Consider the following 57,671-nt stretch of genomic DNA (forward strand, 5'->3'; position numbering starts at 1 on the left):
CAGGACGGGCTCATCGTGGTGTGCCTTTCCGGGCGAGGGGACAAGGACATGGACACCGCCGCGTCGTACTTCGGGTTCTCGTCATGAGCGGAGCTTGCGGAGCGAATCATCGATGTTCAGGACGGCACATCGCCCGCGGAGGGCGCCGGTGTAGCGGAGCCTGCGGAGCGTTCCGGCGCTGCGGAGCGGGCGAGGGGGCGTCATGAGTCTTGCTGAGGTGTTCGAGAAGACCAGGGCCGAGGGACGCGGCGCGCTCGTGGGTTATCTCCCCGCGGGCTACCCGACCGTCGAGGGTTCCGCCGACCTGCTGACCGGCATGATCGACGCCGGCTGCGACGTGGTCGAGGTCGGCGTGCCCTACTCCGATCCGGTGATGGACGGCCCGGTGATCCAGGCCGCCGCCACCGCCGCGCTCTCGGCAGGCTTCCGGTTGCGGGACCTGTTCACGGTGGTGGAGCGCGTGTCGTCGGCCGGCGGCACCGCCGTGGTCATGACGTACTGGAACCCCGTCTTCCACTACGGGGTGGACCGCTTCGCCCGTGACCTCGCGGCCGCGGGTGGTCAGGGCATCATCACGCCGGACCTCATCCCGGACGAGGGGGCGGACTGGCTCGAGGCGTCGTCGGCCCACGGCCTTGACCGGATCTTCCTGGTCGCGCCGTCCTCCACGGAGGAGCGGATCGCGTCGACGGCCGCCGCCACCACGGGCTTCCTGTACGCGACGGCGGTCATGGGCGTGACCGGCGCACGCGACCAGGTCGGGTCCGGCGCCGCGGCACTCGTGGCCAGGGCACGCGCCCACACGTCACTGCCCATCGGCGTCGGCCTGGGGGTTCGGTCCGGGGAGCAGGCGGCCGAGGTCGCCGGGTTCGCGGACGCGGTGATCGTCGGTTCGGCGTTCGTCTCACAGGCTGCCGACGGCGTCGCACAGGTGCAGACGCTGGCGGCGGAACTGGCAGAAGGCGTCCGCCGCCCGCTGGTCGCTCGTTAGTACTCCCTGTTCCGCAAGGCGACTCCTCTCGTCCCTCTGAGCACCCGGTCCTATCCAAGCGCAGTGCTTCACCAGTTCGATACGTCCGATCAGGGACAGATATGCGGACCTGCCGTGTGAGTCACATCGGCCGCCCGTTACGGTGACCGGCGTGACTGCGGCGCAGAGTGTCTTCCTGGCCACCATTCCGAGCCCAGACCGCGGTGTGTGGGAGCTCGGGCCCATCCCGATCCGCGCGTACGCGCTGTGCATCATCGCCGGCATCATCCTGGCGATCTGGTGGGGCGAGCGGCGGTGGATCGCGCGTGGTGGCACGGCCGGCACGGTCATCGACATCGCGGTGTTCGCGGTGCCGTTCGGCCTCGTCGGTGGGCGGCTGTACCACGTGGCCACGGACTGGCACCGCTACTTCGGCGAGGGTCGTAACCCGCTCGACGCGCTGCGCATCTGGGACGGCGGCCTGGGCATCTGGGGCGCCATCGCGCTGGGTGCCGTTGGCGCGTGGATCGGCTGCCGCGTCAAGGGCGTTCCGCTGCCGGTGTACGCGGACGCCATCGCGCCGGGCATCGTCGCCGCCCAGGCCATCGGCCGCGTCGGCAACTACTTCAACCAGGAGCTGTACGGCGGCCCGACCGACCTGCCATGGGGTCTGGAGCTGTACCGGCGGGTCAACGAGGCGGGCGCGGAGGACAACCTCAACGGCGTCGCGATCAACCACATCCCGATCGACGGCAGCCCGGTACACCCGACGTTCCTGTACGAGCTGATCTGGAACCTGCTGGTCGCCGCGCTCGTCGTGTGGGTGGACCGCAAGTTCCGGCTCGGGCACGGGCGCGCGTTCGCCGTGTACGTCATGGGTTACACGCTCGGCCGCACGTGGATCGAGCTGATGCGCACCGACGACGCCACCCACGTGTTCGGCGTGCGGATCAACGTGTGGGTGTCGATCCTCGTCTTCCTCGGCGCGGCCGTGTACTTCGTGCTGGCCCGGTCCCGCGGGCCGCGGGAGGAGCCGGAACTGTTGCGCGGCAAGGACGCGCCGCCACTGGACGACGACGCGGGCGAGAAGGCCGAGCCGGACGACGACGAGAAGGACGAGAAGGCGGAGTCCGAGGACGCCGACGCCGAGTCGAAGTCGGACGACGCCGACGAGGAGAAGTCGGACAAGGCCACCGAGGTCAAGGACGACAAGGCTGAGGCCAAGGAAACGAAGGCTGAGGCCAAGGACGCGAAGCCCGAGGCCAAGGACGACGAGGACAAGAAGGCCGACGCCTCGGCGAAGTCCGACGGCTAGTTCGGCTGGAAGTGCGCGCGCACGTCCGGCGGGAGGCATCCCGAGTAGGGGTGCTCCGGCATGGCGCCCGCCCGCACCTCGGTCGGTGCCACGACCCCGGACAGGCAGCCGTCCTCGAAGGTGACGCCGAACACCACGGACCTGGCGTCGATCGCCGGCTTGACCTCCACCTCGATGTCCCTGTCCGGGTAACCGAAGGCGATCAGCGCGTCGGCCACCGCGCGGGGCGTGATGTCACCGGACACGCGGACCTCCTCCAGGGTCGGGATCAGCGCGAGGCCCTCCGCGTCCAACCGTTGCCGTGCCGCGTCGGTGAGGTCGGCGGGCCGCTCCGGTACCGGCCCCGCCGGCTTCGGGGGCGGATGAGGGGTGAGGTTCGCGAAGAAGTAGAACACCACCCCCACCGCGAGGAGCGTCACGATGGACAGGGCGATCAGCGTGGCTTCCACGGCTTTCACGGAGCCAGTTTGCCAGCGTCAGCCCGAAAGCAGGGCCACGTCCGATAACCAGAGGTAAGTCCAGCGGCACCGAAGCGGTTGTGCGGCAAGACCGCGCCGCCGAGCAGATGGACGTCTACCTGCACAGGCTTGGCCTCCGGCCCCCGGTTCCACGCTACGGCACACCACCGACAAAACCCGGGGCCCGGTACCGAGGCTGTGGACAATTCGCGTGTCCAACGCCCAGAACCCGCGTGTCCAACAGCGCGGACCGGTGAGTTCAACAAATCGCGGACCACCGAATTGTTGAACTCACCGGTCCAGTTCGTTGGACACGCGGGAGGTTGGACACGCGAGGGGTGTGGATGAACCCGGGGCGGGCGGCCGGGAATGTCGGTGCTTTGCCGTAGTGTGGAAATCGGGGGGCCCCTGGCGCGCCAATGGGACTTTCGCTCGGGGTTAGGGCTTGTGGGTGACTAGACCTCGGCCGGTGATCAGTGGTAGGTCCAGTGCGGTCAGTAGGCCGGGTTTCGCGGCGACCACGGCGGGGATCGCGTTCACCAGGCGCATGGCCGTGGCCTTCAGGCCGCCTGTGTTGTGGTCGCCGTCCGTGCCTTCGATGCGCAGGTCCAGCGTGTAGTTCGGGTCGCCGGTGACCTCGACCCGGTAGCCGCCCTGGCCCGGCAGCGTCGGCCAGTCGGGGCCGAGGTCCGGGTGTAGGCGGGTGATGTGCTCCAGGACGCACACCGCGTGGTCGCCGACCATGCCCCGCACCTCGAAGCGCAGCGCGGCGGCCGTGCCCGCCTCGACCACGCCGGACGGCAGTTCGATCCGGTCGGGCGCTGGCAGCCGCGTCGACGACTCCGCCACGCGGTCCAGCACCACCCCCAGTCCGGCCGCGAGCTGCCGCACCACGCTGCCCCACGCCAGCGACAGCACACCCGGCTGCAGCAGCAGCGGCGTGTCGTCGATGGGGCGCCCGAAGCCCATGATGTCGAACAGGACCTTCGCGTTGTCGTACGTCGCGTAGTCGAGGATCTCCAGGCAGCGCACCTGGTCGATGCGCTGGCACACCGACGTCAGCACGAGCGGCAGCCAGTCGTTCGCGAAGCCGGGGTCGATGCCGTTGACGAACAGAGACGCCCCGCCCTCCACCGCGGCGGCCTGGATGGGCGCGACGAGGTCGTCGGGCACCACGCCGTACGGGTACTGCAGGAACACCGGCCCGCTCGCCACCACGTTGACGCCGGCACGGAGGAACCCCGTGAGGTCGGCGAGCGCCTCGTTCAGCCGGTCGTCGGCCATCGCGGTGTAGACGACGCAGTCCGGTTTGCCGGCGAGGAGCGCCTCGGCGTCGTCCGTCGCCGTGACGCCGAGTGGTCCGATGCCGGCCAGCTCACCGGCGTCCCGGCCCACCTTGTCCTTTGTGGACACCCAGACGCCGGCCAGCTCCAGCTCCGGGTGCGCGGCGATGCCAGCCAGCGCCTGGCGACCGACGTTTCCCGTGCTCCACTGGATCACTCTCATAGGTCTGGCAGTCCCAGGTCGAGGTTGGGTTGCTGCAGGCCGCCGTCGACCTCGAGCACCTTGCCGGTGACGTAGGCGCCCGCCGGTGAGGCGAGGAACAGCACGGTCGCGGCGATGTCCTCGGCCGCGCCGATCGTGCGCAGTGGGGTGGCGGAGGACATGCGCTCACGCAGCTCGTCGTTGGTGAGCACGATGTCCAGCGCCGAGGTGGCCACCGAACCGACGGCGATGGCGTTGACGCGGATCCTCGGCGCGAGGTCGTACGCGGCCAGTTCGGTGTAGTGCGCGAGGGCCGCCTTGGCCGTGCCGTAGGCGAGGAAGCCGCGGCCCGCCACCCGGCCCATGATCGACGAGATGTTGACCACGGCGCCGCCGGACATCAACGGGACCGCCGCCCTCGTCAGCGCGTGCGCCGTCGAGACGTTGAAGTGGAACGCGTCCTCGAGAAAGCCGGTGTCCGTGTCGAGGAACGGCCGGGGATAGGTGCCGCCGACGTTGTTGACCACGATGTCGAGCCGCCCGAACGTCTCGTGCGCGACCCCGGCCAGCTCGGCCGCGGCGTCCACATCGGACAGATCGACGACGACCGTACGCGCACGGCGTCCGGCGGCTTCGACCTGCTTCGCCACGGCGTCGAGGTCGGCCTCGGTGCGGGCGGCGAGCACGACGTCCGCACCGGCCTCGGCCAGCGCGACGGCGGTGGCGGCGCCGATGCCGCGGCCAGCCCCGGTCACCACGGCCACCTGGTCCGGTACCCGGAAGCGATCAAGGATCACGCCCGGAACTGTAACACGTTCTAGTTGTGGTCTACAGCGTGTACGTCGCGATCAGGTGGCTCAGCTGCCGGATGTCCGACTTGCCCTTGAACTCGAGGCGGACGATGCCGAGACCGCTGAACCAGAGGTCGAGCTCCGCGTCGAGGTCGAACGTGCCGGCGGTCTCGATCGAGAACGCCTGGATCTTGCTGTAGGGCAGCGACGTGTAGTCCCGTTTCCGGCCGGTCATCCCCTGGACGTTCACGGCGATCAGCCGCTTGTTGGTGAACACCACGAAATCCCGCACCGCCTTGAAACAGGCGATCGCCTCCTCTCCCTGGATCAGCAGCGGGGCCACCGCCGGCAGGATGTCCTGCGGGTTCACGGGCGAGAGCTTGAACACCGAACCATTGGAGAAATCGATCACGGCCGAATTGTCGGCGAGTTCCGGCTTTCCGTTACAGCTCCGCGGACCGGCGCCACCACGGGCTCGTTCTCCGTGGTGTGCAGCACTTCCACGCGTGCCTCGTAGTGGCGTTCGATCGTCTCGCGGGTCAGCACCTCGGCCGGGGTGCCCGTCGCGACGACCTTTCCCTGGTCCACCAACAGGAGTTGCGAGGCGTACTGCGCGGAGAGGGTCAGGTCGTGAAGCGTGCTGACGACCGTCGCGCCTTCCTCGTGGCGCAGGCGGTCGATCAGGTCCAGCAGTGCCTGCGCGTGGCCGATGTCCAGGCCCGTCGTCGGTTCGTCGAGCAGCAGCAGGCCCGCCTGCTGGGCCAGCACCCTGGCCAGCACCGCCCGTTGCCGTTCGCCGCCGGACAGGGTCTGCAGCGCCCGGCCGGCGAGCCCGTCCAGATCCAGCCGGCCGAGCACCTGGGCGACCACCGCCAGGTCAGAACGCCGTTCCCGAGCCAGGGGCGGCAGGTGCGGGGTACGGCCGAGCAGCACGTAGTCGGTCACGGTCAGCCGCTCCGGCAGCTGCGGTGTCTGTGGGGCGTAGGCGACCGCCTTGGCCCGCTCGCGGTGGGACAGCGACGACGCCGGCACACCGTCCAGCAGGATCGCTCCGTCATGCCGCACGACACCGACGATCGCCTTCAGCAACGACGACTTGCCTGCGCCGTTCGGGCCGATGATCCCCAGCCAGCCACCCGGCTCCACTGACACCGAGACGTCGCCGACCACGACCCGCGTGCCGTACCAGGCGCTCACCCCCTCCAGCGTCAGCGCGGTCACCGCAGCCGCTCCCTGTGCGTCCGCAGCACCACCAGGAAGAACGGCGCCCCGGTGAACGCCGTGATCACCCCGATCGGCAGCTCGGCTGGCGCGAACGCGGTGCGGGCGATGTAGTCGGCCACGATCAGGAAGGTCGCCCCACCGAGCAGCGACAACGGCACGACCACCCGGTAGCTCGCGCCGGCGAGCAACCGCACCACATGTGGCACCACGATCCCCACGAACCCGATCAGGCCGCTGACCGCGACGGCCGCCGCGGTCGCGAGTGACGCCGCCAGCAGCACCGCCACCCGAACCCGCCCGGGATGGACGCCGAGCGACGCGGCCTCGTCGTCCCCGATCGCGAGCACGTCCAGCAGCCGCGCGCACAGGCACAGCACCGTCGACGCGATGCCGATGTACGGCAGGGTCACCAGCACCTCGCGCCACCCGGTCGTGTTGAGGCCGCCGAGCATCCAGCTGTAGACCTGCTTGATCGTGTCGGTGTTGAGCTGCTGCGCGAACGTCTGCACCGCGGTCAGGAACGACGCGACCGCGATCCCGGCGAGCAGCAGCACCGCAGTGCCCCCGCCCGCGGACCGCCCGAGCACCCAGGTGAGCGACACGCCGCCGAGCGCCCCGGCGAACGCGGCGAGCGGCAACGGCCCGAGCACCCACCCGGTGGTCTGCGGCGCCGCGACCACCACGATCGTCGCCGCCATGCCGGCACCCGCCGCGGCGCCGAGCAGGTACGGATCGGCGAGCGGGTTGCGGAACACGCCCTGGAACGCGGCACCCGACACCGCCAGCGCCGCCCCGACCAGCCCGGCGAGCACGACCCGGGGCACCCGCACCTCCCACACGATCGCCGCCTCGGTGGCCGAGAGCGGGGACATACCGCCGGTGAGCTGTGCCCAGACCTCCGCGACCACCCGGCTCCAGCCGAGGTTGGCCGCCCCGAGCAGCGTGGACACCGACGCGACGACCACGAGCACCGCGACCGCCACGGCGACCACCCAGGGCCGAAGACGAGTGAGGCTCATGGGCACCGACGACATGTCGACGGGCTCAGCCGGGCCGTGGGGCTCGGCCGAGCCGCCGTCGTCGTTGCTCTTCGTCAGTTCTGCTCGCCGGCCTTCGTGACGGCGTCGGCGATCGACTTCGCCAGTTCGACGATGCGTGGGCCCCAGCGGGAGGCGAGGTCGTCGTCCAGCGGGACGACGTTGCCGTTCTTGACGGCCTTCAGGGTGTTCCAGCCGGGGCGGCTGCCGACCGTGTCGGCGGTCTGGCCGCAGCACTGCACGTCCGCGAGGAAGATCAGGTCCGGGTCGGCCGCCAGGATGGCCTCGTTGGTCAGCTGTGGGTAGCCGCCGGCGTCCACGTCGGCCGGGTCGGCGACGTTGGTCATGCCGAACAGGCCGTAGATCTGGCCGATGAACGTCTTGGACGTCACGCTGTACAGCGTCGTGTCGAGCTCGTGGTAGTAGGAGAGCGGCTTGGCCGGTTTCGGGGTGTCGGCCACGATCTCGTCCAGCCCGGCGCGGGTCCGCTTGGCCACGTCCGCGGCCTCATCGGCGTGGCCGGTCGCCTTGCCGATGAGCTCGAAGCCCGTGTAGACGTCCTCCAGCGTGGCCGCGGCGGGCACGACCAGCACCGGGACGTGCACGGCTGCCATCGACTCGACCAGGTTGTCCGGGTTGTCCGAGACGACCACGAGATCCGGGTCGTAGCCGGAGATGGCCTCGACGTTCGGGGTCAGTCCGGACAGGTCGGTCTTGGGTGCGTCCGCCGGGTAGTCGGACTGCTGGTCGACCGCCACGACCTGGTCACCGGCGCCGACCGCGAACAGGGTCTCCGTGTTGCTCGCCGACAGGGAGATGATGCGCTCCGGCCGCCGCTCGATCGTGACGGGCTCGCTCCCGGCCGGGGTGAGCGTGACGGGGAAAGCCTGGCTGTCGGCCTCGAACGTCTCGGGTGTCTGGTTGCTGGAGGCCTGCTCACGGGTCGCACACCCGGCGGCGAGCAGCGCGCCGGCGATGGTCAGGGCCGCGAGGCGCCTGGTGATGGAGGGCAACGGACTTCCTCGAGTCGTCGGTCCGGCACGCGGGCGCGCGGGGCCCTGGGCGATCGCACCCGGGACGCCGCATCCCTGCACCGGGGGCGGTTGGCGTCAGCGCGGCAGGGAGGCGACCTGGCTATGACAGTTGCGGGACAGCGCCGGATTCGCACCGGACTTCGCTACCACCGCCGCGCCGCCGGTCAGCCGTGCTGACCAGCACCGGGACGCTACCACCTCGGCAGTAACGGCGCGCCACGACGCCACCGATACACGGGCATGGGGGAGCCTGCGTTGGCCGATGAGACCACGGCCCAGTTCTACGCGCTGTCGGTGCGGCAGGCCCGTCTGTGGGTACTCAGCGCCGTATCGGGCCTGGTGCTCGGAGCACTGGTGCTGTGGCGGCCGGAGTGGTATTCGGTCGCGATAGGGATGATCTTCGTTGGCGTCGTGCAGTCGCGCTTCGGAGTCGTGCCCACCCAGATGCCATGGCGGGCGGCCACCGGGCCGTTGCTCGCGGGGCAGCCGTGGCGGGAGACACCGGTGCGGGTGCTCAACACGATCGGCACCGTGCTGTACCTCGACAACGGCGAGTACGTCCTGGTGCGTGTGCTGCCCGCGGCGGCCCGCGAGGTGATCGTGCGTGCCGGGCGTGTGTGGCTCGTGGGGCCCGACGCCAAGGGCAGGTTCGCCGTCCGGGTCGACGGGTCGCACACCGCGTGGCCGGCGAAACGCATACGGCCGGTCACGGGCACGGCGGCGCTTCCCACTCATGAGCCGATCGCGGCGATGGCGGCGCGTGTCCTGGTCGAGCGCATGCGTCCGATGGCCGGTTTCTTCCCGGTGCTCGCCGTGCTCTACCTCGTCATGGCCGTGTTCTCGACCACGTACGACGGGGAGTGGTGGTGGTACCCGTTCGCCGCCTTCTTCGTGTTCCTCACCGTCATGTTCTGGGTGTCGTACCGGCAGCTCAAGCGCCTGCGGCCCACCGAACCATGGACTCGGGCACAGGCGTCGGAGCCGTCATGGCGGGTTCGCGGCAACGGGACGGCCACCGGGACGGTCGTGTTGGACTTCCCGGACGGACGCCGTGTCACCGCACACCTCGACCGGGCGCCGCTCGACCTGTTCGTCAACGTACGGCAGGAAAAGGCGCTCTGGATCGCGGGCAACGGGGTCGTCGGGTTCCCCCACTACCCGTCGGTGGCGCTCGCGCGGCTCGTGGCTACGCCGACTCCCGTTCGACCAGTTCCGTCGGCAGGATGACCGGGTCGGCGACCGGATCGCCGCCGATCTGCGTCAGCAGCAGCTCGGTCATCGTGCGGGCCTGGTGCACGATCGGCTGATGGACCGTGGTCAGTGGCGGCTCGGTGTGGCGGGCCAGCTCGATGTCGTCGAAGCCCACCACCGACACGTCGTGCGGCACGGCGCGGCCCGCGTCGCGCAGGACGCGTAGCGCGCCGGCCGCCATCATGTCGTTCGCCGCGAAGACGCCGTCCAGGTCGGGGTAGCGGTCCAGCAGCTCGGCCATCGCGCGCTGACCGGACTCGCGGGAGAAGTCGCCGTACGCGACGCGTTCCGGTTTCCGGCCGGCCAGTGCCTGACGGAAACCGGCCAGCCGGTCGATGCCAGCGGTCATGTCCTGCGGGCCCGCGATGGTCGCGATCCGCCGCCGCCCGGCCGACAGCAGGTGCTCGGCCGCCAGCTGCGCGCCGCCGACGTTGTCGCAGTCCACATAGGACAAGCCGGGCAGCGGGCTGGCCGGGCGGCCGCCGACCACCGTGGGAATGCCCGCGTCCAGCAGGATCCTCGGGAGCGGGTCGTCGTTGTGCATGGAGGCCAGCAGCACGCCGTCGACGTGTCCACTTCGGACGTAGTCGGCGAGCTGCGCGTGCTCCGCGGTGTTCTGCGCGTTCACCAGCACCAGCTGCACGCCGGTGCCCACCAGTGTCTGGCTCGTCGCGATGATGATGTTGCCGAGGTACGGGTCGTTCAGCACCGTCGCGTCCGGCTCACGCATGACCAGCGCGATCGAGTCGGTCCGGCGCATCGCGAGGCTGCGCGCGGCTCGGTTGGGCACGTACCCGAGCGTCGCGATGGCCGCCTCGACCGCCGTCTTGACCTCGGCCGACACGCGGGGTGACCCGTTGATCACCCGGGACACGGTCGCACGCGAGACCCCCGCCTCGGCGGCGACCGTGTCCAGTGTTGGTTTCACTACCAGCCGTTCGTTCGAATTACCTGCCGGTACCAGTGTGCGCTGTCCTTCCACACCCGCTTCTGCGTGCGGTAGTCCACGTGGACGATGCCGAACCGCTTCTCGTAGCCGAATGCCCACTCGAAATTGTCCAGCAGCGACCACACGAAGTATCCCCGAAGGTCAACACCGGCCGAGATCGCCTCGCGCACGACCGTCAGGTGATCCCTCAGATAGGCGATCCGCTCGTCGTCGCGCACGCCGTCCACGCCCAGCTCGTCGTCGAACGCCGCGCCGTTCTCGGTGATCATCAACGGGATCGGGCGGTACTGCTCGTGGACCCGGTGGACCACGTTCCGCAGGCCCTGCGCGTCGATGGCCCAGCCCATCGCGGTCGTGGCGCCAGGAGGCTGGACGAACACCACGTTCTCACACGCAGGCCACGGCGACGGGCCGTCGTTGCCCGGCCCGACGTCCACCAGGGTGGGGGAGTAGTAGTTGATGCCCAGGAAGTCGATCGGCGTCGAGATCACCGGCAGGTCCTCGGGTAGCACGAACGACCAGTCGGTCAGCCGCGCCGTGTCCTGCCGCACGTCGACCGGGTAGTGACCGGCCAACAGCGGGTCGAGGAACAGCCGGTTGGCCAGCCCGTCGATCCGGCGCACGGCGTTCGTGGCCCCGGGGGACGTGGCCGCCGGCAGCACCGCGGCCAGGTTCAACGTGATCGACAGCTGTGCGGTCGACGGCAGGACCCCGCGCAGTGCCTGGGTGCCGAGCCCGTGCGCGAGCAGGAGGTGGTGGGCGGCCCGCAACGACAGCGCCGGGTCGGTTTTCCCCGGCGCGTGCTCGCCGGAGGCGTACCCGAGGAAGGCGGCACACCACGGCTCGTTCAGCGTGGTCCACGACGGGACCCGATCGCCGAGCCGGGCCCCGACCAGCTCCGCGTACTCCGCGAACCGAGCCGCGGTGTCCCGCGCCCCCCACCCGCCGGAGTCCTCCAGCTCCTGCGGCAGGTCCCAGTGGTAGAGCGTGAGCACCGGCGTGATGTTCTTCGCCAGCAACTCGTCCACCAGCCGTGCGTAGTGGTCCAGCCCCGCCTGGTTCGCCGGCCCCTTGCCACCGGGCTGGATCCGTGGCCACGAGACCGAGAACCGGTACGCGGGCAGGCCCATCTCGGCCATCAGCGCGACGTCGTCACGGTAGCGCCGGTAGTGGTCGGCGGCGACGTCGCCGGTGTCGCCGTTCACCACCCTGCCCGGTGTGTGGCTGAACGTGTCCCAGATGGACGGTCCACGTCCGTCGACGTCCGGCGCGCCCTCGATCTGGTACGCCGCCGTGGCAGCGCCCCACACGAAACCCTCAGGAAACCTCATCCTTTGACCGCCCCCTGCATGATCCCTCCGATGATCTGCCTGCCCAGCAACAGAAAGACGATCAGCATCGGGAAGGTGGCGATCACCGTGCCCGCGAGCACGAGCGAGTAGTCCACTTCGATGCCGCTCGCCGTGTTGGCGATCGCCACCTGGACCGTCGGGTTCTGCGTGTTGAGCAGGATCAACGGCCAGAACAGGTCGTTCCAGTAGGTGATGAACGTGAGCAGCCCCAGGACCGCCGCACCCGGTCGGGCGATGGGCAGCACCACGTTCCAGTAGATCCGCAGCGTCGACGCGCCGTCCACGCGACCGGCCTCGAGCAACTCGGTCGGCATGGCCGACGACAGGTACTGGCGCATGAAGAACACGCCGAACGCGCTCACCAGCGCCGGCACGATCACGCCACGCAGATCGTTGGACCAGCCGAACCACTGCGTCACCATGATGTACAGGGGGATGATCGCGAGCTGTGTCGGCACCAGCATCGTCGCGACCACCGCGGTGAACAACCCGTTGCGACCGCGGAAGGCCAGCTTGGCGAACGCGAAACCCGCGAGCGTGGACGTGAACACCACGGCCACCGTGATCGTGCCGGCCACGATCACCGAGTTCGTCAGCGCCAGCCCGAAGTTGCCCTGCTCGAACGCCGCGGACAGGTTGTCCCACAACGAACCGCCCGGCACGAGCGGCGGGGGATAGCTGCCGATCGCCGACTGGTCCCGGGAGGACACGACGATCGACCAGTACAGCGGGAAGATCGAGAAGACGATGATCGCGAAGAGGATCGCGTAGGTGCCGAAGCGGCCCGCGTCCGGTGCTCGTCTGCGTGCCATCAGTCGTCCGCCGATCGGATCCGGCGCACCAGCAGGAAGTTCACCAGCGCGATCACCACCGTGACGAGGAAGAGGGTCCACGCGATCGCGGCGCCGTAGCCGTACCGGCCGTTGGTCCAGAACTGCTGGTACAGGTACAGGACCACGGTCTGGAACTCACGTTGCGGGCCACCGTTGTTGTTCCGCGTGGTGTCGAACAGGAACGGCTCGGCGAACAGCTGCAGCGCGCCGATCGTGGACACGATGACCGTGAAGATGATCGTCGGCCGCAGGCTGGGAATCGTGATGTGCCAGAACTGCTGCCACCGGCTCGCGCCGTCGATCGACGCGGACTCGTAGAGCTCGTACGGGATCGTCTGCATCGCCGCCAGGTAGATCAACGCGTTGTAGCCGGTCCAGTGCCACGTGACCATCGCCGACACCGCGAGCCACGACGCCCACTTCTCGGCGCGCCAGTCGATCGGGTTCTCCACGAACGGCTGCAGAAACCAGTTCAGCAGCCCGAAGTCACGCGCGAAGATCTGGTTGAAGATCAGCGCGACCGCGGCGACCGACGTGATGTACGGGACCAGCACACCCATGCGCAGGAACAGCCGTCCCCGCAGCTTGTAGTTCAGCAGGTGCGCGATCCCCAGCGCCAACAACAACTGCGGCACGGTCGACACGATCCCGATGCCGAACGTGTTGATCAGTGCGTTGTGGAAGTTGTCGTCGGCCAGCAGCTTGCCGTAGTTGTCCAGGCCGACGGAGACGTCCTCGCTGCCGGGCTTGCGCGGGCTCCACGCGGTCGTCGAGATGACCGCCGTGTACACCAGCGGGAACAGGCCGAACACCGCGAACAACCCGAAGAACGGGAAGATGTACAGGTACGGCGAACCCTTGAGGTCCCAGCGGTACAGCCGGGAACGCCAGGCCTGCCTGCGGCTCACCGCGGGGCGCCGGTCTGGATCGACCGGCGCCCCGCGGTCCTGAAGTTGAGCCGTCACCCTTCACCCGCGGCGGCCTTGATGTCCTCCATCGCGGAGTCCCACGCCTCGTTCGGATCGGTGCCCTGTTCGACGCTGTTGAGCGCGCCGGCGAACGTGTTGCCGATGACGCCGCTCTGCGGACCGACCACCTGTGACGGCGCGTTCTCCAGCGACTCCGGGTAGATCGTGCCGGCCGGCGCCCCGGAGAAGAACTCCGACGTGAAGTCCGCGACCTCCGTCGAGGACCAGGTCGAGGACTGGCTCGGGAAGTTGCCGATCGACTTGAACAGCTTGATGTTCTGCTCTGGCGCGGTCAGCCATTTCGCCAGTTCCACGGAGGCGTCGATGTTCTTGCCCTGTGACGGCACGGTCACGTAGGAGCCACCCCAGTTGCCGGAGCCGCCGGGGATCTTCGCGATGTCCCACTTGCCCTTGGTGTCAGGGGCGTTGCCCTGGATGTAGCCCATCATCCAGGCCGGGCAGGTGATCGTCGCGAACTGGCCCTGCTGGAAACCGGTGTTCCACTCCGGCGAGAACTCCGCCAGCGCGGCCGACTGGCCGGCCTTGATCGCGTCGACCGTGAGGTCCCACGCGTCCTTGACGACCTTGTTGTCCTCGACGATCAGGTCGCCGTCGGCGTTGTAGTAGGTCTCCTCCTCGTTGCCGAGAATGCCGGTGAACACGTGGCCGCCCGCGTCGAACCATTTCACGTCCGCCACCGTGCCGGTGAACTGCTTGCCGACCTCGACGTACTGCTCCCACGTCGGCCAGAGCGCGGACACCTCGTCACGGGTGGTGGGCAGGCCGGCCTGCGCGAACAGGTCGGTGCGGTAGCACATGGCGAGACCGCCGATGTCGGTCGGCAGACCGATCAGCGTGCCGCCGTCCGCGCTCGACGCGCGCTGCACGATGGCGTCCGTCCACTGTGTCGTGTCGACGCTCTCGTCCTTGAAGTTGACGAACTTGTCGGTCTGCCCGATGAAGCCGGACACCTGGCCGACCTCGATCAGCTCGATGTCCGCCGCGCCGGAGCCCGCGGTCAGCCGTGCCTGCAGGTTCTGGTGGTGCGTGCCGAAGTCGCTGCGGTTCTCGACGATCTTGATGCCCTTGTGGGCCTTCTCGTACTCGTCGTAGAGAGCCCGGTTGTCGGGCAGCGAGAAGTTGTCGCCGAAGACGTTGATCGTCAGCGTGGTCGTGCCGTCGTCGCCGGCGTCCGAGCCACACGCGGTGAGGGCGAGCGCGAGCCCGGCAAGGGTCGCGACGATCCCTGAGTTACGCATTCTTTGGCCTCCTGCGGCCGTCGCCGGCCACGTCGCTGTGGTGTGCGTGAGAGCGCTCTCATGGATGAGCGAAAGAATGTCCGGCGACTTTCGGGTCGTCAAGGTCTCGTAATCGGAATGTTGTGCGCGGCAACAAACGAGGTGATGCCGGTTCCTCGCGCAGGGACAAGAGCGCGAGGAACCGGCGTGCGGCCCGGGCTCCACGTGGCCTGTACGGGACTTGCCCGGACCGCGGCTCGATGGCCGGTGCCCTGTAGGTGCCCTTCAGGGCATCCGGGCTGGTCAGCGGGCGAACGTGAGCCAGTCGACGTTGACGAAGTCGGCCGGTTGGCCGCTGGTGAAGGTCACGTACACGTCGTGCACGCCCGTGACCCCGGTGATGTTGGCCGGAACGTTCCGCCAGCTCTCCCAGCCTCCCGTGTTGGCGATGGCGAAGCTGCCGATCGGCGCGTTCGACCTGCTGTCCAGCCGTACCTCGACCAGACCGCTGACACCGCCCGCGGCCCCGGACGCCGCCCTGGCGGTGAACTGCCTTGCCGCGGTCGAGCCGAAGTCGACACCGGAGTACCGCAGCCAGTCACCGTTGGCGAGCCAGCCGACGTACTGCCCGCCAGCGGCGCTCGTCGCGCTCCCGACCTGCGTGCCGCCCTGCTGCTGGAAGCTCTCCGCCTCTATCTGCCGGTAGGCCGTCCCGCCGCCGGTGGGTGGGGGCTCGGTGCCACCGCCACCACGTGTCCAGACCGCCACGTAGTCGACGAGCATCGGCCGGCCGGACACGGTTTCCGCCGTCGGCGTCGCGAATCCGGCCACGCCGTCCGGGAACGCGCCGCCCATCGCGACGTTGAGGATGATGAAGTAACCGTGCGCGGTCATCTGGTTCCACGTGTCCGCAGGCAACTGGCCCTGGCTGACACTGTGGAACTGCTGGCCGTCGACGTACCAGCGCAGCTGGTTGGGCGTGACGCTCTGGTCCCACTCGAACCGGTAGGTGTGGAAGGCCGACTGGCACGACGAGCCGGGGCACGCACGCGACGCGCCGATGCCGTTGAACTCGTTGCACGGCCCGCCTGGCGCGACTCCACAGTGGAGCACGCCCCACACGTTGTTGAGCCCGTTGACGTTCTCCATGATGTCGAACTCGCCGATGCCCGGCCAGTTCCAGTAGTTGCCGCGGAAGGGAGCGCCGAGCGCCCAGAACGCCGGCCAGTAACCGAGTGCGGCGTTACCGGTGACGTTCGGCATCTGGATGCGGCCCTCGATACGCAGCACGCCACCGGACGGTGGCCGGAAGTCGCTGCGCTGCGTCTCGATGCGCGCCGACGTCCAGTTGCCCGCGCCGTCCTTGAGCGGAGTGATGCGCAGGTTGCCACCGCCGTCGAGGCTGACGTTGGCCGGATTGTTGGTGTGGGCGGCGATCTCGCCGGTGCCCCAGTTCGCGGGGCCCCCGGGATAGCCGTGGCCGATGTCGAAGATCCAGTTCGACGACGACGGCAGTGCGCCGGCGTTGCCGTTGAAGTCGTCGGCCCAGACCTGGGCCCACCCGGCGTCGGGCGGTGGCACGGCGGCCTCCGCGGAGTAGGTGATGGGTGCGAGAACCAGTGCTGCGGTGGCCCCTAGGGCCAACCGCCGCATGGCACGGCGGGAAAGGGGCATAGCGGTGACCTCCTCGTCACGCTCGGGCAGGGTTTCCGAGTGCCTGAATCAGGCCGCAGATGTTGCCGAAAGTCATGGAAGCGCTCTCACGAGCGAATTGTCAACCCATGGGAAGTTCCGGCGATGACAGCTGTGTGACTTGCGCCGTGACCTCTAGCGATGCGAGCGGGCGCGTGTGAGGCTGTGAGGGCCTGTGTCGCGCGGTTCACCGGCCTTCCAGCAGGGCAACCGTCGGTTACGCTGGCGCGGGCGAGGCAGCCCGGCGCACCAGGCCCCACCAGGGCAGGTGCGCCTTATCGCGCGGATCATCCAAAACGTTACATCAAACGCGGAAATCCGCCCTTTGACGCATGGCTCCTGGGTTTCGGGACTGTTAAGCTCGCGTCAACACGCGGGCCACCGGCGTCCCGCGCCCAGCTGCCAGTTGAGCGCGAGGACGACGAGGGAGGTCGACGCGTGATCTATTCCGCCATACCCACCGCACGAGGTCTTTACGACCCCACCACCGAGCGTGACGCGTGTGGCGTGGCCATGGTCGCGGACATCAAGGGGCGCAGGTCACATGGCATCGTGACCGACGCACTGGTGGCGCTGGCCAACCTCGAGCATCGCGGGGCCGCGGGCGCCGAGCCGACCAGTGGTGACGGCGCCGGCATCCTGCTTCAGCTCCCCGACGAGCTGCTGCGTGCCGCGATCGACTTCGACCTGCCGGAGTCGCGGGACGGCCAGCACGCCTACGCGGCGGGTATCGCCTTCCTGCCCCAGGACATCGACCAGCGGGCCAGAGCCGTCTCGCTGGTCGAGCGCATCGCCAAGGAGGAGGGCCTCGAGGTCCTCGGCTGGCGGGACGTGCCGGTCGCGCCGGAGGCGGCCAACGTCGGGCCGACGGCGATGTCGGTCATGCCGCACTTCGCCATGCCGTTCGTCGCGGCGCCCACCGACGTGTCGGGCGACCGTCTCACCGGCGTCGAGCTGGACCGGTTGGCGTTCTGTCTGCGCAAGCGCGCGGAGCACGAGAGCGTCGCCGCCGGCTGCGGGGTGTACTTCCCGTCGCTGTCCGCCAGGACGCTGGTCTACAAGGGCATGCTGACGACCGCTCAGCTGCCGGTGTTCTTCAGCGACCTCACCGACGAGCGCCTGGCCAGCGCGATCGCGCTGGTGCACAGCCGGTTCTCCACCAACACGTTCCCCTCGTGGCCGCTCGCGCACCCGTTCCGGTTCGTCGCGCACAACGGTGAGATCAACACGATCCGTGGCAACCGCAACCGGATGCGCGCCCGTGAGGCGCTCCTCGCCAGCGACCTGGTCCCCGGCGACCTGACCCGCCTGTACCCGATCTGCGACCCGGACGGCTCGGACTCCGCGTCGTTCGACGAGGTGCTCGAACTGCTGCACCTCGGTGGGCGCAGCCTGCCGCACGCGGTGCTGATGATGATCCCGGAGGCGTGGGAGAACAACGCCACCATGGATCCGAAGCGGCGTGCGTTCTACAAGTTCCACTCCAGTCTGATGGAGCCGTGGGACGGCCCGGCGAGCGTGACCTTCTCCGACGGCACACTGGTCGGCGCGGTGCTCGACCGCAACGGCCTTCGCCCGGCCCGATGGTGGCGCACCACCGACGACCGCGTCGTGTTCGCGAGCGAGACCGGCGTGCTGGACCTGCCGCCGGACCAGGTCGTGGCCAAGGGCCGCCTGCAGCCCGGCCGTATGTTCCTCGTGGACACCGAGGCCGGCAAGATCGTCGACGACGACGAGATCAAGTCGAAGCTCGCCGACGAGCACCCGTACGAGGAGTGGCTGCACGCCGGTCTGCTGAAGATCGCGAACCTGCCCGACCGCGAGCACGTGGTGCAGACCAGCGAGTCCGTGCTGCGTCGCCAGCTCTCCTTCGGCTACACCGAGGAAGAGCTGAAGATCCTGCTCCAGCCGATGGCGATGACCGGCGCCGAGCCGATCGGGTCGATGGGCACCGACACGCCGCCCGCGGCGCTGTCGAAGCGGTCCAGGCTGCTCTACGAGTACTTCAAGCAGAACTTCGCCCAGGTGACGAACCCGCCGCTGGACGCGATCCGCGAGGAGATCGTCACGTCGGTGGAGCGCATCATGGGCCCTGAGCAGAACCTGCTCGAGCCGGGGCCGGCGTCGTGCCGGCACATCCAGCTGCCGTACCCGGTGATCGACAACGACGAGCTCGCGAAGCTCATCCACGTCAACGACGACGGCGACATGCCGGGCTACGCCTGTACCGTCGTGCCCGGGCTGTACGAAGTGGACGGTGGCGGCGAGGCGCTCGCCGCGGCCATCGAGCGGGTGCGGCGCGAGGCGTCCGAGGCCATCGCGGCCGGTGCGCGGACACTCGTGCTGTCCGACCGGGACGCCGACCACCGCATGGCGCCGATCCCGTCGCTGCTGCTGGTCTCCGCGGTGCACCACCACCTGGTGCGCACCAAGGAACGCCTGCGGGTCGCGCTCGTCGTCGAGACCGGTGACGCCCGCGAGGTGCACCACGTCGCGCTGCTGCTGGGTTACGGCGCCGCCGCGGTCAACCCGTACCTGGCGTTCGAGACCATCGAGAACCTGATCCGGCGCGGCACGCTCACCGGCATCGAGCCGCAGCGGGCGATCCGCAACTACGTCAAGGCGTTGGTCAAGGGCGTCCTCAAGATCATGTCCAAGATGGGCATCTCGACCGTCGGCGCCTACACGGCGGCGCAGGTCTTCGAGGCGTTCGGGCTGGCCGGCGACCTGCTCGACGAGTACTTCACCGGCACCAGCAGCAAGCTCGGCGGCGTTGGCCTCGACGTGATCGCGGACGAGGTCGCGGCGCGCCATCACCAGGCACACCCGGAGAACCCGACGGACCGGGTGCACCGGCGCCTCGAGGTGGGTGGCGAGTACGCCTACCGCCGCGAGGGCGAGCTGCACCTGTTCACGCCGGAGACGGTCTTCCTGTTGCAGCACGCGACGAAGAACCGGCGTGAGGACGTGTACCGCCGGTACGTCGACGAGGTGGAGCGGCTCAACCGCGAGGGCGGCGCGCTGCGTGGCCTGTTCAGGTTCCGCACCGAGAACCGTCCTTCGGTGCCGCTGGACGAGGTCGAGTCCGTCGAGTCGATCCTCAAGCGGTTCAACACCGGCGCCATGTCCTACGGGTCGATCAGCGCCGAGGCACACGAAACCCTTGCCATCGCGATGAACCGCATCGGTGGGCGGTCCAACACCGGTGAGGGCGGCGAAGACACCGACCGGCTCTACGACGCGGAGCGGCGCTCGGCGATCAAGCAGATCGCGAGCGGCCGGTTCGGCGTGACCAGCGAGTACCTGGTGAACGCGACCGACCTGCAGATCAAGATGGCGCAGGGCGCGAAGCCGGGCGAGGGTGGGCAGCTGCCGCCGAACAAGGTGTGGCCGTGGATCGCACGCACGCGGCACTCCACCGCGGGCGTCGGCCTCATCTCGCCGCCGCCGCACCACGACATCTATTCGATTGAGGACCTCGCGCAGCTGATCCACGATCTCAAGAACGCGAACGAGCACGCTCGGGTTCACGTGAAGTTGGTCAGCGAGCTCGGCGTCGGCACGGTCGCGGCCGGTGTGTCCAAGGCGCACGCGGACGTCGTGCTGATCTCCGGGCACGACGGCGGCACCGGCGCCTCACCGCTGAACTCGCTGAAGCACGCCGGCACGCCGTGGGAGGTCGGGCTGGCCGAGACGCAGCAGACGCTGATGCTCAACGGCCTGCGCGACCGGATCACCGTGCAGGTGGACGGCGCGATGAAGACCGGCCGCGACGTCGTGGTCGCCGCGTTGCTCGGCGCGGAGGAGTACGGGTTCGCGACCGCGCCGCTGATCGTCGCCGGCTGCGTCATGATGCGGGTGTGCCACCTGGACACCTGTCCGGTCGGCGTGGCCACGCAGAACCCGGTGCTGCGCGAGCGGTACACCGGGCAGGCCGAGCACGTGGTCAACTTCTTCCACTTCATCGCGAACGAGGTGCGGGAGTACCTGGCGGAGCTGGGTTTCCGCACCCTGGACGAGGCGATCGGCCACGCGGAGCTGCTCGACGTCGACGGCGCGGTCGAGCACTGGAAGGCGAAGGGCCTCGACCTGACGCCGATCTTCGAGGTGCCGGAGACCACCTACAGCAGCACGCGGCGGCGCGTGCGTGGGCAGGACCACGGCCTCGACCAGGCACTGGACCGCACCCTCATCCAGCTGGCCGAGGCGGCGCTCGAGGACGCGCACCCGGTTCGGCTGGAGCTGCCGGTGCGCAACGTGAACCGGACGGTCGGCACGCTGCTCGGCGCCGAGGTCACCCGGCGCTACGGCGGCGAAGGGCTGCCCGACGACACGATCCACATCACACTCACGGGCTCTGCCGGACAGTCGCTCGGCGCGTTCCTGCCGGCCGGCATCACGCTGGACCTGATCGGTGACGCCAACGACTACGTCGGCAAGGGCCTGTCGGGCGGGCGGATCATCGTGCGGCCGCACGACGACTCGGTGTTCGCGGCCGAGCAGCAGGTGATCGGCGGCAACGTGATCGCCTACGGCGCGACAAGCGGCGAGATCTTCCTGCGCGGCAGGGTCGGCGAGCGGTTCTGTGTGCGCAACTCCGGTGCCGTGGCGGTGGCAGAGGGCGTCGGCGACCACGCGTTCGAGTACATGACCGGTGGCCGGGCCGTGGTGCTCGGGCCGACGGGGCGCAACCTGGCGGCCGGCATGTCCGGTGGCATCGCGTACGTGCTCGACCTGGACGAGAAGATGGTCAACACCGAGATGGTCGACCTGCAGCGACCGTCCGCGGAGGACCAGCGGTGGTTGCGGGAGATCGTGACCCGCCACCACCGCCATACCGGATCGGCGGTAGCGGCGTCGCTGCTCGGCGACTGGACCCGGCGCGCGGCGTCCTTCACGAAGGTCATGCCGCGCGACTACCAGCGCGTGCTCGAGGCGATGCGGTTGGCCGCGGCCGAGGGGCGCGACATCGACGAGGCGGTCATGGAGGCTGCGCGTGGCTGACCCCAACGGTTTCCTGAAGATCTCCCGCGCGGACGCCCCGAAGCGGCCCAAGCCGGACCGGCTCGCCGACTGGCGCGAGGTGTACGTCGAGCAGGACCCGGTCGAGCGGGGCAAGCAGGTCCGCGCACAGGCGTCCCGGTGCATGGACTGCGGGATCCCGTTCTGTCACTCGGGTTCCGCCGGGTGTCCACTTGGGAACCTGATCCCGGAGTGGAACGACCTGGTACGCGTCAACGACTGGCCCGCGGCGAGCAACCGGTTGCACGCCACCAACAACTTCCCGGAGTTCACCGGGAAGCTGTGCCCGGCGCCGTGCGAGGCGGGGTGTGTGCTGTCGATCAACCCGCTGTCCGGTGGGCCGGTCGCGATCAAGCGGGTCGAGGAGGCCATCGCCACCGCGTCGTGGGAGAAGGACCTGATCAAGCCGCGCCCGGCGACCGTGTCCTCGGGCAAGCGGGTCGCGGTCGTCGGCTCCGGCCCGGCCGGTCTCGCCGCGGCGCAGCAGCTCACCCGCGCAGGCCACGAGGTCACGGTGTACGAGCGGGACGACCGGCTCGGCGGCCTGCTGCGGTACGGCATCCCCGAGTTCAAGATGGAGAAGAAGGTCCTCGACCGGCGCCTCGCGCAGCTGCGTGAGGAAGGCACCCGGTTCGTGACCGGGTGCGAGGTCGGCGGCAGCAAGCCAGGTGACCTGTCGGTGGAGACGCTGAAGTCGTCCTTCGACGCGGTGGTGCTGGCTGTCGGTGCGCTGCGTGGCCGTGACGCGCAGGAGATCCCCGGCCGGTCGCTTTCCGGTGTGCACATGGCGATGGACCACCTGGTGCCGGCGAACAAGGAGTGCGAGGGCGACGGCCCGTCTCCGATCACGGCCGCGGACAAGCACGTGATCGTGATCGGTGGCGGTGACACGGGCGCCGACTGCTACGGCACGGCGACCCGGCAGGGCGCGCTCTCGGTGACCCAGCTCGACCAGTACCCGCAGCCGCCGTCGGTCCGGGACGACGACCGCTCGCCGTGGCCGGTGTGGCCGTGGATCCTGCGCACCTACCCCGCGCACGAGGAGGCGGGGGAGCGCCGGTTCGCGGTGGCGGTGGACGAGTTCGTCGACGACGGCAACGGGAACGTGAAAGCCGTGCGGCTGCGTGAGGTCCGGGTGCGTCGCGATCCGGAGACGGGCCGGCGCGAGGTCACGCCGGTGAACGACCACGTTGAGGAGCTGCCGGCGGACCTTGTCCTGCTGGCGATCGGCTTCGAGGGCGTGGAGCACATGCCGTTGCTCGACGGTCTGGACCTGTCGCTCACGCCGAGGGGCACGCTGTCCTGCGGCACGGACTGGCAGACCTCCGCCGAGGGCGTCTTCGTCTGCGGCGACGCACATCGCGGCGCGTCCCTCGTGGTCTGGGCCATCGCGGAGGGCCGCTCGGTGGCACACGCCGTCGACGCCTTCCTGACGGGCCGCTCGGACCTACCAGCCCCGGTGATCCCAACAGCCCTCCCCCTCGCGGTCGCCTAACCCCGCGAGTCGCGCGTTCGGCCCCGGCGAGTCTCGCGTTCGGCACCCCCGAGTTACGTTTTCGTGTACAGGCGGGCGTTCACGAAAACGCAACTCGCAGGGGCCGAGAGCGCGACTCGCGGGGGCCGAAAGCGCGACTCGCGGGGGTCAGGTTTCGGACAGTGGGTCCAGCAGGGTGGCGGCTTTCGTCAGGTCGTCTGAGAACGGGCGGTCCGCTGTGCTCGGGTCGAGTGTTGCTTCCGCCAGGGCGAAGGCGTCTCGGATCGGGAGGTCCATCAGGTCCGCCGGGCGCATGCGCAGCGCGCGTACGGCCGCCACCAGTTCGCAGGCCAGCACCTGGCGGTACGCCTCCGCCGCCGCTGTCGCCTGTCGGGCCGCCTGTGTCGAGAAGCTCGCGTGGTCCTCGACGCCGCGGGACACCACCGCCGTGCCCAGGGTCACCGGCAGCGCCGCCTGCCGCAGCATGGCCAGCGCGTCGTGGGCCACGTACTCCAGGATCATCACGCCCGAGCTGCCCGGCGGGCCGTCCGCCAGGAACGCCGGCAGGTCCGTGAACGAGGGCTCGACCAGGTCGCCGAGCCGGGCCGCCGACAGTTCGGCGACATGGTGCACGGTGGCCCTGGCCTGGTCGAGCGCCGTCGCCAGGTACGCGGTGTGGAAGTGCGCGTGGTGGAACACGTCCCCCGCCGTGAGGGACACCATCGGGTTCTCCGCGCTGGCGTTGAGCTCCACGGTCAGTACCGACCGAAGGTAGGCGAGCGCGTCCACGGCCGGGCCCTGCACCTGTGGGAAGGCACGAAGTCCGTACGGGTCCTGGATCCGGCGCCCCGGCTTCGGTGTGCCGGTCATGCCGAGCAGCCGGCGCATCTCGGCCGCGCACCACACCTGCCCGGGATGTGCCTTGGCCGCGTGCACGGCCGTCGCGTACGCCTCCGGGGAGCCGCCAAGCACGATGTACGACAGTGCGGCCACCACATGGCTCGCCCGCATCAGCCGTTCCAGCTCGAGGCACGCGAGCGTCGCCTCGGCGAGAGTGGCGGCGTTGCTGCTCATGAACGCCAGCGCGTCGGCCGTGTCCAGCGGCACCGGCGCCAGGTGCCCGACCGCCCACGGGCGCTCACCCGCCAGCGTCAGCCCGGTCTCCGCGAGCACGGTCAGGTCACCGGTGCCGATGGCGCCCGTCGCGTGGACGCGGGGGAGCGCCCCGGCCGTCAACGCCTCGGCCAGCGCCGTCAGCAGCCGGGGGTGCACGCCGGAGCCGCCGGCCGCGAGCTGGTTGAGCCTGATCAACAACATGGCCCGCACCCGCGACGCGGGCAGCAGCTCACCCGCGCCACCGGCATGGCTGCGCAACAGCCGCCTGCCGTGTTCCGGGCCGGAGTCCTCGTCGAGGGTCAGGTCGCGGTTGGCGCCGACACCGGTGGTGCGGCCGTAGATCTCCCGCCGGGCGGACAGGTCGGTGACGAGCCGCCACGCGTCGTCCGCCCGCCGCATGGCGGCCTCGTCCACGGTGACCACGACGTTCTCCTCGGCCACCAGCCGCACGTCCTCGCAGCGCAGTGTCCGACCGTCCACTGTGTACATATGGGCAGCGTAGTCATCGTCCGGGATCGTCATCCCCCGAATGGCGGGTCCAAGATCACCCGACTGGCCGGTAGCGTCCAAATTACGACCTATCCACCCTGCGCGGTCACCTAGTCGTGGTGACCGAAAGGTAGGTGATTACATGACAAGGCGATTCTGGCGGTCCGCGGTCGTGTTCGCGGCAGCCGGGCTCGCGGTCGCCGCGGTCTCGCCGGCGACAGCGACAGCGGCACCCGCCGGCATCACGGTGAACGTCGCGGCCGACACGCCCGCGGAGGCCGGCGCGGTCGCCGCGAAGTGGACGCCGGAGGCGATGCGCGACGCGATCCCGCTCGACCGGCTGCTGCCGGGCGTCGACCCCGCGAAGCTCACCGGTGACGTGCTCAAGGGCCTGCCGCAGCTCGTCCCGTCGACCGGGGCGGCGCCGATGGCGTTCCCGTCCGGCGGTGCGGCGTGGACCGGCGGCGGCAAGGTGGTCACCACGGCCGGGCGCGTGTTCTTCACGTACCAGGGCCGGCAGGCCTCGTGCTCCGGTAACGCGGTGACCAGCGGGAACAAGAGCACGGTGATCACCGCCGGGCACTGCGTCAAGCTGGACGGCGCGTTCCACACGAACTGGGTGTTCGTGCCGGGGTACAACAACGGCAACGCCCCGTTCGGCACGTGGACCGCGCGCGCGACCATGGCGACCCCACAGTGGGTGGCGTCCGAGGACATCAACTTCGACGTGGGCGCCGCGGTCGTCAACCAGCTGAACGGCCAGTCCCTCACCGACGTGGTGGGCGGCCAGGGCGTGGCGTTCAACCAGGCCCGCGGCCAGAACATGTACGCGTTCGGCTGGCCGGCGGCGGCGCCGTACAACGGCTCGCAGATGATCTACTGCAGTGGGACCACGTTCAACGCGTTCATCAGCAACGGCATCGGCATGACGTGCAACATGACCGGCGGCTCGAGCGGTGGCCCCTGGTTCCTGCAGTTCAACGAGGCGGCCGGCACCGGCGTGGTGAACTCGGTGAACAGCTACAAGATCAATTTCATCCCGACCTGGATGTTCGGTCCGTACTTCGGTGCCGACGCCCAGAACCTGTACAACACGGCACAGGCGGCCTGACGGGCGCGGGCGAAGGGCGGCCCATTTTGGGGCCGCCCTTCGTTGCATACTGCGACCATGGCCTTCACGGGGTTCGGCGAGCACGCGATCGACTTCTACGACGGGCTGGAGGTCGACAACTCCAAGTCCTACTGGGAGGACAACAAGCACGTCTACGCCGCCGACGTCCGTGCCCCGATGGAGGAACTGCTCGCCGAGCTGGCTCCGGAGTTCGCCGACGACTCGAGCCGCGTCACCGTGTTCCGCCCGTACCGCGACGTCCGCTTCGCCAAGGACAAGACCCCGTACAAGACCCACTGTGGTGGCGTGATCGAGCCGGGCCGCGGCGCGGGCGCCTACTACGTCGAGGTGGGCCCGGCCGGGCTGCGCGCCGGCGGTGGCTGCTTCCACCTGGAGTCCGACCAGGTGGCCCGTTTCCGCACCGCCGTCGCGGAGGACATCCACGGCAAGGCGCTGGAGGACATCGTCGCGAAGCTCGCCCGCACCGGCTGGGAGATCAAGGGCGACCAGCTGAAGACCAGGCCGCGCGGCTTCGACCCCGACCACCCCCGTATCGATCTGCTGCGCCATCGCTCTCTGTACGCGGTCCGCGTCTGGCCGCCGGACGACGCGCTGCACGAGCGGGAGACGATCAACCGGATCCGCAGGGCCTTCCGTGCGTTGCGCCCGATCAACGAGTGGGCGCGCGATCACGTAGGGGTGTCGGAGGTGCCGCGCCGCTGACCCGACCGTCCTTTTTGGTCGTTTCGGCGTACGGCGGACCAACTCCCGGATAACTTTCTGGATCGATCCGGTGGTTACTGCTGAGTATTTCGGGATCGTTCCAGGCAGCGGGGCTAAGCTATCGGGTCGTGAGTCGACGAGCGAAGATTGTCTGCACTCTGGGGCCAGCGACGGCCACCCCGGAGAAGGTCCGCGACCTGGTCGAGGCCGGCATGGACGTCGCAAGAATGAACTTCAGTCACGGTAGCCAGAGTGACCACAAGCAGGTCTACGACCTGGTGCGCGCCGCTTCCGACGAGCTCGGGCGTGCCGTCGGTGTCATGGCCGACCTGCAGGGGCCCAAGATCCGTCTCGGCACGTTCGCCGGCGGGAAGGCCGAGTGGCGTGTCGGCGACGTCGTGCGCATCACGGTCGAGGACATCGAGGGCACCCACGACCGCGTCTCCACGACCTACAAGGGTCTGGCCAGGGACGCGAAGAAGGGCGACCGCCTCCTGGTCGACGACGGCAACATCGGCCTGACGGTGCTGCAGGTCGAAGGCCCGGACGTGGTGTGCGAGGTCACCGAGGGCGGCAAGGTCAGCAACAACAAGGGCATCTCCCTGCCGGGCATGGACGTCTCCGTGCCGGCGATGTCGGAGAAGGACATCGAGGACCTGGAGTTCGCGCTCCAGCTCGGCGTGGACTTCGTCGCACTGTCGTTCGTGCGCTCGCCCGCCGACATCGACCTCGTCCACCAGGTCATGGACCGCAACGGCAAGGGCCGGCTGCCGGTCATCGCCAAGCTGGAGAAGCCGGAGGCCGTCTCCAACCTCGAGGCCATCGTGCTGGCGTTCGACGGGGTCATGGTCGCCCGAGGTGACCTGGGTGTCGAGCTGCCGCTTGAGCAGGTGCCGCTGGTGCAGAAGCGCACCATCCAGATCGCGCGGGAGAACGCCAAGCCGGTGATCGTGGCGACCCAGATGCTGGAGTCCATGATCCAGAACTCGCGCCCGACGCGGGCGGAGGCCTCCGACGTCGCCAACGCGGTGCTCGACGGCGCGGACGCCGTGATGCTCTCTGGCGAGACCAGCGTCGGCCGGTACCCGATCGAGGCCGTACGCACGATGGGCAAGATCGTCGAGGCGGTCGAGAGCGAGTCGACCGTGGTGCCGCCGCTGACGCACGTGCCGCGCACCAAGCGCGGCGTGATCTCCTACGCGGCGCGGGACATCGGGGAGCGGCTCAACGCCAAGGCCCTGGTCGCGTTCACGCAGTCGGGTGACACGGTCCGCCGGCTGGCGAGGCTCCACACCCACCTGCCGCTGCTGGCGTTCACGCCGGAGCCGGCTGTGCGCAGCCAGCTGTCCCTGACCTGGGGCGTCGAGACGTTCATGGTGCCCGAGGTGGACTCGACCGACCTCATGGTCCGCCAGGTCGACAACGCCATGCTCTCCATCGGCCGCTACCAGCCGGGTGACCTCGTGGTGGTCGTCGCGGGTTCCCCGCCGGGTACCGTCGGCTCGACTAACCTCATCCGCGTTCACCGGCTCGGTGAGGAAGACCACGCCTGAGCCACGGCTCAAAAGGGTGGTCCCATGACCGAAGCGGCACGTCAGGCCGCTGCCGACCTCGAAGCGTCCCAGGCCTTGCGTGGCCAGCCCGTGCTCGACCGGCTGGTCGCGCTCCTGGACCTGGAGCGCATCGAGGAGAACATCTTCCGCGGCGTCAGCCCGGCACACTCGTCCGTCCGCGTGTTCGGTGGGCAGGTGGCCGGGCAGGCGCTGGTGGCCGTCGGCCGTACCGTGCCACCAGAACGGAAAGTGCACTCGCTGCACGCGTACTTCATACGGCCGGGTGACCCGAGCGTCCCGATCGTGTACGAAGTGGACCGAATCCGCGACGGCCGTTCGTTCACCACGCGGCGGGCCGTCGCGGTCCAGCGCGGTAAGGCGATCTTCGCGTTGTCGGCGTCCTTCCAGGAGCCGGAGCCCGGTGTCGAGCACGCGGAGTCGATGCCGGACGTGCCACCGCCGGACGACCTGCCGTCGCGAGCGGACAGCATGCGCAAGATCGCCACCAAGCTAGACCCGGCGATGACGATGCCGCGGCCGATCGACATCCGGTACATCACCGACCCGCCGTGGGAGGTGCGTGGCCAGGGCAACGAGGCACGCAACCAGGTGTGGATGCGTGCCGACGGCCGGCTGCCCGACGACGAGCTGCTGCACGTCTGCGTGCTGACCTACGCGTCGGACATGACGCTGCTCGACTCGATCCTCATGCGACACGGCGTGTACTGGGGCTTCGACAAGGTGCTCGGTGCGAGCCTCGACCACGCGCTGTGGTTCCACCGCCCGTTCCGCGCGGACGAGTGGTTCCTGTACGACAGCGCCTCGCCCAGCGCGGCCGGTGCGCGCGGGCTCGCGACCGGCCGGTTCTTCGCGCAGGACGGCACCCTGATCGCCACGGTGGTGCAGGAGGGACTGCTCCGGATCCTCCCCGACTGAGCCGCCTGGTGGGTGATTGTCACAGCCGCTGAGGGGTAGGACGATTCTTCACGGACACCCCCTGCGACTGCGGAGGCCTCTGTGCGTTTCCGTCTGGTTGGTCTCTTCTCCCTACTCGGCGCCGTCCTGCTGGTCTTCGGCGGCGCCGTCCCCGTCGTCGCCCAGGACCGTGGCGCGCTCGCCGCGGACCTCGACGCGATCCTCTCCGCACCCGGCCTCGTGGACGCGGACGTCGCGCTCGTCGTGCGCACGCTCGACGGCGAGACCGTCTACAGCCGAGACTCGAACCGCCGGCAGCAGCCGGCGTCCAACACCAAGCTCGTCACGTCCGTCGCCGCGCTGGACATCCTCGGCCCGGACTACACGTTCGAGACGACGGTGCACGCCGGCGGGCGGCGCCACGGTCCCGTGCTGGACGGTGATCTCTACCTGCGGGGCACCGGCGACCCCACGATGCTCGCCGCCGACTACGACACGCTGGCCCGGCAGGTGGCGGCCGCCGGGGTGAAGTTCGTGCGCGGTGACCTCGTCGCCGACGACACGTGGTTCGACGACGTCCGGTTGGGCGCCTCGTGGGCGTGGGACGACGAGCCGTTCTCCTACTCCGCGCAGGTGTCGGCGCTGACCGCGTCCCCGGACACCGACTACGACGCCGGCTCGATCATCGTCCGGGCCGCCCCGGGCCAGGACGGCAAGGCCGTGGTGACGACCGAGCCGCCCACCGACTACGTCACCATCGTGAACACCGCGGTCACCGGCCCGGCCGGGTCAGCCAACACGCTCGATGTCAGCCGCGAGCACGGCGCGAACACGTTCACCGTGACCGGTTCCATCCCCGCGGGCGGTGCCGTCACGTCCCGGTGGATGGCGGTGTGGGAGCCGACCGGCTACGCGGCCGCGCTGTTCCGCGCCGCGCTGAGCCGGCACGGCGTTCGGGTACTCGGTCGAACCACCTCGGGTGCGGTGCCCGCCGGCGCCAGGGTCGTCACCTCCCGACAGTCGATCCCACTGAGGGAACTGCAGGTGCCGTTCTTGAAGCTGTCCAACAACCTTCACGCCGAGATCCTGGTGAAGGCCATGGGCCGCGCGGTGTCCGGTCGAGGAACCTGGAGTGCGGGCCTCGCTGCCGCCGCGAGCCGGCTGCCGTCGTACGGCCTCGATCCGGCACGGCTCTCCCTTCGCGACGGCTCCGGTCTGTCCAGAATGGACCAGATCGCGCCCGACCAACTGGCCACCCTTCTCGGCGCGGTGCGAGACCGCCCGTGGTTCCCCGAGTGGTTCGCTGCGTTGCCCGTCGCCGGCAAGGCGGACCGGTTGGTCGGCGGCACACTGCGGAGCCGGATGCGCGGCACGGCGGCGGAGGGTGTGGTGCACGCCAAGACAGGCACGCTCACCGGGGTGAGCAGCCTGTCCGGATACGTCACCAACAAGCGCGGCGAGCAGTGGGTGTTCTCCATGGTCACCAACAACTCGATCGGCGTGAACCTCAAGGCGCTCGAGGACGTGGTGGCCGTGCGCCTCGCCCAGGAAGGCGGCGGCGCACGCATCGCGACACCGGACCTCGCCGCCGAAATGTCCGAACTGGAATGCAGTTGGGAGAAGGCATGCTGAGCGTTTGCTCAACTGTGGACAGACCTCTGAGGGCTTGACGACACGTGGACAGCGGGTCCAGGACCGGTCGGGGGTGGTCCCGGACCCGCCTCACGCCGGGCGGCACTGGGAGATGGTTGGGGGGAGAGGTGCCGTCCGACCCGAGCCGCGGAAACGTGGGGAGCTGACGCGGCCCGGAGTTCCTGTTGTGTCAGTTGCCGAATGCGACCTGCCTGCGAACCGACGCCGGGTTGTCCTCCGGCGTCTCCTCCTCGGTCACCACCAGACACAGATGGGCGGTGAGGTAGGCCCGGCAGGGAGCCGGTGCGCGGCCGAACCGCCTGACCCGGCAGCGCGAACAGCGGCCGTACTCGTCCGGTGAGTGCTCGTCGAGCACTGCTTTCAACGCCTCGACCAGACGAGGCAGTTCGAAGCGCGCGACGGACGCGACCGCGTGCTCGTCGCCGAACCGCGCACGGTACGTGATGTCTGTGAGGTAGTCAGCCAGCGATGTCTCCAATTGCCCGAAGATCGGACTACTACTCACCGTGACTCCCATTGGTGTGCAGCGACGGTCTAACCTGTACCTGACATTGAGTTGCGCCCACCTTCTCCACGCGTCAACTTGCTGCTTTGAGGCGGTACCAGGTGGACCGGGCCGGTGGCAGGGCCGCCAACCTGACAAGCAGCTTGCGCTCTGCGAAGGGCAACTTGCAACTTGCACTACACGATTGGGTGAAGGCCGTGTCCGTGTCGTGCATATTCCTGCGCTCAGCGTGCACCCTTGGAACGTTTCCGAGAGGTTGGCGTGATATCTCGTGTCCAAGTGAGAACATCATCCTCCGTAAACCATCCACTGAAGGGGTGATCCATGTCGCGAGGTCCGAGCCCGACGGTGCGCCGTCGACGGCTGGCGGCCAGGCTGCGTGAGCTGCGCGAGAACGCCAACCTGACCATCGACGAGGTGGGCGACAAGCTGGAGTGCTCCGCCTCGAAGATCAGTCGCATCGAGACCGGGCACGTCGGTGTCACCCCGCGTGACGTCCGGGACATGCTCGAGGTCTACGGCGTCGACGGCGCTGAGCGCGAGTCGCTCGTGCAACTGGCGAGGGAGGCTCGCAAGAAGGGCTGGTGGCACGCCTTCAACGAGGCGTTCACCGGAGCGTTCGTCGGCCTCGAGGCGGATGCCTCGTTCCTGCACACGCACCAGGCGTTGCTCGTCCCCGGACTGCTCCAGACCGAGGCCTACACCCGCGCGATCATCCGGGCGATCCGCCCGGACATCGGTGAGGCCGATGTGGAGCTTCGCGTGCGCGCCAGGATGAGCCGGCAGAAGCTCCTCATCGACGACCCGAACCCGCCCGAGTACTGGGCCGTGCTCGACGAGGCCGTGGTGCAGCGGGTGGTCGGTGGTCCGGAGGTCATGCGTGACCAGCTGAAGCGGCTGCTCCACGTCGCGTCCCTGCCGCACGTCACCCTCCAGGTCGTGCCGTTCTCGACGGGAGCGCACGCCGGTATGGAGGCGCCGTTCCTGATCCTCGGTTTCCCCGAGCAGGCCGACCCTGACGTCGTCTATGTTGAGTACTCGACATCTGGTGTCTACTTGGAACAGCCCGCGGACGTGCACCGTTACTCGATGATTTTCGACCACTTGCGCGCGGCGGCGTTGAAGCCTGACGACACCGTCGAGCTGCTAGACCGGGCAGCCGACCGGTTGTCCTAAATGCAAGTTGTGAAGGGAGCAGAGTGTGACCGTTGACCTTTCCGGCGCGCGGTGGCGTAAGAGCAGCCGCAGCGGCGCCCAGAACGACTGTGTGGAACTGGTCGTCGCCAGATTGGGCGCCGCGGTGCGTGACTCCAAGAACCCCGAGGCGGGCCACGTCTCGTTCGCCACCACCGGCTGGGAATCCTTCATGGGTGCCGTCAAGCAGGGCCAGCTCGACGTCTGACTGACGTCCTAGAAGCAGCCAGGTGCTCTCCTGACCCCGGAGCACCGTTAGGCCGCACCCCTTACCCCGGCGACCTGCGCCGGAGTACGTGATCCTCCGATGCCGGCCGGCGCCCCTCAGTACCAGCCTGAGGCCCTGATGAACGCGTCCATCGCGACCAGGGAGCGCCCGCCGATGAACCAAACGTCTCGCCTTGCGGAAAAGGCGCGCGCCCACCCGAGGGAGGCGTGACAGGATGCAGGGCGTGGCGCGTCTGGGATCAGGAATCTCGCTGGTGGCACGTGGCCGGGAGCTCGACCGGCTGCGTACGGCGTTCGAGCAGGCCACCGGGGGTACCGCGACCGCGATGCTGATCTCCGGCGACGCCGGGGTCGGTAAGACCAGGCTCACCGAGGAACTCACGACCGTCGCACGGGACAAGGGCGCCATCGTCCTCACCGGACGGTGCCTCGACGCCGGCGAGACCGGCCTTCCCTACCTCCCCTTCGCCGAGGCGATCTCCCAGGTGCCCGACCGTGAGCAGGTCGTGCTCGCCCATCCCGCGCTGGCCAGGCTGTTCCCCGACGTCACGCTGCCCACCGGGGAGCGCAGGGAGGCCAACCTGTCCTCGATCGCCGCCGTGGTGCCCGGCGTCGGCGGCCGGATCGGCAACAACCGACCTGAGCAGGACATCGGACAGCTGCAGCTGTTCGACGCCGTGCACGCGCTGCTCACCGACCTCGCCGAGGAACACCCGGTCGTGCTGGTGCTCGAGGACCTGCACTGGGCCGACGGCTCCACCCGGCGACTCCTGTCGTTCCTGGTGGCCCGCCTGCGCGCGCAGCGGATCATGATCATTGGCACGTACCGCGGCGACGACCTGCACCGCCGGCACCCGCTGCGTCCGCTGCTGGCCGAACTCGTCCGGCAGCCCGCGCTGGAGCGCCTGGAGCTGGCGCCGTTCAACAGCGCCGACTCGCGTGTGTTCGTCGCCGCGCTCGCGGACGAGGCTGTGCCGGACGACCTGGTACGCGAGGTCGCCGGCCGCTCCGAGGGCAACGCGTTCTTCGCGGAGGAACTGCTCGCCGCCTACACAGAGGACGGCGAGAGCCTGCCGGCCACGCTCGTGGACGTGCTGTTGTCCCGTGTCGAGCGGCTCAGCGAGACCGCGCAACACGTGGTGCGGGTCGCGTCCGTGTCCGGCCGTCGCGTGCCGCACGCCGACCTGGTCGCGGTGACCGAACTGCCCGAGCACGAGCTGGAGGAGGCGCTGCGGGAAGCGGTGCAGCACCACGTGCTGGTGGCCAAACGGCACGAGTGGTTGGACGTCTACGCGTTCCGGCACGCCTTGCTGCGCGAGGCCGTCTACGGCGACCTGTTACCCGGCGAGCGGGTTCGCCTGCATGCCGCGTACGCCCGTCATCTGGCCACCATTCAAGGGCAGCGAGGTGCGGCCGGTGCGCTCGCCCACCACAGCATGGAGAGCCACCAGTTGCCGCAGGCGCTGTCCGCGTCGATCGTGGCGGCCACCGAGGCGACGGACGCGGGTGCGCCCGCCGAGGCGCTGGACCATCTGGAACTGGCGCTGAAGCTGTGGGACGGGGTCGCGCCCGCGGACCGGCCGTCCGGTATGGACGAGGTGACGCTCCTGCGCAAGGCGTCGTTCATGGCCGGCAGCTCGGGAGAGCCGGAACGCGCGGTGTCCTTCGCGCGGTCGGCGGTCAAGCTCGCCGACGAGTCCGGCGACCGGACGGTCGCGGCCATGATGCGCAGGCGGCTCGCGTCCGCGCTGTTCGCGGTGGAGGGCCGCGAGCAGGAGGCTCGGCAGGTCATCGAGAAGGCGTGGGAGATCGCCAAGGATCTGCCGCCGAGCTGTGAGAAGGCGTGGGTGCTCGCGGTGTACGCGTTGATCCTGCGCAGCATGGGTGAGCCGACGGAGGCCCGGACGTTCGCCGAGCTGGCCGTCGACGAGGCGCGGGCGTGCGACGAGGTCGGCGTGGTCGCCGACGCCCTGGTCACGCTCAGTGCGCTGGACGAGCAGCACGGGCGGATCAAGGAGAGTCGGTCCCGGCTCCGGGAGGCGATCCAGCTCGCGCGCGACGACGAGGCGTTGAGCGTGGAGCTGCGGGCGCGGCACTACCTCGCCATCAGTACCTACGAGCAGGGCGAGCTCGACGACGCGGTCAAGATCATCGACGAGGGCCTGGAACGGGCTCGCAGCACCGGTCTCGCCTGGAGCACCTACGGGTTCGAGCTGCGGGCCATCAAGGTCATCGTCCGCTACGCACGCGGCGACTGGGACGAGAGCGAGGCGGCCGCCGAACCGCCGGGCACACGGGTGTCCAGCACGGTGTCCGCGCGCCTCGCGGCGGTCGGCAGCTTCGTGATGGTGAGCAGGGGCCGGCTGGCCGAGGCGGCGCGGCTCGCGGCCGAGCTGCGGTCGGAGTGGCACCGGGACTTCCAGATCTTCGCGTCCATGGGCGCCGCCGGCGCGGAGCTCGCGCTGTGGCAGGGACGTCCTGAGGAAGGCGCGAGGCTTGTGCGGGAAGCCCTTGAGTGGGCGGAACGGGTCGGTGGGCAGTGGGTGCTCATGAACATCCACCTCGGTGCGCTCGGCGCGGCCCTGCACGCGGACCTGGCCGAACGGGCCGGCCGGCGCCGGGACGAGACGGAGCGGCTGGCGGCGGTCGAGGAGGGCACGCGGCTGGTCGAGCTGGCCCGTAAGACCGCGAAGTACGGCCGGCCACGCACGGGTTCGCTCGGGCCGGAGGGTCGTGCGTGGCTCGCCAGGGCCGAGGCCGAGGAGAGCCGGCTGCGCGGGACGAACGACCCGAAGCTGTGGGCCGACGCGGTCGACGCGTTCGGGTACGGCGCGGTGTACGAGCAGGCGGTGTGCAGGTGGCGGCTCGGCGAGGCACTGCTGGCCGCCGAACGGCGCGACGAGGCGACCGAGGTGCTGCGTGCCGCGGACGAGGTCGCTGCTCGGCTGGACGCGCAACCGTTGCGGGACGCGCTGCGCAAGCTCGCCCGGCGCGGCCGGATCGCGCTGACCGCCGGGCAGGAGCCACGCGAGACGCTGGACCCGTTCACCCCACGCGAACGCACCGTGCTGAAGCTCGTCGCGCTGGGCAGGACCAACCGCCAGGTCGGCGACGAACTGTTCATCAGCGAGAAGACGGTGAGCGTGCACCTGTCCCGGATCATGGCGAAGCTGGGCGCGACCCGTCGGGCAGAAGCGGTCGCGATCGCCTATGACCGTGGGCTGCTGGAGGAGCAGAGCGTCTAACGAGGCCACACATCGCACGCCGGTCTGAGGCCCACGCGCCGCCGAGCGGAGCGAGGCCATCAGGCACTGTCGGTGGTCGGGTTTACGCTCCGCCGCGTGAACTGCGACTGCCTGCTCTGTTCGGGTAGCGACCCGGCTGGGATGGACGAGTACGAGCGCGACATCGCGTGGCACGTGGAGAGCCACGGGTGGAGCGTGGTGGCTCTGCCGTGGGAAGGAGAGCTGCCCGGGTGGGTGTACAGCCTTGGGCTGTGGCACACGATGCGCATGCCCGAGGTGTGCATGGTGGGCTTACGGGTGGCGGACATGCACCACTGGGTCAACCTGGTGGGGGAGCGGGTGCGGGCCGGGCTGGAGCTGCGCCCGGACACGGTGATCGACGACGTGCTCGACGGGTACCCACTCGTGGTGCGGCCGGTGCACCCGTCCTGGTACGTGGACCTGTTCGCGTTCGGGCTGAACTTCTACGGGCGTCTTGTGCCGCCCGTGATGCAGCTGGTGTGGCCGGAGCTGCGGTCGGCCGACCGGCAGCCGTCGTTGTGGCTGCCCAAGGACGACCACCCGCCGAGCCTGTGGACGCGGCTCGACGATCTCATGGACTCGCCGTTCCCCGGCGCCCCGATCGACTCGCTGGTGGTCGGCTCCCGCCAGGTGATCGACGGGCTCGCGCCGGTCGCCGCGGTCGTGCACGGGACGGACGGGTCGTGGTGCTTCCTGGACTCGTCCGGGCGGCCGGAGGTCGGGCTGGTGCACCTGCGGCACGTGGTGGCCGGGTATCCGTACGTGTGCGACTTCGCCGACCTGCCGGTGGGCCACGCCGCGTGGCAGGAGTCGGACGGGAACTGGTCGCGGTCACGACTGGAGTGAGTCTGTCCTTTGTAGACGATCCGGGACGATCGGGCCCGCGACGAGCAGCACGAGACCGATCGACGCGAGCTCCTTCTCGTGCCGCCGGAACCACCCACGTGGCGCCGTGGCGGACGGGGGCCGCTCAGCGGTGACCTCGAGCGAGTAGCCGATCTCGCCGTTGACCGTCACCTCGGCGTCCTCGTGCGGGCGGGTGTAGTCGACCGCGCAGTCACCGCCGAACGTGACGGTGTTCGGTGCGCGGAAGTCGTGGTGCCGCTGGGTGAACCGATGCCCGGCGGCAGCCGCGATACTGGGTGTCGCCGACCCGAGCCCGCGGATCATCATCCCCTTGGCGACCGCCCCCAACGCCTCCAGCGCACCGGCGCGGGACGTGGCGGCCACGTCCAGCTCACCGGACAGCAACAACCCGATCGTCACCGCGACATGCCCGATGTCGACGGCGGCCTCCGCCACCGGTCCGGGAGGCAGGCTGTACCGGAAAAGGGCAGGCGTGGGTTCGGACAGTCGCGGCATCGCCATGGCTCTCCTTAAGAACACGGACACACCCCCCACTGGGAACCGTAAGCCCTGTTGATCACCCAACAGATGGCCAATAGGGCAGCACTTAGGGCACAAGAACCGCGAGTCTCGCTTCCGGCCCCTGCGAGTCGCGCGTTCAGCACCCCCGAGTTTCGTTTTCGTGTACACGCGGGCACAGCCGGGCGTTCCCGAAAACGTAACTCGCAGGGGCCGAACCCGAGACTCGCGGGGGCTGAACGCGCGACTCGCGCGGGTTAGCCGCCGATCATTACCGTGCCTACCGCCACTATCGAGCTGGTTGGGGCCGGGGCTGGGTCGTTGCACGTCATGACCGTGTCGCCGGTGCGGGCCGCTGGTTTGTTGTTGATCAGGACGGTGCCGCTGCCCTTCGTGACCGTGCCCTGGTTCGTCGGTGGGACCTGGAACGGGCCGCCCTGCGGGATGTGTGGCGGGGCGTTCGTCGCCGTGCTGCCCAGGACCGCCGCCGGTTGGCCGCCGATCATGACGTCGGTGCTGCAGCCGCCCGTGATCGTGCCCGCGAACGGGTGGGGAAGCGGTGTCGGCACCGGGCCGCCGGGGCTCGGGATCATGATGATGTGGATGTCCGTCCCGACCACCTTGTCGCCCATCTTGGCCCCCGGCTGACTCACGACTGGCCCGCCTCCCCGGAATTCAATGTGTTGGTCGCGTTGGCGGATGGAGGGTTCTGTTTGGTCACGTACTTGTCGCTGGCTTGCGTCACGTTCCCCTGAGGTGCGGTTGCGAAGCACTCGGCCTGCTTTGACCCCGAGGTTGACAGAGGGTGTCTCATTACCCCTCTTCGTCCGCTCTGAGGACGCCGCAGTGCTCGATGGTTCGCTCCGCAAGCTCCGCTCACGACGTTCGCACCCACCGTCTGGGTTGGGCCGGGGCCAAGGCACCAGCCGGTGGCCGCTTCTTCTGGCTCGCGTCGAGGTGCAGCTGTTCGGCCGGTGGCGCGATGTCGGTGTCGGGCTCGGGCAGGAACGGTGCGCTGACACTGATCGCGAACGCCGCTCGTGCCGGCATGCCCAGGTTGCTCCACAGCGCGCCGGGGTCGGTGTTGGCGATGCGGATGAACACCGGCGCGTCGGTCGCGGCCAGTGCGTCCGGCATGCAGTCCGCCGGCAGTGAGTCGGTGAACAGCATGGTGCGCAGTGCGACGTCCAGCAGCAGGTGTTCCTCGTTGATCTTCGGTGCCCGCGCGGTCACCAGGTAGGACAGCGAGCAGCGCCGGCTCGGCTCCCGGCGGGACACGACGGCGCCGCGTTCGTCGCGCTGGTCGGCGAAACCGGACTCGCGGCCGCCGCGGTCGTCGTGCATCCCGTACAGGAACAGGTCGATGGCGTTCGACGGACGCTCGGTCTCCCATGTCGGCTTCGGCGGGTCGAGCCGGACCATCGTGCCCTCCGGCAGCGACCGGCCGAGCAGCACACACAGTGCCTCGTCTACCTCGGTGATCACGCAAGTCAGTTTCGTTGTCGCACAGGGAATGCCCCACCGCCCGCCGCCCGTCCTTTCAGCGCGCCAACGTCGCCCGATCGGGCAACCGCACAGGCGGCTGCCCGAAGGGGCGCGTGCGCTCGCCCTCCGTACCGCCCCGCGACGACTGAAACCAGCTGGTCCGGAAAGAACAAACTGATCGGCGACGCTCACCACGCAACGAGGGAGACACCCGAGATGGCCAGCAGTTACCTCGCGCCCGGTGTGTACATGGAGGAGGTTTCGTCAGGTTCGCGGCCGATCGAGGCTGTGGGAACCGCGGTGGCCGCCTTCGTGGGCTTCGCCGAGCGCGGCCCCCTGCACGAGCCTGTGCTCGTCACCAACTGGACGCAGTTCAAGCAGGCCTTCGGCGACTTCGTCGAGGGCTACTACCTCGCGCACGCCGTCTACGGCTACTTCCAGAACGGTGGCGGCACCGCGTACGTCGTGCGCGTGGGTGGGGAGTCGGCCAACGGCTCCGGAAACGGCCAGGTCGCCCTGCCGGCCGCCGAGTTGCCCGCCGTCGGCGCCGAGACCAGGCCCGGCCTGACGATCTCGGCCCGTTCGACCGAGGCCGGTGACCTGACCGTCGAGGTCCAGCCGGCCAGCGAGCAGGGTGACGACGCCTTCAAGCTGGTCGTGAAGCAGGGTGGCCAGCCGGTCGAGACGTTCGACAACGTCACCGTCAAGCGCGGCGCCAACAACGTCGCCACCGTGGTGCGCCAGCAGTCCAAGCTGATCACCGTCGAGGAGACCAAGGGCAAGTCGCTCGCGCTGCCCCGTCCTGGCGAGGTCGCCCTCGGCGCGCCGTCCGCGCCTGCCCCGGTCAAGGTCGAGGCGAACGCCTACGTGGGCAACTCGGCCGACCGCACCGGGTTCGGCGGCCTGGAGGCCATCGACGAGGTCACGATGCTCTGCGTGCCCGACCTGATGGCGGCCTACCAGCGCGGCGCGCTGTCCATCGAGGACGTCAAGGCCGTGCAGCTGGCGATGATCGCGCACTGCGAGCTGATGGCCGACCGAGTGGCCATTCTGGACACTCCGCCGGGCCTGAACGCCCAGGAGGTCAAGGAATGGCGGATGGACATCGCCGGCTACGACTCGAAGTACGCCGCGATGTACTGGCCGTGGGTCAAGGTCGCCGACCCGGTGGCCGGCAAGCAGGTGTTCGTGCCGCCGTCGGGCCACATGGCCGGTATCTGGGCGCGCAACGACTCGACGCGCGGCGTGCACAAGGCGCCGGCCAACGAGGTCGTGCGTGGCGCGGTCACCCTGGAGATCAACATCACCAAGGGCGAGCACGACGTGCTGAACCCCATTGCCGTGAACTGCATCCGCAGCTTCCGCGGCCAGGGTATCCGGGTCTGGGGCGCGCGGACGCTGTCGAGCGACCCAGAGTGGCGTTACCTGAACGTGCGGCGGTTGTTCAACTACGTCGAGAAGTCGATCCTGCAGGGCACGAACTGGGTGGTGTTCGAGCCGAACGACCCGAAGCTGTGGGACTCGGTCAAGCGCACGGTCACCATGTTCCTCCGTCGCGTGTGGCGGGACGGCGCGCTGTTCGGCAACCAGCCGGCGCAGGCGTTCTTCGTCAAGTGCGACGAGGAGAACAACCCGGCGGAGAACCGGGACGCGGGAATCCTGACCGTCGAGATCGGTATCGCGCCGGTGAAGCCGGCCGAGTTCGTCGTGTTCCGGATCTCGCAGTTCGCCGAGGGCGCCGGCCTCGAGGAATGACCCACCACTTCGCTTAAGGAGCAAGGGATATGGCAGGCACGCAAGACCCGATCACAGCCTCCCGGTTCTCGATCACCATCGACGGCTACGAGATCGCCGCGTTCTCCGAGCTGCAGGGCATCACCACCGAGGTGAAGCCGGTGGAGCACCTGGAGTCCACGGACAAGGAGCTCATCCTCAAGAAGCTGCCCGGCAAGCGGGAGCCCGCGGTCGTCAAGCTCAAGCGCGGCAAGACCGCGGACATGGCGCTGTGGGCATGGCACGAGGCCGTGCTGCAGGGTGACATCCTCGCCGCACGCAAGAGCGCCTCGCTCGTGATGTACGGCGCCGACGGCAAGCCCGTCGCGCGGTACCACATGGAGAACGCGTGGCCGTCCGTCGTCGAGATCGGCGCGCTGAAGGCCGGCGCCAACGACGTTCTCATGGAGACGGTCACCATCGTGTGCGAGACCCTCCAGCGGGTGTCGGTGTGACGGCGATGGCGGAGCAGACCAGTTCCGGTCTGCGCACGGAGTACCCGTTCACGTTGCCGCGCGGGTACGTCGACGAGCACGGCCGCATACACCGCGACGGCGTCATGCGGCTCGCGACGGCCCGCGACGAGCTCACCACGCAGGCCGACCAGCGCGTCAGGGCCAACCCGGCGTACCTCACCGTGCTGCTGCTCGAGCGGACGGTCACCACGCTCGGCGACCTCGCGGCGGTCGACACGTTCGTTGTCGAGAACCTGTTCGCCTCGGATCTCGCCTTCCTGCAGGACCTCTACCGGCGCGTCAACGCCGACGGCCACACCGAGGTCGCGGTCAGCTGCCCGCACTGCGGCACCGACTTCGCGGTGGATGTCGCCGGTGATGCGCCGGGGGGATCGTGACGTACGCGACCGACCGCGTTTGGGAGGAAGTCGCGTACGTCGCCTACTACCTGCACTGGGACCTGGACAAGATCCTCGACCTGGAACACCCGGTGCGCACGCGTGTGATCACGGAGATCGGCAAGATCCACAGTCGGTCCACTGAGGAATGAGGGGACAAGTCGATGCGCTGGCCATTTCGGCGAAAGGCTGACGGCACGTCGGCCGGCCCGGCCGCGGGCACCGAGCCGACGGCCGGCGGCGACGGACACGCGCTCGCGCAAGCGATTGCACAGCCGGCCGGGGACGTGGTCAGGCCACCGGCTCGGCAGTGGGCCACACTGCCGGCGATCACCACCACCATTCCCCGGACCATGCCGTTGACCGTGGGGCCGGCACCCGTCGTGCCGCCGCTTCGGCTCGGCGAGCGGCGCGGGCTCGCGGCCTCGGTCGAGGTGCCCGTCGGCACCGTCACCGGGCTTGCCCAGTCCGTGGTGCGGGCGACCGTTCCCGCGGTTCCCGTTGCCTCGCAAGGCGTCGAGCTGTTGCCGCGGCCGGTGGTGCGTCGTCCGGTTCGGACGGCGCCCGCCGAGGTCGCGCCGTTGGTGGACGCGGTAGACGAGTACGTCGGTGAGCCACGCGTGCCGGCCGAGCCCTACAAGGCGCCCGGCTGGTTGCGGTTCATGCCGGAGTGGGCGAAGACCAGCCAGGCCGAGGAGCCCGCGCTTCCTCCGTCCGGCACACCGGAGATGGTGATCGCCGAACCGCCGTCGTTCCTCCCGGCCGAACTGCGGACACCCAAGGTCGACCCCCCGCCGCGCATGGCGGAAAGTGTTCAACCCACGACCGAGAACCCGCCGCCCCTACGTAAGCGGCGGCCGAACCTCGGCCAGTCCCGGCGGCTCGGGCTCGGCGCTCCGATCTCGAGGCCGGAGCTCGTTCACGAGTCACCGCCCATTGTGGACGGGACGGTCGAGTCACCGCAGGAGCCGCCGCCCCCACCGGCGGCCCCTGCGCGTGTGGTGGCCGAACCGGACCCGGCACCCGAGCCGCCGCCGGCACCGGAACCGGAGCCGGAACCGACGCCCGAGCCGTCGGTGGCCGACCGGGAACCGGCCAAGCCACCCGAGCAGCGTGAAGACCGGACACCGCCGTCGAGCGGCGGCCAACCGACCGGCGATCCGCCCCCGGCTGGACCAGCGCCGGTCGGTACCACACCTGCCAAGCCCGTGGCCGCGGTCTACCGCGCCACGGCAGAGCTGCGTCCGGCGCCCCGGCGTCGCGAGCGTCCACGTGGGACGGTTGTCGAGCGGGTGCCCGCCGCGCTGGCCAGCGAGGTTCGCACCCGGCAGCACGCGGACGTGTCCGAGGTGCCGGTGTACCGCGGCCCGAAGGTCAGCGAGGCGGCGAAGTCCCGTGGTGCGCGGGCGTTCGCCGCCGGCGGTGCCGTGTTCCTGCCGGACGAGGCGGGGTCGGTCGACTCACCACGCGCCCGAGGTCTGCTCGCCCACGAACTGGTGCACGCGGCCCAGCAACGCACGCTCGGCCCGCGCCTGCCGTCGCCCGACTCACCGCTCGGTCAGCGGTTGGAAGCCGAGGCGCAGGCGGCGGAACGCTTCTATGCCGGCGAGTCCGCCGAACCGCCGCCGCTCATCCACGCGCCGATGCCGGCTCCAGCGTCGGCGCCCGAGCCGGACCTGTCCGTCGCCGCCCAACTCGCAACGGAACTCGCCCCGGCCCCCACCCAGCGGTTGCAGCCGGCGAACGGCCCGTTCGACCAGGAGGAAGCCGCCGAGGTGGACCGGATCGCCACCGAGTCGGCCAGGCACGTGGTCGCGGAGTGGACGAACCCCGCGCTGCAGCAGAGAAACCCGCAGCAGCAACAACACACCACGCACGGCCCGGCGCACACCGGCGCGCACGGCACGGCGCCAGGCTCCGCCACCCGCCCCGCCAGTCGCCGTGAACAGATGATCGCCGCGGAACTGGTGCGGCTCAACAGCCACCTCGCTGCCGGTGCGGCCCCACTCACCGAGCTGCCGCGCGACGCGCTGGCCAGGATCGACCACCAGATCACGGCCGAGGCCGCCCGGCGCCACGGCAGCCACCCGTCCCGGCACGACCAGACCGCCGAGCCGCAGGAACCGCGGTACGAGCCGGGTTCCGCGCAGGCGTGGATGCACGCCATCACCGGCATGGACGTGCACTCCGATCCGGCCCCGCCCAGGCGTGGGGGCCGGGAACCCGGGCTCATGGACAGCTGGTGGAGCGGCTCCTTCCGGGACGACCGCCCGGTCGCGGAGCGGGTGGCCGACCGGATGGGGCTGATCGACCGCAGCACGGCGACCCAGTTCGACATGGACACGTGGTGGGAAACGGAAGAGGACGCGGCGGGGGACCCGGACGACGGCGACTCCGAAGGACGGTCCAGTGGGTCCTCTCTGGACCTCAACAACGTCGACCTCGACGAGCTGGCCACCCGGCTGTACGACCGGCTGCGCAGCCGACTGCGCCTCGAACTGCTCGTCGACCGTGAGCGCGCGGGCATGCTCACCGATTTTCGCTAGGAGGAAGCAATGGCACTGTCCGACACGTCCATGATCGGCCTGACGAACCGGTTCAAGGTGGTCATGTCCGGGAACAACACGTACGACATCGGTAGCTGGGCCAAGGCGGACGGGCTCGACGTCACATGGGACGTCGCCGAGTACCGCATGGGGGATGGCGGCAACGACCGGCTCTACTTTCCCGGCAACACCAAGTACACCAACATCAGGCTGACGCGCAGTGTCTCCGACGAGACCGAGGCCACGAAGAAGTGGTTGGACGAGACCGCGACGAAGGTGCAGCTCTTCGACGGGTACATCGAGCTCAGGGACTCCGGGCAGAAGAAGGTCACCTCATGGGACCTTCGTGACGTGATGCCGGCCAAGTGGTCCGTCACCACGTTCGATGCCAGCGCGAGCCAGGTCGCGCTGGAGACCCTGGAACTGACGCACCGCGGTTTCCTCAACGACCAGCGCATGTTCTGACATGGCCATCACGCTGAACACGATGCTCGCCCTCACGGCGCGGTTCCACGTGACCGTGGAGGGAATGGACCTCGGCGGCTGGGCTCGGTGCCAGGGCCTCGAGGTGAAGTTCAACTCCAAGGCCCAGCCGGAGGGCGGGAACTACCAGTACGAGACGATCCTGCCGGGGGAGATCAAGTACTCGAACGTGGTCCTGCAGCGGGCGATCAACAAGAACGACACCGAGCTGGTCCTCAGTTGGCTGCGGCAACGCGCCGAAACCTGGGTGAACGCGTCGGCGAGCGGGGGCGGGGGCACCGCGACGATCGTCCTCTTCGACTCGCGCGGCACCGAGGTCACGCGGTGGATGCTCCGCAACGTGTACCCGGAGAGCTGGAAGGGCCCGGACCTGGACGCCATGTCGGCCGGTGTCGCGATGGAGCAGCTCGTACTTGTCCACGAAGGTTTTCTGTGAGCGGAGGGGTGTGACCCATGACTGTCGCCATGGTGTCGGCTGGGGCGAACGTCGTCGCGGGGGCCGCGATCGGCGCCGCCGCGCTCGCGGGCGCACGCGTGCCCGCTTCGCTGCGGTGCATGACGTTGCCGAACATCGGGTTCGTCTACTTCGACTTCAACCCGAGCGAGATCGCGATGGCCCGCACCGCGGTGACCAAGACCGTGCCGAACCGGAACCAGGGCGGCAAGAAGGTCCAGCAGAAGGTCCCGCCACTGACGCTGAACCTCAGCAAGATCACCTTCGAGGGCCTCGACACCAAGGTGCGCTGCGACACGCTCATCACGTGGACGAACCCGGCCGGCGGCTTCGTCGGACAGGTGGCCGCGGTGTTCGGCAAGAACCTCAAGACGCAACCGCCGGAGCTCACCTTCCAGTGGGGACCACCCCTGCTGGGCTTCATGTACACGGTGACGCTGAAGTCTGTGAAGATCAACTACACCCGGTTCACCTCGGCTGGCATTCCCGTGCGGGCCACGGTCGGGCTCAACATGGACGTCGTGCCGTCACTGCTCGGCACCCTGCCGCAGAACCCGACCTCCGGTGGGCTCACCGGCCGGCGCGCGCACACCGTCGGGCACGGTGAGACGCTGCAGACCATCGCGAACGCCAACTACGGCAACCCGGGTGCGTGGCGGCGCATCGCCGAGGTGAACGGCATCAAGGACCCGACGCGGATCCGGCCCGGCGCCACCGTCTACCTGCCCAACCCGGACGAGCTGGACAAGGGGGGCAAGCGATGACGCTCGGCGGGCTGCTCGGCGGCAGCGACACCGCCATCGTCTGGCCGGACGTCAAGGTCGGCAAGGTGGTGGGGATCCCGCTGCTGCCAACGGTCACGGAGCATCTGGTGCGGGCCGTTGTGGACACTCACCTGCACCTGCCGGACATGTTCGAGCTGACCTTCCACGATCTCGAGGGCAGCATCGTCAAGGACGCGGGCCTCGAGATCGGCTCGACCGTCGAGATCTCCGCCGGGGCGGCGAACAGCGAGTCGACGACCTCCTTGATCAAAGGTGAGGTCACGTCCATCGAGGCCATCTGCCAGGAGGGCCTCATCTTCTCGATCGTGCGCGGCTACGAGCGGGCGCACCGGTTGCAGCGGGCCAAGCGCACCAGGACGTTCCTCAACATGAAGGACTCCGAGATCGCCGCCCAGGTCGCGGACAAGGCCAAGATCGAGAAGGGCGTGATCGAGGAGACCTCGGTCGCCCACGACCACATCGCGCAGATCGCCCAGACGGACTGGGACTTCCTCCAGCAGCGGGCGCGCGAGATCGGCTACGAGACGGGTGTGGTCGGTGGGAAGTTCTTCTTCCGCAAGGCATCCGGTCGCAAGGACGGCGGCGGTGGCCTGCTGGGGGACATCGTCGACACGCTGGCCAGCCTGGTCGGGCTCGGGCCGAGCAAGCTCGCCTTCAAGGAGAACCTGCACACGTTCCTGCCCCGGCTGTCCGCGGCCAACCTCACACCGGACGTGGAGGTCCGCGTGTGGGACCCGAAGGACGCCCGCGTGGCGGTGGCCAAAGTGGACGCCGCGACCGGCACCGCGAAGATCGACGACCAGGACCCCGCGGACCTGGCGAACTCCTTCAGCAACGAGTTCCTTCCGCTGCCGTCGTTGCCGCCCATACCGTCGATTCCCGGCATGCCGAGCCTCAACCTCGGGCAGCAGGCCAGTAACACCGCCTATCTGGTGGTGGACCGCCCGCTCGGCGTCGGGCAGGCGGCCGACACCGCGGCGGAGGCGGCGGCCAAGGGTGTGGCCGACCACATCGCGAGCACGTTCGCCGAGGCAGAGGGTGACGCCGACGGCGACCCCGGGATCCAGGCCGGCGCGGAGATCGAGATCGAGGGCGTGCCGGAGCAGTTCTGCGGCAAGTGGTTCGTCACCAACGCGCGGCACGTGTTCGACGCCAACGAGAACGGCTACCACACACGGTTCTGGGTGTCCGGCCGGCAGAACCGGTCACTCCTCGGGCTGACCTCGGGTGGTGCGAAGACGAAGGAGACGGCCTTCGGCGGGTTGGTGTGCGGGATCGTCACCAGCCTGAAGGACCCCGACAAGCTCGGCCGGGTGAAGGTCGCGCTGCCGTGGCTCGCGCCGAACTTCGAGTCCGACTGGGCCCGTGTGGTGCAGTTCGGCGCCGGCGCGAAGACCGGGGCGCTGTTCCTGCCGTCGGTGGGTGACGAGGTGTTGCTGGGCTTCGAGTTCGGCGACACGCGCCGACCGTATGTCCTCGGTGGACTGCTCAACAGCAAGGCGGACTACGGCGAGCTGAAGAACGCGGTGGACGGGTCCGGGATGGTGACCAAGCGCGGCATCGCCACACCGGCCGCCAACCAGCTGACGTTCACCGACGAGCTGCCGCCCGGCCCGCCGGGGAGCCTGCCGCCGGTCCAGTCGAAGATCCAGCTGGGCACGAAGGGCGACAAGCTCGGCCTCGTCATCGACCAGGTCGCCGGGACGGTCACGCTGGCGTGCAACCCGAAGCCGCCGGAGTCCAAGTCCCCCAACGGATCACTGACGATCGAGTGCGGCGAGCTCGGCGGGATCACGATCAAGGGTGGCACGGGTGGGGTCAAGATCGAGACGGACGGACAGCTCTCGCTCAACGGGAAGATGGGCGTGAAGATCGAGAGCAACGCCATCGTCGAGGTCAAGGGTTCTCTGATCAAGCTGAACTAGGGGCGTTTCATGACTTCGACACAGCAGGACTTCGTCGGTGCTGGCTGGGCGTTCCCGCTCGGTGTCGCGCCGCAGGGCGGGATCGCCCTCGTGCGCCGGGAGGTGGAGCTGGAGCAGGCGATGCGGCTGATCCTGGCGACCTATCCCGGTGAGCGGCCGATGCGCCCGGAGTTCGGCAGCCGGATCCGCGACTACGTGTTCCGGCCCATCAACGTGGAGACGATCGGGGAGCTGTCGCAGGTGGTGCGGGACGCGTTGCTGCGCTGGGAACCGAGGGTGGACGTCGAGGCCGTGCTCGTCACGCCGCATCCCGAGGAGGACGGCGTGCTCTACATAGACATCCAGTACCGCCCGAAGGACACCAACGACCGGCGCAACCTGGTCTTCCCCTTCTACACCATCCCAGAGGACGGGAGTGACTACTGATGGCGCTGCCTGCCCCCAACCTCGACGATCGCCGGTTCCAGGACCTCGTCGACGACGCGAAGCGCATGGTCATGCGGCGCTGTCCGGAGTGGACGGACCACAACGTGTCCGATCCCGGCGTCACGCTGATCGAGACGTTCGCGTTCATGACCGACCAGCTGCTGTTCCGGCTCAACCAGGTGCCTGACCGGCTCTACGTGAAGTTCCTGGAGCTCATCGGGTTGCGGCTGATCCCCGCCACGCCGGCGCAGGCCGACGTCACGTTCTGGCTGTCCGCGCCGGCGATCACCGCGGTCGGCATCCCGATGGGCACCAACGTGGCGACGCTGCGCACCGAGCAGGTCGAGTCCGTGGTGTTCTCCACCGACAAGGACCTGCAGATCCTGCCGTGCGCGCTCAACTACGTCGCGACACAGGCCGCGGACGCCGACGCGCAGGTCGACCGCACCGACGAGATCAAGATGGGCCAGTCGTTCGAGGCGTTCTCGCCGGTGCCTCGGGTCGACGACGCCATGCTCGTCGGACTGTCCAACCCGGTGCCGAACTGCGTGGTGCGCCTGGACTTCGACTGTCGGGTCGAGGGCGTCGGCGTGCACCCCGACCACCCGCCACTGCAGTGGGAGGCGTGGAACGGCAAGGAGTGGCGGCGTTGCCGGGTCAGCACCGACGAGACCGGAGCGTTGAACACGACCGGCGAGATCCACGTGCACGTGCCGGGTGACCACGAGTCCGCGGTCCTCGGCGGTCACGCGGCCGGCTGGTTGCGGGCCCGCGTGATCGAGGTGGACGAGGACTGGCCGACCTACCAGGCGACCCCGCTCGTGACCGCGTTGTCGGCCAGCACGATCGGCGGCACCGTCGAGGCCGACCACTGCGAGATCATCGAGGAGGAGATCCTCGGCGACTCGGAAGGCGTGCCGGGACAGGAGTTCTCCGTCGCCCGCGCCCCGGTGGTGCTCGGCGCTGGCCAGGCCGTCCTCGAGACCATGTCGGACCACGGCTGGCAGGAGTGGACGCAGGTACACAACTTCGCCGGCAGCGGACCCGCCGACCGGCACTACATTCTGGACGCCACGGCCGGCACCGTCCACTTCGGACCAGCGATTCGCGAGCCGGACGGCGGGCTGCGCCAGTACGGCGCGGTGGCGCCCTACGGGTCCACGATCCGGTTGCGTAAGCACGCCACCGGTGGTGGCCGGATCGGCAACGTCGGCAGGGGCGCGATCCAGACGCTGAAGTCGTCGATTCCCTTTGTTTCCAGGGTGGAGAACATCGAGGCCGCGTGGGGCGGGGTCGACGGCGAGAGCCTGGAGGAGGCCAAGGCACGTGGCCCGATCCTGCTGCGCACCCGCAGTCGCGCGGTGACCGCCGAGGACTACGAGGCCATCACACACGAGGCCGCGCCGGACGTGGCGCGGGTCCGCTGTGTCACCGCGGGCGACCAGGACACCGACGCGGGTTCCGTGCGGGTGCTGATCGTCCCCGCGGCGGCCGAGGTCGACGGCAAGATCGACTTCGCGGAACTGGTGCCGGGCGAGGAAACCCTGGCCCGGATCTCCGAACGTCTCGACGAGGTGCGGCTGATCGGCACTCGCGTACTGGTGTCGCCGCCGAGGTATCGCGGGGTGACGGTGGTCGCGCGGGTGATCGCCCGGCCGCGGCTGGACACGGCGCGGGTCCGGGCCGAGGCGTTGGAGGCGCTGTACCGGTACCTGAACCCGATCTCGGGAGGCAGGGACGGTCGTGGGTGGGAGTTCGGCCGCCCGGTGCAGGCCGGTGACGTTTACGCGCTGCTGCAACGGGTTCGCGGCGTCGACCTGGTCGAGGACGTGCGGCTGTTCGGCGCGAACCCGGTGACCGGCGAACGGGGCGAGGAGTGCCAGCGGCTCGACGTCGACCCGCACAGCCTCATCTTCTCCTACGAACACCACGTGAAGGTGGAGGACCACTGATGCGCGGCATGGTTACGGGCATGGCGAACGCGTCGCCGTTCATCGCGATGCTTCCCGCTGTGTACCAGGAGGACCCGTTCGCGGAGCGTTTCGTCGGCGGCTTCGACGACGTACTGGCACCCATACTGTCCACTCTGGACTGCCTGGTCGACTACTTCGACCCGTACCTGGCGCCGGAGGACTTCCTCGAGTGGATGGCCGGCTGGGTCGGCATCGAACTGGAAGAGGGCTGGCCGATCGAACGCCGGCGCGCGGTGGTCGCGACCGCGGTCGAGATGTACCGCATGCGCGGCACGGTCGCAGGCCTACGGGCGAACCTGCAGGTACTGACGGGCGGCCGGGTGGAGATCGCCGACAGCGGCGCGGTGGGCTGGTCGAAGAACCCGGGCGCCGCGATGCCCGGCGAAGCGTCCCCACGGCTCGCGGTACGGATCAGGGTGCACGACCCGTCGAGCGTCCCCATGGATTTGGTCGACTCGGCGGTGGCGGCCGCCAAGCCAGCACACGTGGTGCACAGAGTGGAGGTGGACAGACCGTGATCGTCTGCAAGACCTGCGGCTTCCACAACAAGGAAACAGACGCGTTCTGCGGTTCCTGTGGATCCTTCCTGGAGTGGACGGGGGAGAAGCTGGCCCCGGCGCCCGTACCCGCGGCACCAGTCGAAGAGGAGGAGGAACAGCCGAAACGCGGCTGGTTCTCCCGCCTGCAGTCGGTGCTGTACCTCGACGTGGGTAGCCGGGACCCGGTGGAGACCCCGGCCAAGCCCGGCGTCCCTGGCCGTCCCGGCGCTCCGGGTGCCGGTGGCCCGCCCAAACCGCCAGGGCTGGGTGGTCCACCCAAACCTCCGGGGGCTGGTGGCCCGCCGAAACCGCCTGGTGCCGGTGGCCCGCCGAAGCCCCCGGGCGCTGGTGGTCCGCCCAAGCCTCCGGGTGCGCCCAAGCCTCCGCCCCCACCTGGGGCCCCGAAGCCTCCGCCCCCTCCTGGCGCGCCGAAGCCCCCGCCACCGCCGGGTGCCGCGGGCCCGCCCTCACCGCCCGGAGCCCCACCTCCGCCCCCTGGGGCACCGAAGCCACCCCCGCCACCAGGTGCGGCGGCGAAGCCGCCACCTCCGCCGGGTGCGGCCACGGGCGCGGTGACGGCTGCTCCGCCTGCGCCACCCGGTGGGGCGGCGAAGCCGCCTGCTCCGCCCGGCGCGATGGCGGCTGCGCCGGGCGCGGTTGCGGGTGCCGCACCGATCGCTCCGCCTGCGCCGCCGGGTGGGCCGGCGACGGCACCATCGCCGTCGGGTGTGGCCATGGGTGCCGCGCCGGCCGCTCCGCCTGCGCCGCCCGGCGGGCCCGCGAAGCCACCCCCTGCACCGGGTGCGACCGCGGCGTCGCCGCCTGGCGGGGCGGCGACGGCACCTTCCATGGGTGCCGCGCCGACTGCTCCGCCTGCGCCGCCAAGGGCGCCCGGCAGCACGCCGCCCGGCGGCGGGCCGGCGCTGCCACCTACGCCGGGTGCCTCGCCGGCTGGGGTCGCGACACCCGCGCCAGCCGGCGGTGGGCCCACGTTGCCGCCTCCGTCTACGGCGGCTGGTGCGGTGGTGATTGCTTTGCCTGTGTCGACCGGCTCGGCTGGGCCTATGGCGCCTGCGTCGGCTGGTGGGCCTGCTCTGCCCGCGCCACCGTCTGGGCCGGCGTTGCCGCCACCCCCGCCGTCCGGCGGCCCGGCGCTGCCACCTCCTCCCGCGCCGAAGGCGCCAGCCGGTGGTCCAGCGCTACCACCACCCAACGGCGAGCCGGCAAGAACCACCGCGGCTGAGGCCAAGGAGCTTGCCGCGCCGGTGGTGGGGACCGCGAGCAGCCAGCCGGATGCCGTGGTGCCTCAGGAGGCGCGGACGAAGCCTCCGCAGGTGCGGCGGCAGCCGCCGTCGAAGAAGCTGCAGCCTGGGGATCTGGTTTGTGGCGAGTGCGGTGAGGGCAACAGCGTCACCAGGAAGTTCTGCAGTCGCTGCGGCACGTCGCTCGCGGAGGCGGAGGTCGTCAAGACCCCTTGGTGGCGCAAGCTTCTGCCGCGGCGGGGTGCGAAGGTCCGCAAGTCCGGGGACCGGCCGAAGGGGCGTGGCCGCGGCGGCAAGACCAAGCTGGGCCTGATCGTCAGCAACACCTTCAAAGTGGCGCGCAGAGTGGTCGCTCTCCTGCTGGTGCTGGGCGGTGTGGCCTACGGGATGTTCACTCCGTTCCGGGGCTGGGTCAACGAGCGCGCGGCCGAGGCGAAGGGCACGTTCGAGCGGACCTTCTTCCCCCAGTACGCGCCCGTGTCGGCGGCGGAGGCACCCGTGGGATCTCTCGTGTCGCCAGAGCATCCACCCAACAACGCGGTCGACGGCAAGTCGGACAGCTACTGGGCCGCGCCGCTCGGCGCGGTGGAGCCGAACATGGTGGTGAAGTTCGACCGCACGGTGAACCTCGCGAAGCTCATTGTCCACAATGGAGACGGCAAGGGCTTCAAGGAGACCCACCGCGCGCAGAAGCTGCACCTGGTGTTCTCCAACGGCAAGACGACCGACGTCAACCTGCAGGACCGGCCGGACCCGCAGACGGTGGAGATCGAGAACGGCGAAGGTGTGAACAGCGTGGAGATCTACGTCGAGTCCACGTTCAAGTCCGCCAGCGGCATCGATGCCAGTCTCGCCATCAGTGAGATCGAGTTCTTCGAGGAGTTGTAGCGTGGCCTGGTGATCACACTCGGCCACACCACCGGCGGGGCGTCCGACGGCCCGCCGGTGGTGCTACTGCACGCACTGGGCGAATCGGCACGCACCTGGTCGGCGTTCGCCGCACAGCTGCCCCGGCGGTCGATCGCGTTGGACCTGCGTGGCCACGGCACGTCTCCTCGGCCAGGCGACTACTCGTTCGCCACGATGGCCGACGATGTCCTGGCGTTCCTGGACTCGCAGGGGCTCGACGAGGCGGACCTCGTCGGCCACTCGCTGGGCGGCGCCGTCGGCATGCATGTCGCCATGCGGGCGCCGGGCCGGATACCCCGCCTGGTCGTCGAGGACATCGCCCCGCCGCCCCACGAGCCGGTGCCGCTGCCCGAGGTCGCGGACGCGCCCGACGAGCCGGTCGACTTCGACTGGGCGGTGGTCAAGGCGATCCGCCACCTGATCCGCACCCCTGACCCGGCGTGGTGGGCGGGACTGGCACACATCACCGCCGACACGCTGTGGTTGGCCGGCGGCCCGCCGAGCCACGTCGACCAGGCCCGCCTCCGTGCCGCTGCGGCGAAGATGCCGTCAGCGCGCGTGGTGGAGATCCCGGTGGGCCACCACATTCACAGTGAGGCGCCGGACGAGTTCGCCGCGGCGGTCATTTCTTTCCTCACCTGAGCAGGGTGGCGAGGTCGATCGCTGCCCTCGCGAACCGGAACCCCTCCGGTGGCACGCCGTTCGGGGAGTTGAGCCAGTCGCCTCGGCCGCGGACCTGGAACTTGGGGTCGTCGAGCAGCAGTGACACATAGCAGCCGTAGTCGATGGCGAAGGCGTCGTACAGCGAGCCGGGGTGGTGCGGGTCGGCGATGCCGCGGCGCAGCAGGTGAAGCATCCGCGCGTCGTGCAGATCCTCCAGCACGCCGGCGCGGTCGCGGGCCAGTTGGTCCACGACGAACGTCCGCGCCCGGCGGTGACCGACCACCTCGTCGACCAGTGCCCGCAACGCGGCGCGGGCGGGATGGTTGCCGCTGATCGCCGTCTGCTTGTCCCGCAGGTACCAGTCGCGGGCGGCCCGGCGCACGTCGGCGACCCCGATCGGCCGGTCGTGCGCGTGCTGCGCGGCGAGCGCGGCGATGTTGATCGCGTCCCGCGGCACGCCCTCCCCGGCACGCACCAGCTCGAGGAAAGCGCTGCGGCGGAAGCATTCCTCGACGAAACGGGCCGCGTCCCTCGGTGGGTCCTTGACCATCGTGCGCAGCCAGACCGACGTGTGGTTGTGGAACAGCCGGGCGAAGAACTCCTTGGCCGTGGTCTCGCTGTTGTCGAAGGCCAGGAACGCGTCCAGGTCGACCGACGACGCCGCGTCCGAGCCGACCTCGATACCCACGTACTCGCCGGTCCCGGTCGGTGTCGCGAACTGGGACCGCCGCTCGATCGCCGCGATCTTGACCGTGAGCCCGCCGATCGGCAGCACCGCGCGCCGCAACAGGTCGGCGAGGAACGGCTGCAGTTCCCTTGGCACGCTGCTCCACTCGTCGAGCAGCAGCCACAGCCTCGCCGGGCCGAGCGCACGCACGATCTTCCTGGTGGCGCGACTGAGCGGGCCGAACAGCACATGGTGCTGCTCCACCCCCGTCCGCACCAGGCGGCTCTGCGCGGTCGACGTGCGCCGCGAGCCGGTCGATGCGGTCAGCGACGGCCGCGGCGCCATCGTGAACCCCGCCGATCGCACGGACTCCGACGTGCCGCCGATCGTGGTCTCCCGTTCGACCTCGCCGACGACCTTGACGCTGGTGGCGGCCTCCGCGAGCGCGTCCAACCCGCGCAACAACCCGCTCGGGTCGGCGATCTCCCTGTCCATGGCGACCGACAGCAGCCCGTCGTGCACGTCCTCCAGCGTGTCGATCAGCAGCCGCGTGCCGCGCTCGGTCGCGGGAAGGGTGGAGTCGGCGTGTATGCCGCCGGCCGAGCCGATCGTGCGCAGATCCACGTACACCGGGACGTCACTCAAACTGGTGGCAATGTCCGCGAGATGCAACAGTGCGTGTGTCTTCCCGGTGCCGCGACGTCCGTACAGAATCTGGTGGTCAGTCGAATGCAGTAGCGCGGCGAGGGAGCCGGCCTCCACGTAGGTGCTCGACACGGTGTGCCGGGCGGAGTTCTCGGCCCTCCTCGGGATCCGCAGGAGCGCTTGGTTCAGATGTTGGTGTCTGCCCGTAGCCAATCGTGTTCCCCCGGTAGCCGGATATCTCCAGACTGCCCGGTGCGCTGTACTACGGCAACCTCAACCTCGGACGACGAAGTCGGCCGGGGTGACGGTCGGTGTCACGATCAGCAATGGCCGTTCCGCCTTGAGGGCGGTGCCGTCGATGGTCCCGGTCACCAGCCGGTTGCCGACCGACGACTTCGGGAAGATCAGCAGGGCCTGGCTGAACGCGCCAGTCGCGTCGGCCACCGCCGTCGCCGTCTCCGGCGAGCCGGCGACGGTGATCGCCACCGTGCGGTTCGGCGCGAAACCCGTGCCCGTCACCGTGACCACGCGGCCTGGCTGCGTCACGGCCGGGGACAGCTGGAGCACCGGGGTGCCGCCCTTGCCGGCCAACCCGATCAGGTGTGCGTCGCCGCCGGGTGCGTTGTCCACGAACCGAAGCACCGCCGGGCGGTCGCCCGAGGCGGTCGGCGAGAACCTGACCGTCACCTGGCACGTCCCGTTGGGGCGCAGCGGGATGTCCGAGCACGTGTCGGTGGCGATCGTGTAGTCCGCCAGTGCCACGGTCGACACGATCGCCACATCCGTGATCGTCAGCGGGGAACCGCCCACGTTGGTCACCGTGACCGTCTGGGTTGGACCGTCCGAAAGCAACAGTCGGTCGCCGAAGTTCAGCGGGTCGGGGCCTGCCGCGAACCGCGCGTCAGCCGGCGGCGGCAGCTCTTCCTTGGTTCCCTTGCCACGCAACGGAACCGTAAACTCCCGGCCGTCCCGCAGCGTCACCCGCAGCGTGCCCGTGCGGTCCGCGGCGGTGGTCGGCGCGAAGGTGACCGACACCTCGCAACTGCCCGTCTGCTGCAGGATCACGGCCTCACCGAGGCAGGTCTGCGCGCCGAGCGCGAACTCGTCGGTGCCCTCGATCGTGATCTCCTCGATCGTCAACGGTCCCGTGCCGACGTGGTCGAAACGCACGACCTGGTCGAACGTGTCGCCCAGCTCGACCTCACCGAACTCCAGCGGGCTCGGGTCGGCCTTCAGCTCCGGCCGGAACGTCCGCACGAACACGTCCGTCGCCCGGTTGTCGTCGACCACGTTCGGCACCAGGTTCGTCGCCTGCGAGTCGAACGCGACCGTTGAACCGTTGTGGGAGAGCGTCGGCGGCACCCGGTAGGGCGGCGAGTCACCGTTGCCGGCGCACGACTCGCCGGCGGGCAACTCCTCGGCGCAGTCCTCGCCGGTGCCCGCCGACACCAGCGTGCCGGGCAGCCGGGTTTGCTCGGTCCGCAGCCGTTCCCGGTCCACGACGAGGTCACGCACCACGACCTGGCACACCGTGCGCTCGTCGCGGGCCTCGGACGTCGGCGGCAGACCGGACAGGTTGACCATCGGTTTCCCGCGCAGGTCTCCTTCGCCTCGGTTGAGGCAGCTGTAGTCGTCGGTCCCGAAGTCCACACCGTCGTGGGCGTTCACGTTGTCCGTGCCGAACGCGACGAACCGCCCGTCCCCGGACAGCGACGGGCTGAACCCGTTGACGATCTCGTTGTCGTTGTCGCGGGACGCGACGATCGAGTCGACCGGCCTGTTCTCCGCGTCGATCCGCACCACGAACACCATCGGCTGGTCCGCGACCGAGTACCAGCAGCCGTCGGAGCAGACGTCCTCGTACTCCTCGGCCTCGAACGCGATTTCCCCACCGTTCGCGGAGATCGCGGGCTCGTCGAGCCGGACCGTCTCGTCCGCCGACAGGTACGTCGGCTTCTCCGGCGTGGTGTCGGTGTCCCAGTCGACGCGCAGCACGGCGCCGGACCTCATGTCCTTGCGCAACACCGCGTGGTAGGAGATGTAGGTCGGGAACTCGATGTCGCCTTCGACGCGGACGAAGCTGGCGACGAGCACGACGAAGGCGCCGTCACCGGACACGTCCGGCGACCACTGCCGCGTTGGCGGCTGGTCGCCGATGCGGGTGTCGATGATCTCGGTGGTCTTGGGCTTGCCGACGGCGCCGCCGGGCTGCCTGAGCACCGCGGTGCGCACGACGTCGAGGTACAGGCCGCTCGGCTCGACGTAGTCGTCCTCCCAGACGAGCCGGCTCGCGTCGTCCGACAGCTTCGGGACGCGCGGGTCGTCCACGCGGTAGCGGCCGCCCGATGAGGTGGACTGCCACTGCGGCTGGGTGACGCGGAAGTACGTGTAGTCCCGCTCGACGATCTCGTCGTCCTCGCCGACCGTCCGGGTCTCGTCGAACTCCCCGTCGCCGTCGGGGTCCCGGTCGCACACGAGGATGTCCGAGTCGTCGTCGTCATCGTCGGAGACGATGTTGTCGGCCCACGTCACGAAGGCGACGTAACGTCCGTCGGCGGAGATCGTCGGTGCGTAGCTGCTGTCGCTGGGCGGCACCTCACCGGGCACGACGGGCGGCGGCTGTCGCCTGCCGTTCAGCGACAGCTTCGGTTCCCCGGCCAGTCGCGGTGGCGAGTCGATCGTGATGTCGGTCGTGGGGGGCGGCGTCGTCGAGCTCGGCGGAGGTGGTTCCGGGCGCGTCAACTGGCCCCGGCTGATCATCACCGTGCGGTTGTTCCGCAGGTCCCTGACGTAGACGTTCTCGTGCCCACCGGTGTCCAGGTCGTCCAGCTTCGACCGGCTCGTGAACGTCACGGCCGTGCCGTCCGCCGACAGCTCCGGGGACGACCCGCCCTCGGGGGACTGCGTCGCGTCCGGGCCGTCCACGACCGAGGCGCGGACGGTCGTGCCGGGCGCCACCGCGGCACGTGCCGTCGTGCTCTGGCCGGACACCAGCGCCACCGAGGAAACGGCGGCAACGGTTGCGGCGATGGCCACCGCGGCGGCACGCTTGCTGCGGAACAAGGATTTCGG

At 69.7% G+C, this 57,671-nt stretch carries 49 protein-coding genes (2 of these 49 only partly in view); 29 read left to right on the plus strand and 20 right to left on the minus strand.

The annotated features are described in order from the left end of the window. The 3 genes from trpB to lgt all read left to right on the plus strand — a co-directional run. Positions 1-87, plus strand: the end of a protein-coding gene (gene trpB, locus VF106_RS11205) for a tryptophan synthase subunit beta (RefSeq protein WP_414638932.1). Its footprint begins 1,191 nt before the window's first position; 87 of the gene's 1,278 nt are visible here — the last part of the coding sequence; the start codon falls outside the window, past its left edge; it ends in the stop codon at positions 85-87. A 115-nt stretch (positions 88-202) separates the two neighbouring features. Next, entirely contained in the window at positions 203-991 is a 789-nt protein-coding gene (gene trpA, locus VF106_RS11210; protein ID WP_330839563.1) for a tryptophan synthase subunit alpha, read from the plus strand. A 151-nt stretch (positions 992-1,142) separates the two neighbouring features. Beyond that, positions 1,143-2,285, plus strand: a complete 1,143-nt coding sequence (gene lgt, locus VF106_RS11215) for a prolipoprotein diacylglyceryl transferase (protein ID WP_330839564.1) — start codon at positions 1,143-1,145, stop codon at positions 2,283-2,285. On the opposite strand, the gene VF106_RS11220 is transcribed toward lgt, so the two are convergent. The 7 genes from VF106_RS11220 to VF106_RS11250 all read right to left on the minus strand — a co-directional run bounded on the left by VF106_RS11220 (position 2,282) and on the right by VF106_RS11250 (position 8,293). Continuing rightward, positions 2,282-2,743: a hypothetical protein gene (locus tag VF106_RS11220; protein ID WP_330839565.1), complete on the minus strand. Its 462-nt coding sequence runs from the start codon at positions 2,741-2,743 to the stop codon at positions 2,282-2,284. The genes lgt and VF106_RS11220 overlap by 4 nt on opposite strands. Before the next feature lie 438 nt (positions 2,744-3,181). Then, the gene (locus tag VF106_RS11225) at positions 3,182-4,249 is read right to left on the minus strand and encodes an NAD(P)H-dependent amine dehydrogenase family protein (protein ID WP_330839566.1); all 1,068 of its coding nucleotides are present in this window, start codon (positions 4,247-4,249) and stop codon (positions 3,182-3,184) included. Beyond that, positions 4,246-5,025: an SDR family oxidoreductase gene (locus VF106_RS11230; protein ID WP_330839567.1), complete on the minus strand. Its 780-nt coding sequence runs from the start codon at positions 5,023-5,025 to the stop codon at positions 4,246-4,248. The genes VF106_RS11225 and VF106_RS11230 overlap by 4 nt, the downstream gene beginning before the upstream one ends. 31 nt (positions 5,026-5,056) lie before the next feature. Beyond that, positions 5,057-5,431: a PH domain-containing protein gene (locus VF106_RS11235; protein ID WP_330839568.1), complete on the minus strand. Its 375-nt coding sequence runs from the start codon at positions 5,429-5,431 to the stop codon at positions 5,057-5,059. After that, a complete protein-coding gene (locus VF106_RS11240; RefSeq protein WP_330839569.1) occupies positions 5,428-6,240 on the minus strand; it encodes an ABC transporter ATP-binding protein in 813 nt (270 codons plus the stop codon). The genes VF106_RS11235 and VF106_RS11240 overlap by 4 nt, the downstream gene beginning before the upstream one ends. Next, positions 6,237-7,262: a FecCD family ABC transporter permease gene (locus VF106_RS11245; RefSeq protein WP_330839570.1), complete on the minus strand. Its 1,026-nt coding sequence runs from the start codon at positions 7,260-7,262 to the stop codon at positions 6,237-6,239. Before VF106_RS11245 ends, VF106_RS11240 begins: the two co-directional genes overlap by 4 nt. 74 nt (positions 7,263-7,336) lie before the next feature. Next, entirely contained in the window at positions 7,337-8,293 is a 957-nt protein-coding gene (locus VF106_RS11250) for an ABC transporter substrate-binding protein (protein ID WP_330839571.1), read from the minus strand. A gap of 276 nt (positions 8,294-8,569) precedes the next feature. On the opposite strand from VF106_RS11250, the gene VF106_RS11255 reads away from it, so the two are divergent. Further along, positions 8,570-9,541, plus strand: coding sequence for a hypothetical protein (locus VF106_RS11255; protein WP_330839572.1), 972 nt, complete (start codon positions 8,570-8,572; stop codon positions 9,539-9,541). On the opposite strand, the gene VF106_RS11260 is transcribed toward VF106_RS11255, so the two are convergent. The 6 genes from VF106_RS11260 to VF106_RS11285 form a co-directional block, all read right to left on the minus strand. Continuing rightward, entirely contained in the window at positions 9,501-10,493 is a 993-nt protein-coding gene (locus tag VF106_RS11260) for a LacI family DNA-binding transcriptional regulator (protein ID WP_330839573.1), read from the minus strand. The two genes, VF106_RS11255 and VF106_RS11260, sit on opposite strands and share 41 nt — an antisense overlap. Then, entirely contained in the window at positions 10,493-11,845 is a 1,353-nt protein-coding gene (locus VF106_RS11265; RefSeq protein WP_330839574.1) for a GH1 family beta-glucosidase, read from the minus strand. Before VF106_RS11265 ends, VF106_RS11260 begins: the two co-directional genes overlap by 1 nt. After that, complete coding sequence (locus VF106_RS11270) at positions 11,842-12,678, minus strand: carbohydrate ABC transporter permease (RefSeq protein ID WP_330839575.1); 837 nt, start codon at positions 12,676-12,678, stop codon at positions 11,842-11,844. Before VF106_RS11270 ends, VF106_RS11265 begins: the two co-directional genes overlap by 4 nt. Beyond that, a complete protein-coding gene (locus VF106_RS11275) occupies positions 12,678-13,664 on the minus strand; it encodes a carbohydrate ABC transporter permease (protein ID WP_330839576.1) in 987 nt (328 codons plus the stop codon). Before VF106_RS11275 ends, VF106_RS11270 begins: the two co-directional genes overlap by 1 nt. After that, the gene (locus VF106_RS11280) at positions 13,661-14,926 is read right to left on the minus strand and encodes an ABC transporter substrate-binding protein (protein ID WP_330839577.1); all 1,266 of its coding nucleotides are present in this window, start codon (positions 14,924-14,926) and stop codon (positions 13,661-13,663) included. Before VF106_RS11280 ends, VF106_RS11275 begins: the two co-directional genes overlap by 4 nt. A 282-nt stretch (positions 14,927-15,208) precedes the next feature. Beyond that, on the minus strand, positions 15,209-16,579 hold the full coding sequence (locus VF106_RS11285) for a glycoside hydrolase family 16 protein (RefSeq protein WP_330839578.1): 1,371 nt from the start codon (positions 16,577-16,579) through the stop codon (positions 15,209-15,211). Positions 16,580-17,035: 456 nt separating this feature from the next. Here VF106_RS11285 and gltB point away from each other — a divergent pair, with 456 nt between their 5' ends. Continuing rightward, entirely contained in the window at positions 17,036-21,601 is a 4,566-nt protein-coding gene (gene gltB, locus VF106_RS11290) for a glutamate synthase large subunit (protein WP_330839579.1), read from the plus strand. Then, complete coding sequence (gene gltD, locus VF106_RS11295; RefSeq protein WP_330839580.1) at positions 21,594-23,114, plus strand: glutamate synthase subunit beta; 1,521 nt, start codon at positions 21,594-21,596, stop codon at positions 23,112-23,114. The genes gltB and gltD overlap by 8 nt, the downstream gene beginning before the upstream one ends. Before the next feature lie 147 nt (positions 23,115-23,261). Here the strand turns inward: gltD and VF106_RS11300 are convergent, their stop codons facing one another. Then, positions 23,262-24,698: an aromatic amino acid ammonia-lyase gene (locus VF106_RS11300; protein WP_330839581.1), complete on the minus strand. Its 1,437-nt coding sequence runs from the start codon at positions 24,696-24,698 to the stop codon at positions 23,262-23,264. 142 nt (positions 24,699-24,840) lie between these two features. On the opposite strand from VF106_RS11300, the gene VF106_RS11305 reads away from it, so the two are divergent. The 5 genes from VF106_RS11305 to dacB all read left to right on the plus strand — a co-directional run bounded on the left by VF106_RS11305 (position 24,841) and on the right by dacB (position 30,632). Next, a complete protein-coding gene (locus tag VF106_RS11305) occupies positions 24,841-25,809 on the plus strand; it encodes a trypsin-like serine peptidase (protein WP_330839582.1) in 969 nt (322 codons plus the stop codon). A gap of 57 nt (positions 25,810-25,866) precedes the next feature. After that, positions 25,867-26,532 (plus strand): DUF2461 domain-containing protein, encoded by a 666-nt coding sequence (locus VF106_RS11310; protein ID WP_330839583.1) that lies wholly within the window; start codon positions 25,867-25,869, stop codon positions 26,530-26,532. Between the two features lie 128 nt (positions 26,533-26,660). Beyond that, the gene (gene pyk / locus VF106_RS11315; protein ID WP_330839584.1) at positions 26,661-28,085 is read left to right on the plus strand and encodes a pyruvate kinase; all 1,425 of its coding nucleotides are present in this window, start codon (positions 26,661-26,663) and stop codon (positions 28,083-28,085) included. 24 nt (positions 28,086-28,109) lie between these two features. After that, positions 28,110-29,021, plus strand: coding sequence for an acyl-CoA thioesterase II (gene tesB / locus VF106_RS11320; RefSeq protein ID WP_330839585.1), 912 nt, complete (start codon positions 28,110-28,112; stop codon positions 29,019-29,021). An 81-nt stretch (positions 29,022-29,102) separates the two neighbouring features. After that, complete coding sequence (gene dacB / locus VF106_RS11325) at positions 29,103-30,632, plus strand: D-alanyl-D-alanine carboxypeptidase/D-alanyl-D-alanine endopeptidase (RefSeq protein WP_330839586.1); 1,530 nt, start codon at positions 29,103-29,105, stop codon at positions 30,630-30,632. 190 nt (positions 30,633-30,822) lie between these two features. Here dacB and VF106_RS11330 read toward each other — a convergent pair whose 3' ends face one another. Further along, positions 30,823-31,158: a hypothetical protein gene (locus tag VF106_RS11330; protein ID WP_330839587.1), complete on the minus strand. Its 336-nt coding sequence runs from the start codon at positions 31,156-31,158 to the stop codon at positions 30,823-30,825. A gap of 324 nt (positions 31,159-31,482) precedes the next feature. Between VF106_RS11330 and VF106_RS11335 the strand changes: the two genes are divergently transcribed. The 4 genes from VF106_RS11335 (at position 31,483) to VF106_RS11350 (ending at position 36,692) form a co-directional block, all read left to right on the plus strand. Beyond that, complete coding sequence (locus tag VF106_RS11335; RefSeq protein ID WP_330839588.1) at positions 31,483-32,334, plus strand: helix-turn-helix domain-containing protein; 852 nt, start codon at positions 31,483-31,485, stop codon at positions 32,332-32,334. Positions 32,335-32,359: 25 nt separating this feature from the next. Next, positions 32,360-32,560, plus strand: a complete 201-nt coding sequence (locus tag VF106_RS11340) for a DUF397 domain-containing protein (RefSeq protein WP_330839589.1) — start codon at positions 32,360-32,362, stop codon at positions 32,558-32,560. A gap of 235 nt (positions 32,561-32,795) precedes the next feature. After that, complete coding sequence (locus tag VF106_RS11345; protein WP_330839590.1) at positions 32,796-35,825, plus strand: helix-turn-helix transcriptional regulator; 3,030 nt, start codon at positions 32,796-32,798, stop codon at positions 35,823-35,825. 96 nt (positions 35,826-35,921) lie between these two features. Next, positions 35,922-36,692, plus strand: coding sequence for a DUF4262 domain-containing protein (locus tag VF106_RS11350; protein WP_330839591.1), 771 nt, complete (start codon positions 35,922-35,924; stop codon positions 36,690-36,692). On the opposite strand, the gene VF106_RS11355 is transcribed toward VF106_RS11350, so the two are convergent. From VF106_RS11355 to VF106_RS11365, 3 genes are all read right to left on the minus strand, one after another. After that, the gene (locus tag VF106_RS11355; RefSeq protein ID WP_330839592.1) at positions 36,678-37,214 is read right to left on the minus strand and encodes a hypothetical protein; all 537 of its coding nucleotides are present in this window, start codon (positions 37,212-37,214) and stop codon (positions 36,678-36,680) included. The genes VF106_RS11350 and VF106_RS11355 overlap by 15 nt on opposite strands. 254 nt (positions 37,215-37,468) lie before the next feature. Then, positions 37,469-37,864, minus strand: coding sequence for a PAAR domain-containing protein (locus VF106_RS11360; RefSeq protein WP_330839593.1), 396 nt, complete (start codon positions 37,862-37,864; stop codon positions 37,469-37,471). A gap of 223 nt (positions 37,865-38,087) precedes the next feature. After that, positions 38,088-38,696, minus strand: a complete 609-nt coding sequence (locus VF106_RS11365; protein ID WP_330839594.1) for a Pvc16 family protein — start codon at positions 38,694-38,696, stop codon at positions 38,088-38,090. A 216-nt stretch (positions 38,697-38,912) separates the two neighbouring features. Here VF106_RS11365 and VF106_RS11370 point away from each other — a divergent pair, with 216 nt between their 5' ends. The 14 genes from VF106_RS11370 (at position 38,913) to VF106_RS11435 (ending at position 53,266) form a co-directional block, all read left to right on the plus strand. Next, entirely contained in the window at positions 38,913-40,451 is a 1,539-nt protein-coding gene (locus VF106_RS11370; RefSeq protein ID WP_330839595.1) for a phage tail sheath family protein, read from the plus strand. A 29-nt stretch (positions 40,452-40,480) separates the two neighbouring features. Further along, entirely contained in the window at positions 40,481-40,924 is a 444-nt protein-coding gene (locus VF106_RS11375; protein WP_330839596.1) for a phage tail protein, read from the plus strand. Positions 40,925-40,929: 5 nt separating this feature from the next. Continuing rightward, positions 40,930-41,322: a phage tail assembly protein gene (locus tag VF106_RS11380; protein WP_330839649.1), complete on the plus strand. Its 393-nt coding sequence runs from the start codon at positions 40,930-40,932 to the stop codon at positions 41,320-41,322. Next, positions 41,319-41,474 (plus strand): DUF6760 family protein, encoded by a 156-nt coding sequence (locus VF106_RS11385; protein WP_330839597.1) that lies wholly within the window; start codon positions 41,319-41,321, stop codon positions 41,472-41,474. The genes VF106_RS11380 and VF106_RS11385 overlap by 4 nt, the downstream gene beginning before the upstream one ends. Before the next feature lie 12 nt (positions 41,475-41,486). Continuing rightward, positions 41,487-43,868, plus strand: coding sequence for an eCIS core domain-containing protein (locus VF106_RS11390; protein ID WP_330839598.1), 2,382 nt, complete (start codon positions 41,487-41,489; stop codon positions 43,866-43,868). A gap of 9 nt (positions 43,869-43,877) precedes the next feature. After that, positions 43,878-44,333 carry a phage tail protein gene (locus VF106_RS11395; protein ID WP_330839599.1) on the plus strand — a complete coding sequence of 152 codons (456 nt, stop codon included), beginning with the start codon at positions 43,878-43,880 and terminating at the stop codon, positions 44,331-44,333. Between the two features lies 1 nt (position 44,334). Then, positions 44,335-44,787 (plus strand): phage tail protein, encoded by a 453-nt coding sequence (locus tag VF106_RS11400; RefSeq protein WP_330839600.1) that lies wholly within the window; start codon positions 44,335-44,337, stop codon positions 44,785-44,787. 17 nt (positions 44,788-44,804) lie between these two features. Then, positions 44,805-45,569 (plus strand): LysM peptidoglycan-binding domain-containing protein, encoded by a 765-nt coding sequence (locus tag VF106_RS11405; RefSeq protein ID WP_330839601.1) that lies wholly within the window; start codon positions 44,805-44,807, stop codon positions 45,567-45,569. Beyond that, positions 45,566-47,515, plus strand: a complete 1,950-nt coding sequence (locus VF106_RS11410; RefSeq protein WP_330839602.1) for a phage baseplate assembly protein V — start codon at positions 45,566-45,568, stop codon at positions 47,513-47,515. The genes VF106_RS11405 and VF106_RS11410 overlap by 4 nt, the downstream gene beginning before the upstream one ends. Before the next feature lie 9 nt (positions 47,516-47,524). Further along, positions 47,525-47,941: a gp25 family contractile injection system sheath assembly initiator gene (locus VF106_RS11415; protein ID WP_330839603.1), complete on the plus strand. Its 417-nt coding sequence runs from the start codon at positions 47,525-47,527 to the stop codon at positions 47,939-47,941. Continuing rightward, complete coding sequence (locus VF106_RS11420) at positions 47,941-49,893, plus strand: putative baseplate assembly protein (protein ID WP_330839604.1); 1,953 nt, start codon at positions 47,941-47,943, stop codon at positions 49,891-49,893. Before VF106_RS11415 ends, VF106_RS11420 begins: the two co-directional genes overlap by 1 nt. After that, positions 49,893-50,432, plus strand: coding sequence for a phage tail protein (locus tag VF106_RS11425; protein WP_330839605.1), 540 nt, complete (start codon positions 49,893-49,895; stop codon positions 50,430-50,432). The genes VF106_RS11420 and VF106_RS11425 overlap by 1 nt, the downstream gene beginning before the upstream one ends. A gap of 1,286 nt (positions 50,433-51,718) precedes the next feature. Continuing rightward, complete coding sequence (locus tag VF106_RS11430) at positions 51,719-52,603, plus strand: NADase-type glycan-binding domain-containing protein (RefSeq protein WP_330839606.1); 885 nt, start codon at positions 51,719-51,721, stop codon at positions 52,601-52,603. A 9-nt stretch (positions 52,604-52,612) separates the two neighbouring features. After that, complete coding sequence (locus VF106_RS11435; protein ID WP_330839607.1) at positions 52,613-53,266, plus strand: alpha/beta fold hydrolase; 654 nt, start codon at positions 52,613-52,615, stop codon at positions 53,264-53,266. On the opposite strand, the gene VF106_RS11440 is transcribed toward VF106_RS11435, so the two are convergent. Together VF106_RS11440 and VF106_RS11445 are read right to left on the minus strand one after the other, a co-directional pair. Continuing rightward, positions 53,259-54,812, minus strand: coding sequence for a hypothetical protein (locus tag VF106_RS11440; RefSeq protein WP_330839608.1), 1,554 nt, complete (start codon positions 54,810-54,812; stop codon positions 53,259-53,261). The two genes, VF106_RS11435 and VF106_RS11440, sit on opposite strands and share 8 nt — an antisense overlap. Positions 54,813-54,872: 60 nt before the next feature. Beyond that, on the minus strand, positions 54,873-57,671 hold the 3' portion of the coding sequence (locus VF106_RS11445; RefSeq protein WP_330839609.1) for a choice-of-anchor D domain-containing protein. The gene runs 3 nt beyond the window's last position; the window shows 2,799 of its 2,802 coding nt (coding positions 4-2,802); its start codon lies off the right edge, out of view — the gene reads right to left on this strand; its stop codon occupies positions 54,873-54,875.

Origin of the sequence: Actinophytocola sp. (assembly GCF_036378875.1) — a bacterium.
GTDB lineage: Bacteria > Actinomycetota > Actinomycetes > Mycobacteriales > Pseudonocardiaceae > Actinophytocola.

Bases quoted from the DNA above. Each gene is read 5' to 3' on its own strand.
- VF106_RS11405 (WP_330839601.1), top strand. From the start codon at position 44,805: ATGACTGTCGCCATGGTGTCGGCTGGGGCGAACGTCGTCGCGGGGGCC.
- VF106_RS11345 (WP_330839590.1), top strand. From the start codon at position 32,796: ATGCAGGGCGTGGCGCGTCTGGGATCAGGAATCTCGCTGGTGGCACGT.
- VF106_RS11375 (WP_330839596.1), top strand. From the start codon at position 40,481: ATGGCAGGCACGCAAGACCCGATCACAGCCTCCCGGTTCTCGATCACC.
- VF106_RS11265 (WP_330839574.1), bottom strand. From the start codon at position 11,845: ATGAGGTTTCCTGAGGGTTTCGTGTGGGGCGCTGCCACGGCGGCGTAC.
- VF106_RS11285 (WP_330839578.1), bottom strand. From the start codon at position 16,579: ATGCCCCTTTCCCGCCGTGCCATGCGGCGGTTGGCCCTAGGGGCCACC.
- VF106_RS11425 (WP_330839605.1), top strand. From the start codon at position 49,893: ATGCGCGGCATGGTTACGGGCATGGCGAACGCGTCGCCGTTCATCGCG.
- VF106_RS11270 (WP_330839575.1), bottom strand. From the start codon at position 12,678: ATGGCACGCAGACGAGCACCGGACGCGGGCCGCTTCGGCACCTACGCG.
- VF106_RS11335 (WP_330839588.1), top strand. From the start codon at position 31,483: ATGTCGCGAGGTCCGAGCCCGACGGTGCGCCGTCGACGGCTGGCGGCC.
- VF106_RS11225 (WP_330839566.1), bottom strand. From the start codon at position 4,249: ATGAGAGTGATCCAGTGGAGCACGGGAAACGTCGGTCGCCAGGCGCTG.
- VF106_RS11310 (WP_330839583.1), top strand. From the start codon at position 25,867: ATGGCCTTCACGGGGTTCGGCGAGCACGCGATCGACTTCTACGACGGG.
- VF106_RS11280 (WP_330839577.1), bottom strand. From the start codon at position 14,926: ATGCGTAACTCAGGGATCGTCGCGACCCTTGCCGGGCTCGCGCTCGCC.
- VF106_RS11300 (WP_330839581.1), bottom strand. From the start codon at position 24,698: ATGTACACAGTGGACGGTCGGACACTGCGCTGCGAGGACGTGCGGCTG.
- VF106_RS11380 (WP_330839649.1), top strand. From the start codon at position 40,930: ATGGCGGAGCAGACCAGTTCCGGTCTGCGCACGGAGTACCCGTTCACG.
- VF106_RS11400 (WP_330839600.1), top strand. From the start codon at position 44,335: ATGGCCATCACGCTGAACACGATGCTCGCCCTCACGGCGCGGTTCCAC.
- VF106_RS11355 (WP_330839592.1), bottom strand. From the start codon at position 37,214: ATGGCGATGCCGCGACTGTCCGAACCCACGCCTGCCCTTTTCCGGTAC.
- VF106_RS11245 (WP_330839570.1), bottom strand. From the start codon at position 7,262: ATGAGCCTCACTCGTCTTCGGCCCTGGGTGGTCGCCGTGGCGGTCGCG.
- VF106_RS11390 (WP_330839598.1), top strand. From the start codon at position 41,487: ATGCGCTGGCCATTTCGGCGAAAGGCTGACGGCACGTCGGCCGGCCCG.
- trpA (WP_330839563.1), top strand. From the start codon at position 203: ATGAGTCTTGCTGAGGTGTTCGAGAAGACCAGGGCCGAGGGACGCGGC.
- tesB (WP_330839585.1), top strand. From the start codon at position 28,110: ATGACCGAAGCGGCACGTCAGGCCGCTGCCGACCTCGAAGCGTCCCAG.
- VF106_RS11415 (WP_330839603.1), top strand. From the start codon at position 47,525: ATGACTTCGACACAGCAGGACTTCGTCGGTGCTGGCTGGGCGTTCCCG.
- VF106_RS11370 (WP_330839595.1), top strand. From the start codon at position 38,913: ATGGCCAGCAGTTACCTCGCGCCCGGTGTGTACATGGAGGAGGTTTCG.
- VF106_RS11410 (WP_330839602.1), top strand. From the start codon at position 45,566: ATGACGCTCGGCGGGCTGCTCGGCGGCAGCGACACCGCCATCGTCTGG.
- VF106_RS11420 (WP_330839604.1), top strand. From the start codon at position 47,941: ATGGCGCTGCCTGCCCCCAACCTCGACGATCGCCGGTTCCAGGACCTC.
- VF106_RS11395 (WP_330839599.1), top strand. From the start codon at position 43,878: ATGGCACTGTCCGACACGTCCATGATCGGCCTGACGAACCGGTTCAAG.
- VF106_RS11305 (WP_330839582.1), top strand. From the start codon at position 24,841: ATGACAAGGCGATTCTGGCGGTCCGCGGTCGTGTTCGCGGCAGCCGGG.